This is a genomic window from Variovorax sp. P1_H2 (assembly GCF_056405295.1).
Genome location: NZ_JBFUCJ010000033.1, coordinates 1 through 55583 on the forward strand (window position 1 = coordinate 1; position 55583 = coordinate 55583).

General features: G+C 68.4%; 55 protein-coding genes and 2 pseudogenes (1 of these 57 running past the window's edge). 35 read left to right on the forward strand and 22 right to left on the reverse strand.

Features of this window, described 5'->3' with window-relative positions:
- The 3 genes and pseudogenes from tnpC to AC1D2E_RS13860 all read left to right on the forward strand — a co-directional run.
- A partial coding sequence (tnpC, locus tag AC1D2E_RS13850) for an IS66 family transposase (RefSeq protein ID WP_478197926.1) occupies positions 1 to 1204 on the forward strand: 1204 nt, incomplete at its 5' end.
- Positions 1201 to 1422 (forward strand): hypothetical protein, encoded by a 222-nt coding sequence (locus tag AC1D2E_RS13855; RefSeq protein ID WP_478197927.1) that lies wholly within the window; start codon positions 1201 to 1203, stop codon positions 1420 to 1422. The genes tnpC and AC1D2E_RS13855, both read left to right, overlap by 4 nt.
- Before the next feature lie 41 nt (positions 1423 to 1463).
- Positions 1464 to 1991 (forward strand): annotated as a pseudogene (locus AC1D2E_RS13860) (DDE-type integrase/transposase/recombinase); the annotation flags it as partial.
- On the opposite strand, the gene AC1D2E_RS13865 reads toward AC1D2E_RS13860, so the two are convergent.
- Positions 1887 to 2417 carry an IS3 family transposase gene (locus AC1D2E_RS13865; protein WP_478197928.1) on the reverse strand — a complete coding sequence of 177 codons (531 nt, stop codon included), beginning with the start codon at positions 2415 to 2417 and terminating at the stop codon, positions 1887 to 1889. The pseudogene AC1D2E_RS13860 and the gene AC1D2E_RS13865 overlap by 105 nt on opposite strands.
- A gap of 169 nt (positions 2418 to 2586) precedes the next feature.
- On the opposite strand from AC1D2E_RS13865, the gene AC1D2E_RS13870 reads away from it, so the two are divergent.
- The 8 genes from AC1D2E_RS13870 (at position 2587) to AC1D2E_RS13905 (ending at position 10927) form a co-directional block, all read left to right on the forward strand.
- Entirely contained in the window at positions 2587 to 3762 is a 1176-nt protein-coding gene (locus tag AC1D2E_RS13870) for a CaiB/BaiF CoA transferase family protein (RefSeq protein WP_478197929.1), read from the forward strand.
- A 41-nt stretch (positions 3763 to 3803) separates the two neighbouring features.
- Positions 3804 to 4772, forward strand: coding sequence for a Bug family tripartite tricarboxylate transporter substrate binding protein (locus AC1D2E_RS13875; protein WP_478197930.1), 969 nt, complete (start codon positions 3804 to 3806; stop codon positions 4770 to 4772).
- A gap of 9 nt (positions 4773 to 4781) precedes the next feature.
- Entirely contained in the window at positions 4782 to 5564 is a 783-nt protein-coding gene (locus AC1D2E_RS13880; RefSeq protein WP_478197931.1) for an enoyl-CoA hydratase, read from the forward strand.
- Positions 5565 to 5711: 147 nt separating this feature from the next.
- Complete coding sequence (aroE, locus tag AC1D2E_RS13885) at positions 5712 to 6569, forward strand: shikimate dehydrogenase (RefSeq protein WP_478197932.1); 858 nt, start codon at positions 5712 to 5714, stop codon at positions 6567 to 6569.
- A 230-nt stretch (positions 6570 to 6799) separates the two neighbouring features.
- Positions 6800 to 8002 (forward strand): MFS transporter, encoded by a 1203-nt coding sequence (locus AC1D2E_RS13890; RefSeq protein ID WP_478197933.1) that lies wholly within the window; start codon positions 6800 to 6802, stop codon positions 8000 to 8002.
- A gap of 46 nt (positions 8003 to 8048) precedes the next feature.
- A complete protein-coding gene (gene dkgB, locus AC1D2E_RS13895) occupies positions 8049 to 8858 on the forward strand; it encodes a 2,5-didehydrogluconate reductase DkgB (protein WP_478197934.1) in 810 nt (269 codons plus the stop codon).
- Positions 8859 to 9146: 288 nt separating this feature from the next.
- Positions 9147 to 10058, forward strand: a complete 912-nt coding sequence (locus tag AC1D2E_RS13900) for a LysR family transcriptional regulator (protein WP_478197935.1) — start codon at positions 9147 to 9149, stop codon at positions 10056 to 10058.
- Between the two features lie 89 nt (positions 10059 to 10147).
- On the forward strand, positions 10148 to 10927 hold the full coding sequence (locus tag AC1D2E_RS13905; protein ID WP_478197936.1) for a porin family protein: 780 nt from the start codon (positions 10148 to 10150) through the stop codon (positions 10925 to 10927).
- Between the two features lie 7 nt (positions 10928 to 10934).
- On the opposite strand, the gene hmpA is transcribed toward AC1D2E_RS13905, so the two are convergent.
- Positions 10935 to 12125 carry an NO-inducible flavohemoprotein gene (hmpA, locus tag AC1D2E_RS13910; protein WP_478197937.1) on the reverse strand — a complete coding sequence of 397 codons (1191 nt, stop codon included), beginning with the start codon at positions 12123 to 12125 and terminating at the stop codon, positions 10935 to 10937.
- A 127-nt stretch (positions 12126 to 12252) separates the two neighbouring features.
- Between hmpA and norR the strand changes: the two genes are divergently transcribed.
- Complete coding sequence (gene norR, locus AC1D2E_RS13915; RefSeq protein WP_478197938.1) at positions 12253 to 13878, forward strand: nitric oxide reductase transcriptional regulator NorR; 1626 nt, start codon at positions 12253 to 12255, stop codon at positions 13876 to 13878.
- 4 nt (positions 13879 to 13882) lie between these two features.
- Here the strand turns inward: norR and selD are convergent, their stop codons facing one another.
- Entirely contained in the window at positions 13883 to 14962 is a 1080-nt protein-coding gene (gene selD, locus AC1D2E_RS13920; RefSeq protein WP_478197939.1) for a selenide, water dikinase SelD, read from the reverse strand.
- Between the two features lie 106 nt (positions 14963 to 15068).
- On the opposite strand from selD, the gene AC1D2E_RS13925 reads away from it, so the two are divergent.
- Genes AC1D2E_RS13925 through mnmH form a run of 5 tightly spaced genes read left to right on the forward strand, consistent with a single transcriptional unit; the run spans position 15069 to position 19379 of the window.
- The gene (locus AC1D2E_RS13925) at positions 15069 to 15926 is read left to right on the forward strand and encodes a putative selenate ABC transporter substrate-binding protein (protein WP_478197940.1); all 858 of its coding nucleotides are present in this window, start codon (positions 15069 to 15071) and stop codon (positions 15924 to 15926) included.
- Positions 15927 to 15957: 31 nt separating this feature from the next.
- The gene (locus AC1D2E_RS13930) at positions 15958 to 16695 is read left to right on the forward strand and encodes a phosphonate ABC transporter ATP-binding protein (RefSeq protein WP_478197941.1); all 738 of its coding nucleotides are present in this window, start codon (positions 15958 to 15960) and stop codon (positions 16693 to 16695) included.
- Positions 16692 to 17519 (forward strand): PhnE/PtxC family ABC transporter permease, encoded by an 828-nt coding sequence (locus AC1D2E_RS13935; RefSeq protein ID WP_478197942.1) that lies wholly within the window; start codon positions 16692 to 16694, stop codon positions 17517 to 17519. Before AC1D2E_RS13930 ends, AC1D2E_RS13935 begins: the two co-directional genes overlap by 4 nt.
- On the forward strand, positions 17516 to 18313 hold the full coding sequence (phnE, locus tag AC1D2E_RS13940) for a phosphonate ABC transporter, permease protein PhnE (RefSeq protein ID WP_478197943.1): 798 nt from the start codon (positions 17516 to 17518) through the stop codon (positions 18311 to 18313). The genes AC1D2E_RS13935 and phnE overlap by 4 nt, the downstream gene beginning before the upstream one ends.
- Positions 18306 to 19379 carry a tRNA 2-selenouridine(34) synthase MnmH gene (mnmH, locus tag AC1D2E_RS13945; RefSeq protein WP_478197944.1) on the forward strand — a complete coding sequence of 358 codons (1074 nt, stop codon included), beginning with the start codon at positions 18306 to 18308 and terminating at the stop codon, positions 19377 to 19379. Before phnE ends, mnmH begins: the two co-directional genes overlap by 8 nt.
- A 36-nt stretch (positions 19380 to 19415) precedes the next feature.
- Here the strand turns inward: mnmH and AC1D2E_RS13950 are convergent, their stop codons facing one another.
- Together AC1D2E_RS13950 and AC1D2E_RS13955 are read right to left on the reverse strand one after the other, a co-directional pair.
- Complete coding sequence (locus AC1D2E_RS13950; protein WP_478197945.1) at positions 19416 to 20309, reverse strand: response regulator; 894 nt, start codon at positions 20307 to 20309, stop codon at positions 19416 to 19418.
- Positions 20293 to 23670 (reverse strand): hybrid sensor histidine kinase/response regulator, encoded by a 3378-nt coding sequence (locus tag AC1D2E_RS13955; RefSeq protein ID WP_478197946.1) that lies wholly within the window; start codon positions 23668 to 23670, stop codon positions 20293 to 20295. Before AC1D2E_RS13955 ends, AC1D2E_RS13950 begins: the two co-directional genes overlap by 17 nt.
- A 244-nt stretch (positions 23671 to 23914) precedes the next feature.
- Here AC1D2E_RS13955 and urtA point away from each other — a divergent pair, with 244 nt between their 5' ends.
- The 8 genes from urtA to AC1D2E_RS13995 all read left to right on the forward strand — a co-directional run bounded on the left by urtA (position 23915) and on the right by AC1D2E_RS13995 (position 31727).
- Positions 23915 to 25189 carry an urea ABC transporter substrate-binding protein gene (gene urtA / locus AC1D2E_RS13960; RefSeq protein ID WP_478197947.1) on the forward strand — a complete coding sequence of 425 codons (1275 nt, stop codon included), beginning with the start codon at positions 23915 to 23917 and terminating at the stop codon, positions 25187 to 25189.
- An 82-nt stretch (positions 25190 to 25271) separates the two neighbouring features.
- Positions 25272 to 26186 (forward strand): urea ABC transporter permease subunit UrtB, encoded by a 915-nt coding sequence (gene urtB, locus AC1D2E_RS13965; RefSeq protein ID WP_478197948.1) that lies wholly within the window; start codon positions 25272 to 25274, stop codon positions 26184 to 26186.
- A 21-nt stretch (positions 26187 to 26207) separates the two neighbouring features.
- Positions 26208 to 27413, forward strand: a complete 1206-nt coding sequence (gene urtC / locus AC1D2E_RS13970; protein ID WP_478197949.1) for an urea ABC transporter permease subunit UrtC — start codon at positions 26208 to 26210, stop codon at positions 27411 to 27413.
- Between the two features lie 15 nt (positions 27414 to 27428).
- Positions 27429 to 28172 (forward strand): urea ABC transporter ATP-binding protein UrtD, encoded by a 744-nt coding sequence (gene urtD, locus AC1D2E_RS13975; protein ID WP_478197950.1) that lies wholly within the window; start codon positions 27429 to 27431, stop codon positions 28170 to 28172.
- A 159-nt stretch (positions 28173 to 28331) separates the two neighbouring features.
- Positions 28332 to 29021 carry an urea ABC transporter ATP-binding subunit UrtE gene (gene urtE / locus AC1D2E_RS13980; RefSeq protein WP_478197951.1) on the forward strand — a complete coding sequence of 230 codons (690 nt, stop codon included), beginning with the start codon at positions 28332 to 28334 and terminating at the stop codon, positions 29019 to 29021.
- 46 nt (positions 29022 to 29067) lie between these two features.
- The gene (gene fmdA / locus AC1D2E_RS13985; RefSeq protein ID WP_478197952.1) at positions 29068 to 30300 is read left to right on the forward strand and encodes a formamidase; all 1233 of its coding nucleotides are present in this window, start codon (positions 29068 to 29070) and stop codon (positions 30298 to 30300) included.
- A 17-nt stretch (positions 30301 to 30317) separates the two neighbouring features.
- Positions 30318 to 30659 (forward strand): FmdB family zinc ribbon protein, encoded by a 342-nt coding sequence (locus AC1D2E_RS13990; protein WP_478197953.1) that lies wholly within the window; start codon positions 30318 to 30320, stop codon positions 30657 to 30659.
- 24 nt (positions 30660 to 30683) lie between these two features.
- On the forward strand, positions 30684 to 31727 hold the full coding sequence (locus tag AC1D2E_RS13995) for an aliphatic amidase (protein WP_478197954.1): 1044 nt from the start codon (positions 30684 to 30686) through the stop codon (positions 31725 to 31727).
- Between the two features lie 25 nt (positions 31728 to 31752).
- On the opposite strand, the gene AC1D2E_RS14000 is transcribed toward AC1D2E_RS13995, so the two are convergent.
- Positions 31753 to 33144 carry an aminotransferase-like domain-containing protein gene (locus AC1D2E_RS14000; RefSeq protein WP_478197955.1) on the reverse strand — a complete coding sequence of 464 codons (1392 nt, stop codon included), beginning with the start codon at positions 33142 to 33144 and terminating at the stop codon, positions 31753 to 31755.
- A 340-nt stretch (positions 33145 to 33484) separates the two neighbouring features.
- Between AC1D2E_RS14000 and AC1D2E_RS14005 the strand changes: the two genes are divergently transcribed.
- Genes AC1D2E_RS14005 through AC1D2E_RS14040 form a run of 8 tightly spaced genes read left to right on the forward strand, consistent with a single transcriptional unit; the run spans position 33485 to position 40478 of the window.
- A complete protein-coding gene (locus tag AC1D2E_RS14005) occupies positions 33485 to 33967 on the forward strand; it encodes an MSMEG_0572/Sll0783 family nitrogen starvation response protein (RefSeq protein WP_478173528.1) in 483 nt (160 codons plus the stop codon).
- 10 nt (positions 33968 to 33977) lie between these two features.
- On the forward strand, positions 33978 to 35048 hold the full coding sequence (locus AC1D2E_RS14010) for a Nit6803 family nitrilase (RefSeq protein ID WP_478197956.1): 1071 nt from the start codon (positions 33978 to 33980) through the stop codon (positions 35046 to 35048).
- Positions 35011 to 36081, forward strand: a complete 1071-nt coding sequence (locus AC1D2E_RS14015) for an MSMEG_0568 family radical SAM protein (RefSeq protein WP_478197977.1) — start codon at positions 35011 to 35013, stop codon at positions 36079 to 36081. The genes AC1D2E_RS14010 and AC1D2E_RS14015 overlap by 38 nt, the downstream gene beginning before the upstream one ends.
- 2 nt (positions 36082 to 36083) lie before the next feature.
- Positions 36084 to 36644 carry an MSMEG_0567/Sll0786 family nitrogen starvation N-acetyltransferase gene (locus AC1D2E_RS14020; protein ID WP_478173530.1) on the forward strand — a complete coding sequence of 187 codons (561 nt, stop codon included), beginning with the start codon at positions 36084 to 36086 and terminating at the stop codon, positions 36642 to 36644.
- Between the two features lie 11 nt (positions 36645 to 36655).
- Positions 36656 to 37639, forward strand: coding sequence for a sll0787 family AIR synthase-like protein (locus AC1D2E_RS14025; protein WP_478197978.1), 984 nt, complete (start codon positions 36656 to 36658; stop codon positions 37637 to 37639).
- On the forward strand, positions 37632 to 38840 hold the full coding sequence (locus AC1D2E_RS14030; protein WP_478197957.1) for an MSMEG_0565 family glycosyltransferase: 1209 nt from the start codon (positions 37632 to 37634) through the stop codon (positions 38838 to 38840). Before AC1D2E_RS14025 ends, AC1D2E_RS14030 begins: the two co-directional genes overlap by 8 nt.
- A gap of 28 nt (positions 38841 to 38868) precedes the next feature.
- Positions 38869 to 39153, forward strand: a complete 285-nt coding sequence (locus tag AC1D2E_RS14035) for an MSMEG_0570 family nitrogen starvation response protein (protein WP_478197958.1) — start codon at positions 38869 to 38871, stop codon at positions 39151 to 39153.
- A 32-nt stretch (positions 39154 to 39185) separates the two neighbouring features.
- Positions 39186 to 40478 carry an MSMEG_0569 family flavin-dependent oxidoreductase gene (locus AC1D2E_RS14040; RefSeq protein ID WP_478197959.1) on the forward strand — a complete coding sequence of 431 codons (1293 nt, stop codon included), beginning with the start codon at positions 39186 to 39188 and terminating at the stop codon, positions 40476 to 40478.
- Positions 40479 to 40597: 119 nt separating this feature from the next.
- Here AC1D2E_RS14040 and AC1D2E_RS14045 read toward each other — a convergent pair whose 3' ends face one another.
- The 4 genes from AC1D2E_RS14045 to crcB all read right to left on the reverse strand — a co-directional run bounded on the left by AC1D2E_RS14045 (position 40598) and on the right by crcB (position 42387).
- Entirely contained in the window at positions 40598 to 41065 is a 468-nt protein-coding gene (locus AC1D2E_RS14045; protein WP_478197960.1) for a methyltransferase family protein, read from the reverse strand.
- 84 nt (positions 41066 to 41149) lie between these two features.
- Positions 41150 to 41554, reverse strand: coding sequence for a universal stress protein (locus AC1D2E_RS14050; protein WP_478197961.1), 405 nt, complete (start codon positions 41552 to 41554; stop codon positions 41150 to 41152).
- A 53-nt stretch (positions 41555 to 41607) separates the two neighbouring features.
- On the reverse strand, positions 41608 to 41943 hold the full coding sequence (locus AC1D2E_RS14055; protein WP_478197962.1) for a DUF190 domain-containing protein: 336 nt from the start codon (positions 41941 to 41943) through the stop codon (positions 41608 to 41610).
- A gap of 54 nt (positions 41944 to 41997) precedes the next feature.
- Complete coding sequence (crcB, locus tag AC1D2E_RS14060; protein WP_478197963.1) at positions 41998 to 42387, reverse strand: fluoride efflux transporter CrcB; 390 nt, start codon at positions 42385 to 42387, stop codon at positions 41998 to 42000.
- 220 nt (positions 42388 to 42607) lie between these two features.
- On the opposite strand from crcB, the gene AC1D2E_RS14065 reads away from it, so the two are divergent.
- Both AC1D2E_RS14065 and AC1D2E_RS14070 read left to right on the forward strand, forming a co-directional pair.
- On the forward strand, positions 42608 to 43558 hold the full coding sequence (locus AC1D2E_RS14065; RefSeq protein WP_478197964.1) for a cupin-like domain-containing protein: 951 nt from the start codon (positions 42608 to 42610) through the stop codon (positions 43556 to 43558).
- 105 nt (positions 43559 to 43663) lie between these two features.
- Positions 43664 to 44149 carry a SixA phosphatase family protein gene (locus AC1D2E_RS14070; RefSeq protein WP_478197965.1) on the forward strand — a complete coding sequence of 162 codons (486 nt, stop codon included), beginning with the start codon at positions 43664 to 43666 and terminating at the stop codon, positions 44147 to 44149.
- A 32-nt stretch (positions 44150 to 44181) separates the two neighbouring features.
- On the opposite strand, the pseudogene AC1D2E_RS14075 reads toward AC1D2E_RS14070, so the two are convergent.
- The 12 genes and pseudogenes from AC1D2E_RS14075 to AC1D2E_RS14130 form a co-directional block, all read right to left on the reverse strand.
- Positions 44182 to 44265, reverse strand: a pseudogene (locus AC1D2E_RS14075) (glutathione S-transferase); the annotation flags it as partial.
- Positions 44266 to 45408, reverse strand: coding sequence for an autotransporter outer membrane beta-barrel domain-containing protein (locus tag AC1D2E_RS14080; protein WP_478197966.1), 1143 nt, complete (start codon positions 45406 to 45408; stop codon positions 44266 to 44268). It lies immediately after the preceding pseudogene.
- Positions 45409 to 45510: 102 nt separating this feature from the next.
- Positions 45511 to 46476, reverse strand: a complete 966-nt coding sequence (locus tag AC1D2E_RS14085) for a polysaccharide deacetylase family protein (RefSeq protein ID WP_478197967.1) — start codon at positions 46474 to 46476, stop codon at positions 45511 to 45513.
- A gap of 4 nt (positions 46477 to 46480) precedes the next feature.
- Positions 46481 to 47524 carry a bifunctional UDP-4-keto-pentose/UDP-xylose synthase gene (locus AC1D2E_RS14090; protein ID WP_478197968.1) on the reverse strand — a complete coding sequence of 348 codons (1044 nt, stop codon included), beginning with the start codon at positions 47522 to 47524 and terminating at the stop codon, positions 46481 to 46483.
- A 29-nt stretch (positions 47525 to 47553) separates the two neighbouring features.
- On the reverse strand, positions 47554 to 48483 hold the full coding sequence (locus AC1D2E_RS14095; RefSeq protein ID WP_478197969.1) for a formyltransferase: 930 nt from the start codon (positions 48481 to 48483) through the stop codon (positions 47554 to 47556).
- A complete protein-coding gene (locus AC1D2E_RS14100) occupies positions 48480 to 49472 on the reverse strand; it encodes a glycosyltransferase (RefSeq protein WP_478173545.1) in 993 nt (330 codons plus the stop codon). The genes AC1D2E_RS14095 and AC1D2E_RS14100 overlap by 4 nt, the downstream gene beginning before the upstream one ends.
- On the reverse strand, positions 49469 to 50611 hold the full coding sequence (locus AC1D2E_RS14105) for a DegT/DnrJ/EryC1/StrS family aminotransferase (protein ID WP_478197970.1): 1143 nt from the start codon (positions 50609 to 50611) through the stop codon (positions 49469 to 49471). The genes AC1D2E_RS14100 and AC1D2E_RS14105 overlap by 4 nt, the downstream gene beginning before the upstream one ends.
- The gene (locus AC1D2E_RS14110; protein ID WP_478113769.1) at positions 50608 to 50997 is read right to left on the reverse strand and encodes an SMR family transporter; all 390 of its coding nucleotides are present in this window, start codon (positions 50995 to 50997) and stop codon (positions 50608 to 50610) included. The genes AC1D2E_RS14105 and AC1D2E_RS14110 overlap by 4 nt, the downstream gene beginning before the upstream one ends.
- Positions 50994 to 52688, reverse strand: a complete 1695-nt coding sequence (locus AC1D2E_RS14115) for a phospholipid carrier-dependent glycosyltransferase (RefSeq protein WP_478197971.1) — start codon at positions 52686 to 52688, stop codon at positions 50994 to 50996. The genes AC1D2E_RS14110 and AC1D2E_RS14115 overlap by 4 nt, the downstream gene beginning before the upstream one ends.
- Positions 52689 to 52763: 75 nt before the next feature.
- Complete coding sequence (locus tag AC1D2E_RS14120; RefSeq protein ID WP_478197972.1) at positions 52764 to 53138, reverse strand: hypothetical protein; 375 nt, start codon at positions 53136 to 53138, stop codon at positions 52764 to 52766.
- A 149-nt stretch (positions 53139 to 53287) separates the two neighbouring features.
- Positions 53288 to 54547 (reverse strand): O-antigen ligase family protein, encoded by a 1260-nt coding sequence (locus tag AC1D2E_RS14125; RefSeq protein WP_478197973.1) that lies wholly within the window; start codon positions 54545 to 54547, stop codon positions 53288 to 53290.
- Positions 54548 to 54616: 69 nt separating this feature from the next.
- A protein-coding gene (locus AC1D2E_RS14130; protein WP_478197974.1) for a Bug family tripartite tricarboxylate transporter substrate binding protein crosses the window boundary here: on the reverse strand, positions 54617 to 55583 show its 3' portion. 50 nt of this gene lie beyond the right edge of the window; the window shows 967 of its 1017 coding nt (coding positions 51-1017); its start codon lies beyond the right edge, outside the window; it ends in the stop codon at positions 54617 to 54619.

Sequence of the window (55583 nt, forward strand, 5' to 3'; positions counted from 1 at the left end):
CCACGAGCCGGCCGACACGACGTGCGGCTGCGGCCAGCCGATGGTGCGCGTGGGTGAGGACGTGAGCGAGCGGCTCGACGTGGTCCCGGCCGAGTTCTTCGTGCATCGCCACGTCCGCGGCAAGTGGGCGTGCCGGTGCTGCCAGACGTTGGTGCAGGAGCCCGTGGACCCGCAGATCGTCGACAAGGGGTTGCCCACGGCGGGCCTGGTGGCCCATACCCTGGTCGGTCGCTTCATCGATCACCTGCCGTACTACCGGCTGGAGCAGATCAACGCCCGCTCGGGCGTGGCGACGCCGCGCTCGACGTTGGCGAACTGGGCGGGCGCCGCCGGCGCTGCACTTGCGCCGCTGTACGACGCGCACCGCGAGTTCATCCTCGGCGCGCGCGTGCTGCACGCCGATGAGACCCCGGTGAGCCTGCTCGATCCCGGCGCCGGCAAGACGCGCAAGGCTTATGTGTGGGCCTACGCGCGAGGCGCCTTCGACCCGGTGCCGGGCGTGGCTTATGACTTCTGCATCAGCCGGGCCGCACGCCATCCGGTCGCGTTCCTCGGTCGATGGCGGGGGACGCTCACCTGTGACGACTATGGCGCCTACGATGTCGTCTTCAAGCTYGAAGACCGCATCGAAGCCGGATGCCTCGCGCACGCGCGACGCAAGTTCGACGAGTTGCTGAAAACGGGCGCSAGCGCGATCGCCACGCCSGCGCTRCAGCGCATYGCCGCGCTCTACCGMATCGAGCAGGAGATCRCGCAGCTCACAGCCGACGAGCGGCTGGCCGCGCGCCGCCAACGCAGCCAGCSGCTGTGGGACGCGCTGCATGCGTGGRTGGTCATCGAACGCCAGCGCGTGCCTGAKGGCGGCGGSGCTGCCGGCGCGCTCGACTACAGCCTCARGCGCTGGGCCGCGCTCGGCCGCTTCCTGGTCGACGGCGAGGTGAGCATCGACAACAACCACTGCGAAAACTTGATCCGTCCCTGGGCGATGGGTCGAAAGGCATGGCTGTTTGCTGGCAGCGAGTTGGCGGGTCAACGCGCAGCCGTCGTCATGAGCCTCGCGCACTCGGCCAAGCTGCACGGTCACGATCCCTGGATCTACCTCAAGGAYGTGCTCGAGCGGTTGCCGCTGCATCCCAACCACCGCATCGAAGAGCTGTTGCCGCATCGGTGGTGTGCACCAGAGCCCGCGACGACAGCGCCATGAAGAACATCCAAGCATTGATCGACGACGGCGGCGAGATCACGCTCGGAGCGCTCCCGCCCCATGAATGCGCAGCCACCGCCGCCGACGGCAACAACGCCCTGGCAATGCTGGTACGCCGAGACGGTGAAACACTCAACGCGCTGCTCAAGCGGCTCGATCGAGCCATCGGTATGTATTACGACGACGGTGAAACCGTCGACGAGGTCAACGGCCCCTGATCTGCGATCGTCTGGCAAGGTGGGGCGGCCGGTCGCTTACGGCGTTTCCTGGTCAGGGCGTGATGAAGCCCGAGCAGGCTGAGCTGAAGCGTCTGAGGAAAAAGAATGCCAAGCTCAAGATGGAGCGTGACCCGCTCAAAAAAAGGGCGGCGGCCCACTTCGCCCGGGTGTCGACGTGAGATTCGGCTTCATGGCGAAGCACAGAGGGGCCTGGGTCTCCGCAGGACCGCGGTGCTCGAAGCGCCATCGCCGACAACGTGCTGGACCGTCAGTCCCGAGCCGATGCACCCAACCAGAAGTGGGTGGCCGACTTTACCTGCATCTGGACAGCTGAGGGCTGGCTGTACACGGCGGCGGTGCTCGACCTGTACTCGCGTCGCATCGTCGGTTGGTCGATGCAGGAGAGCATGACCTCGCAGCTCGTTGCCGACGCGCTGATGATGGCGGTGTGGCGCCGGGGCAAGTCAGTCGCTTTGCTGCATCACTCGGACCAAGTAAGCCTTGGCTTCCACGAGCCGTGGGTACAAGCAGCCCGGCGCCGGGCTTTCTCTGCCAGTATGCCGAGTGCTGCACAGACCAGCTTCGCATCGATCGTCTCGGACATCGCCTCCCCACGATCCAGCGGCTCGCCTGCTCGCCAGGTCCATCACCACGGCCAAGTGCAGCCAGCCCTCGTCGGTTGCAACATACGCGATGTCGGCCACCCAGGCCCGGATCGGTTGYGCGCCATCGAAGCGACGATCCAGGAGGTTGAGTGTCACAGGCAAGCGATGCCCCGAGTCGATGGTGACTGCCCAGGCCCGCCGATACACCGGACGTAGCCCTTGGCGCTTGAGGCTTCGGCGCACCCGCTCGGCGCTGACGCGCTCGCCTTGCTGGTGAAGCTGCTGCGTGATGCGCGGTCGACCATAGCTGCCTCGGCTGTTGCGGTGCGCGAGCTGGACCTTGCTATCCAGAGTCTTGTTTGTGAGGACCCGAGCGCTGGGCGCTCGCACGCGCCACTGGCGGTACGGTGGGTGACCGTCCGACTCAAGCCCGAGAAGTCCCCGTGATATGCCAGCGCGCTCCGTTCGATTCAGACCAACCCCCGCTTCGAAACATTCGACTGGATGCGCTTCGAGGCGCTGCCTAGACTGCGAAAGCTTTCAATTCAATGGAGACTAAATGCTCGATCAAGCCCTCGCCGGCATCAAGGTACTCGACCTGTCTCGGATCCTCGCGGGACCGTGGTGTACGCAGAACCTGGCCGACCTCGGGGCCGACGTTATCAAGGTGGAGCATCCCGGCCGCGGCGACGACACGCGCCAGTGGGGCCCGCCCTACATCGAGGAAGACGGCGGCGCGGCCCGGTTGTCGTCCTACTTCAGCTGCTGCAACCGGGGCAAGCGGTCCGTCGCGATCGACTTCTCCGAAGAAGCCGGCGCGCGCCAGATCATCGAATTGGCCAGGGACGCCGATGTGCTGGTCGAGAACTACAAGGCGGGCGCGCTGGCGCGCTACGGCCTCGATCACCAGACCCTTCGCGCCATCAATCCGCGATTGATCTACGTCTCGATCACGGGCTTCGGCCAGACCGGCCCGATGGCCGACAAGCCCGGCTACGACTATGTGTTCCAGGGCATGGGCGGCCTGATGAGCTACACCGGCCACCCCGATGGCGAACCGGGCGCGGGGCCGCTGCGCACCGGTGTCGCGGTGGTCGACCTGTCGACGGGCATGTATGCGACCTCGGCCGTCCTGGCTGCGTTGTTCCAGCGGCAGGCGACCGGGCAAGGCCAATACATCGACATCGCGCTGCTCGACGTCGCGGTGGCGCTCAACGCCAACCAGGGAGCCAACTACCTGGTGTCGGGCGTGAACCCGCAGCGCAGCGGCAACGCGCATCCGAACTGCGCACCGTACGAGGTGTTCCGCTGCGCCGACGGGCACCTGATCCTGGCGATTGGCAACGATGCCCAGTTCAAGCGCTTCTGCGAGGTTGCCGAGCGCGCCGATCTTGCGGTTGACGCGCGCTTCGAAACCAACCCGGATCGCATCCTGAATCTGCCTGCGCTGCGCACCGTGCTGACCGAGCTGTTTGCCGCTCGCACGCGCAGCAGCTGGACCCGGGCCTTCGACGAAGCGGGCGTGCCATGGGGCCCGATCAACAGCCTCGAAGAGGTCTTCGCCGACCCGCAGGTGCGGCATCGGCGCATGGTGCAGGTGCTCATGCATCCGGTGCTGGGCGAGATCCCGACCGTGCGCAATCCGATGCTCGGCACGCACCCGCTTCCAGCCCGCGACGCGTTGCCGCCTCCCGCGCTCCCCGACCCCACGCCGCATGCGGCGACCTGGGCCTGACTCGCCGATTCACACGCCATCCATCGAAAGACGAAAGAGACATGAAGAAAAGAGCAATGCTCGCCTTGAGCTTGGCATTCATCGCCGCCGCGATGCCCGCGCACTCTCAAAGCTACCCCGACAAGCCCGTGAAGCTGATCGTTCCGTACGCGCCCGGCGGCACGACTGACCTGCTGGCGCGCATCATCGGCACCCGGCTCGGCGCGATCCTGAAGCAGCCTTTCGTGGTCGAGAACCGGCCTGGTGCCGGCGGCTCGGTGGGCTCGGCGCATGCGGCCAAGCAGCCGGCCGACGGCTACACGCTGGTGATGGTGGTCGAGAGCTCGCATGCGGTGAATCCGAACGTCTACGCCAAGACCGCCTACGACCCGGTCAAGGACTTCGCGCCGATCAGCAACATCGCCGACGTGCCGAACGTGCTGGTGGTCAACCCCGGCTTCCCGGCCTCCGACCTGAAGGGCCTGGTGAAGGAGCTGAAGGCGAATCCCGAGAAGTACTCCTTCGGTTCTTCGGGCAACGGCGGGCTGAGCCATATCAACGGCGAGCTGTTCCAGCACGTCACGGACACCCGCATGCTGCACGTACCGTACAAGGGGCTGGGTCCTGCGCTGTCGGACCTGATGGCCGGTCAGGTGAGCATGGTCTTCGACAATATTCCTTCGTCCGCAGGGCTCATTCAGGGCGGGCAGGTCAGGCCGCTGGCGGTGGCGGCGAAGCAGCGGCTCAAGCTGCTGCCGCAGGTGCCGACCTATGCGGAGGCCGGCTTTGCGGACATGAACAATCCGTCCTGGTTCGGGATCGGCGCACCGGCCGGAACGCCCGGGAAGATCCTCGACACACTCAACGCCGCGGTGCGCCAGGCGCTCGCCGACCCTGAAGTCGCCGCCGCCATCGAGAAGCAGGGCGCGATCCCCAGCCCGATGTCGCGCGTCGACTTCGCCGGACTGGTGGCGAGCCAGAACGAACGCTGGAAGAAGGTCATCCACGACATCGGCTTCGAGAAGCTCTGAAAGACCACCATGGCAGATTTCCTCCTGCATCATGCAGCCGTCGCCATCGATGCCGAGGGCATCGCTACCGTCACGCTTCGCGAAGCGAAGTCGCTGAACATCCTGGGCACGCCGGTCATCGCCGACCTGACAGCGGCCATGCGTCGGCTGGTCGGCGATGCAAGCCTGCGCGCGGTGGTTCTTCGYGGCAGCGGCGACAAGGCCTTCGTCGCCGGCGCCGACATCAAGGAGATGGGCGCGCTGGAGGTCGCCTCGGCCCGGACTTTCATCGACAACCTGCGGCAGTTGTGCGAAGCCGTGCGGCAGTCCCCTGTGCCGGTCATCGCCCGCATTCCCGGCTGGACCCTGGGCGGCGGCCTCGAGCTCGCCCTGGCCTGCGACATCCGCATCGCCTCGGACCAGGCGCACTTCGGCATGCCCGAGGTCAAGGTCGGCATTCCGTCCATCATTCATGCGGCCCTTCTCCCCCGGCTGATCGGCCATGCCCGCGCCAACTGGCTGCTGCTGACCGGTGAAACCATCGATGCGCGGCGGGCCCTGTCCTGGGGGCTGGTCGATGCGGTCGTCGCGCCCGAGGCTCTCGACGCGGAGGTCGCCCGCACGGCCTGCCGGTTCGCCTCCTATGGTCCGGCGGTGCTGCGCCAGCAGAAACGGCTGCTGCGCGAGTGGCAGCAGGAGCCGCTGGAGGTCTCGATCCTGCGAGGCGTGGACGAGTTCGCAAGCGCCTTTGCGACGGGGGAGCCGCAGCGGTACATGAAGGACTTCGTCGACAGGAAGGGACAGCCCCGCTGACAGCCCCTCCCGGCGGCGTTTCGGAGGATTCCGATGGGTCGCGCCGGCGGCGATCGCTACGCTCGAAGTGTTGAACTCAACGCACGCCTTCTCTGCTTGCCCCAGCGCACCGACCATGGCGCGAAGCCCTTGCCGGAGAATGAACGCATGAACACCGAACACCATTTCCTGAGCTTGTTGACGGGATCCTTCGCGTCGCCGGCCGACGAGAATCCGACGGTGGCGATGATCGAGGCGGCGTACCGTGCGCTCGGGCTCGATGCACGCTATATCAACTGCGACGTGCCTGCCGCCATGTTGGGCGACGCCGTGCGAGGCGCGCGCGCCATGGGATGGGCCGGCTTCAATTGCTCGATTCCGCACAAGCTTGCGGTGATCGAGCATCTGGATGCCCTCGCACCCTCGGCGGCCCTGATCGGTGCCGTCAATTGCGTGGTGCTGCGAGAAGGCCGTCTGGTGGGCGAGAACACCGATGGCCAGGGCTTCCTGGACTCGCTGCGCACGGTGGCCGAACCGGGCGGCAGCCGGGTCACGCTGTTCGGTGCCGGCGGCGCAGCGCGTGCCATCGCGGTCGAACTCGCGCTGGCTGGCGCGGGCCACATCACCATCGTCAACAGGCGTGCCGAACCGGCGCGCGAACTGGCCGAGCTGATCAGCCAGCGCACCGGCGCGCAGGCGAGCGCCGTGCCCTGGACGCCGCATCATCGCGTGGACAGGCAGACCGGCATCGTTGTCAACGCGACCTCGATCGGGCTGTTCCCGAACGTCGGCGCAATGCCCGATCTCGACACCGACAGTTTGCACCCCGGCATGGTGGTGGCCGACGTCATTCCGAATCCGCCGCGTACAGCGCTCATCGAAGCGGCGACGCAACGCGGCTGCGTCACGCTCGATGGGTTGGGAATGCTGGTGAACCAGGGCTTGATCAGCATCGCGCACTGGACGGGACAGACGGCCGACGCCGCCGTGATGCGGGCGACGCTGGAGGGGCTGTTCAGCCCCTGAACCGGGGGCCGCCCATGGGCTTCGCCATCCGGCCCGTTCTGCTTTCTCGACGATCGCATCGGTGAGCTGCGCGCGGCTCTGCTCAGGCCGCTCGCTGCTTCCGCATGCGACAGATGACCTGCCGCTCCGTATCCATTGTTGATTCCAAGTCAATTGTGTTCTGAGCAGAACGGTGTTTTTCTGCAAGGATCATGCGGCCACACTCCGTCCCGTTCCACAGGAGTGTCTACATGCCCATTGCCTTGTTCGCGCTGACGCTCAGCGCATTCGCCGTCGGCACGACGGAGTTCGTGATCGTCGGCCTTCTCCCCACCGTCGCGGCCGACCTCGGCATCGGGCTGCCCTCGGCCGGCCTGCTGATCAGCCTCTATGCGCTGGGCGTCGCGATCGGCGCGCCGGTTCTGACCGCGCTCACCGGCAAGCTGCCGCGCAAGGCGCTGCTGCTCGGCCTGATGGCGCTGTTCACCGCCGGCAACCTGCTGGCCTGGCAGGCGCCGAGCTACGAGTCGTTGATCGTGGCGCGCGTGCTGACCGGCCTCGCGCACGGCGTGTTCTTCTCGATCGGCTCGACCATCGCCACCGGCCTGGTGTCGAAGGAGAAGGCGGCCAGCGCCATTGCGATCATGTTCACCGGCCTCACTGTCGCGCTGGTCACCGGTGTGCCGCTGGGCACCTTCATCGGCCAGCAATTCGGCTGGCGCGAGACTTTCCTGGCAGTCTCCGCGCTCGGCGTGGTCGCCTTCATCGGCAGCTGGATCTTCGTGCCGAACAACATCAAGCACACGCCGCCGGCCTCGCTCGTGCAGCAGGCCAAGGTGCTGGGCGAGCCGCGGCTGCTGCTCGTGTATGCCAAGACGGCCATCGGCTACGGCGGCTCCTTCATCCCCTTCACCTTCCTCGCGCCGATCCTGCAGGAGGTTTCGGGCTTCGACGCCGGCGCGGTGGGCTGGGTGATGCTGGTGTACGGCGTCTCGGTGGCCGCGGGCAACCTCTGGGGCGGCAAGCTGGCCGACCGCAAGGGCCCGATTCCGGCACTCAGGATCATCTTCGCGCTGCTGGCTGCCGTCCTGCTGCTGTTCAACTTCACGGCGCCGCACAAGTGGCTGGCCCTGGTCACCGTGCTCCTGTGGGGCGCGGTCGCCTTCGGCAACGTGCCCGGCCTGCAGGTGTATGTGGTCAAGCAGGCTGCGCGCTTCACGCCGCAGGCGGTGGACGTGGCTTCGGGCCTGAATATCGCAGCCTTCAACCTCGGGATCGCTCTCGCGGCCTGGGCCGGCGGCCTGATCGTGACGCACCTGGGCTTGATGCATACGCCCTGGATCGGTGCCCTGGTGGTTCTGGTGTCGCTGGCGCTCACGCAGTGGAGCGGCGTACTGGACCGGCGCGCCGGCATCCCGGTGCGGGCCCGCGGCCCCTTGCCCGTCGGCCACTGAACAAATCGCCAACCCCCGCTCTCGGCTTCACCCACAAGGACATCTCATGAACAACGCTATTCCCGCCTTCGGCCTCGGCACTTTCCGCCTGCAGGGCCGGACAGTCATCGACTCGGTCAGGAACGGCCTCGATCTCGGCTACCGCCTGGTCGACACGGCCCAGATCTACGGCAACGAAGCCGAGGTCGGCCAGGCCATCGCCGAAAGCGGCGTGGCCCGCGCGGACCTGTTCATCACCACCAAGATCTGGACCGAGAACCTGGCGAAGGACAAACTCGCCGCGAGCCTGAAGGACAGCCTCGGCAAGCTGCGCACCGACCACGTGGACCTGGCGCTGATCCATTGGCCTTCGCCCGGCGATGCCGTGCCGGTGGCGGAGTTCATGGGCGCGCTGGCCGAGGCGCAGGACCGGGGCCTGGCCAGGCGCATCGGCGTCTCGAACTTCAACATCGCGCTGCTGCGTGAAGCCATCGACGCCGTCGGCGCCGAGCGCATCGCGACGCACCAGATCGAACTGCACCCCGCGCTGCAGAACCGCAAGGTGGTTGCGTTCACCGCGGCGCGGGGCATCCACACCACCTCGTACATGACGCTGGGTTACGGCAAGGCGCTGCAGGAGCCGGTGATCCAGGACATCGCGCGGCAGCGCGGCGCGACGCCCGCACAGGTCACGCTGGCCTGGGCCATGCAGCACGGCTTCGCGGTCATTCCCTCGTCGACGAAGCGCGTCAATCTGGAAAGCAACCTCCAGGCGCGCGCACTGCGGCTGAGCGATGCGGAGATGGCGCGGATCGACGCGCTGGACAAAGGCGCCCGTCTGGTCGATCCCGACGGCCTGGCACCGCGCTGGGATTGATGACGCAACCCCGAGCCAACATCACCCGAGGACCTCATCCCCATGAACRCACCGACCAGACCGCCGTTCGCCGGCAACCCGGCGAGCGAACCAGCCGCGGTCCTCACATCACCTGCTCGAAGCGGATCGGCAGGTCGCGCACGCGCTTGCCGGTCGCGTGATGGATCGCATAGGCCACCCCTTGTCAAGGCTCCTTGGCCGCGATTGTCGAGATTTCCACCTATTGAGTTCAATGCATAGTGAAGATAACCTCAATGCAGAGGCTGCAATTGGCCGCCGAGGAGTCGCATGGACCTCAAGCGTTGGACGCACATCGTCGCCGTGGCCGACAGGCGCAGCTTCATCCGCGCGGCCGAGCAGGTGCACCTGAGCCAGCCGGCCCTCACGCGCAGCATCCAGGCGGCCGAGGCCGAGCTCGGGTTGCTGCTGTTCGACCGCGGCAGCCAGGAGGTGGTGCCCACGCCGGCCGGCGAATTCATCGTCGCCCGGGCGCGCCGTCTGGTGTTCGACAACCGCTGCCTGGAGCGCGACATCGCGCTCTACCGCAGCCTGGAGCTCGGTGACACCGCCTTCGGCGCCGGGCCGTTTCCGGCTGCGACCTTTCTGGCGCCGCTGCTGGCGTCGATGCGGCGCGAGTTCCCGGCCATCAACCTGCGGGTCGAGATCAGCAACTGGCAGTTGCTGCTGAAGCGATTACGGGAGGAGGACATCGAGTTCTTCGTCGCCGACACGCGCGACCTGCCGACCGACAGCAGCCTCGCGCTGCGTCCGCTGCGGCAGGAGTCCGGTGGCTTCTATGTGCGGGACGGCCACCCGCTCGCACGCCGCGGGCCGGTGACGCTGCCGAAATTGTGGGCGCACGGGGTGCTGTCTGTGCGGCTGCCCGCGGGCGTGCGGGCCGCGCTCGCGCGGCTGGCGGGCCTGCCGTCGGCGAGCGACTTCTCGCTGGCGCTCGAATGCGACGACGTCGGGCTGCTGAAGGCCATCGCGCTCGAATGCGACTCCGTGCTCGCTGCACCGCACGCGGCGGTGGCGAAGGAGGTCGAGGACGGCCAGCTGCGGGCGCTGGAGGTCAAGGGCCTGGTGCCCACCGCGTCCGAGATGGGCATCGTGACGCTGAACGGGCGCACGCCGTCGCCGATGGCCCGGCTGATCATCGACCGGCTGCCGGTCGGGGCCTCGGCGCCGGGCTCCGCTTGAGCATCGCGTTCGGCCGCGAATGTCGCCTCGCGGGTAGCCGCCGGGCCCTATCATGTCGTGCTCAAAATTCAACTGAGGCCACGAACACGATGCGTCCAACCCTGCACGGCCGGTTCCCGGCGAGGTCCTTCCTCTTCACCTTCTGCGGCCTCGGCGCCACGCTGGCCTGCCTGCCGGTGGCGGCCCAGAACATTCCATCGACCAACGACTGGCAGTTCGAATTCGTGCCCTATCTGTGGACGGCCGGTGTCCGCTCGGACTTCAAGTTCGGCCCGCTGCCCGGCAGCACCGTCTCGGTGAATTCCATGACCCTGCTGAAGGCGCTTGAATTCGGCGCCATGGGCACGCTGGAGGCCCGCAAGGGCGACTGGGGCGGCTTTCTCGACATGCAGTACATCAAGCTCGGCGTCTCCAATCAGGTCGCCGGCGGGCTCCTGGGCGGCTACGACGTCGACTACGTGCAGCAGGTCTACACCCTGGCCGGCACCTACCGCGTGCTCAACGGACCGGTGGCGGTCGACGTGCTCGGCGGCGGCCGCTACGTCAATGTCAAGGCCGACGTGAACATCTCGCCGAGCCTGCGGGGTCTGGGAGGCCAGATCGAGGACTCGGGCGGTGCCTGGAACGGCATCGTGGGCGTGCGCGCCCTCATGCCGCTCAATGACAAGTGGTCTCTGCTCGGCTACCTGGATGTGGGTGAAGGCAGTGCGACCTCGAGCTGGCAGGCCTTGGCCGGTGCCAGCTACCGGTATTCGCCCACCGTGTCGCTGAAGTTCGGCTATCGCTACCTGAGCTACAAGTTCGACGACCGCGTCCTCAGCAAGATCGCGTTGGGCGGTCCCTACTTCGGCGCCGGCTTCAAGTTCTGAAGAGGCCCTATTCGAGCGCCGAGGCCGGCCCGAAGAACTCGTAGCGGGCCTGCCGATCCGGCACGCCCAGGGTTCGAAGCGCGCTCTTCACCTGCTGCATGAAGGGCTTCGGGCCGAGGAAGTAGGCATCGATGTCGCGCGTCGCCGGCAGCCACTGTGCGAGCTTCTGGGCGTCGAGCCGGCCCACTGCGTGCGGTGCATCGGTTTGCGCTGCGTCCCTGGCCACCTCCTCGTAGCAATAGAAGCGCTCGAGCTGCGGGTGCTTGTGCGCCAGCGCATCGATGGCTTGGCGGAAGGCGTGCACGCCGCGGGTGCGTGCGCAATGGATGAAATGCACCGCGCGCGAGGTCTTCAGCGCGGCCTCGAGCATCGCCAGCGTCGGCGTGATGCCGACGCCGCCGCTGATCAGCACCAGCGGCCGCTCGCTGGCCTCCAGCGTGAAGGCGCCCGCAGGCGGGAACAGCTCGACCGTGCCGCCTTCGCCGAGCTGGTCGTGCAGGTAGTTGGACGCCAGGCCGCCGGCTTCGCGCTTGACGCTGATTCGGTAGGTCTTGCCGTTCGGCGCCGCCGACAGCGAGTAGTTGCGGCGGATCTCGTTGCCGTCGACGACCAGCCGCAGGCCGATGTACTGGCCGGGCTTGAAGTCGAGGATCGGGCCGCCATCGGTCGGCGCGAGATAGAAGGAATGGATCTCCTCGCTCTCGACCTGTTTCTTCACCACCGTGAACGACCGGGCGCCGCGCCATCCGCCGGGCGCGTCGGCGCGCTCGTCGTAGGCCTGCTTCTCGGCGCCGATCAGGATGTCGGCAAGCTGGCCATAGGCGGCGGCCCAGGCGGCGATGACCTCGTCGGTGGCGATCTCGGCGCCCAGCACCTCGCGGATCGCGCGCAGCAGGCAGGCACCGACGATCGGATAGTGCTCGGGCTGCACCTGCAGCGCGACGTGCTTGTTGACGATCTGGCCGGCGAGATCGCCGAGCGCCTCGAGCCGGTCGATGTTCTTCGCGTACATCAGCACGCCGTTGGCGAGCGCACGCGGCTGTTCGCCGCTGGCCTGGTGGGCCTGGTTGAAGAGCGGCCGCACTTCCGGATGCTCGCCGAGCATGATCCGGTAGAAGTGGGTCGTCAGCGCCTCGCCGCCGGTTTCGAGCAGCGGCACGGTGGCGGTGACGATGGACTTTTGTTGGGTGGTCAGCATGGAAGGGTTCCTGGAGTGCACATTGAATGTCTTGTGCACTGCAATACCCGTTCCAGGCGCACCCGCCAGGAAAATCAATGACTTGGCGCGATCAGTGTCTTTTTGACTCAGCTAACATCGTGTCTCAATGACTCATCAACGTGTCCATCTGACTGCCGACAAGCTGCTCGAGGCGGTTGCGCCGCTGTTGGCGGACATGGGCGCCGGCCTGCCCGGCGAGGAACTCTACCGCCGCCTGCTGCAGTCGCTGCGCCTGCTGCTGCCCTGCGATGCGGCGGCGCTGCTTCGGCTGGAGGACGGCAGTCTGCTGCCGCTGGCGGTCGATGGCTTGAGCCGCGACACGCTGGGCCGCCGTTTCCGGATCGCCGAGCACCCGCGCTTCGCTGCGCTGCTGGGAGCGGGCGGGCCCTTGCGCTTTCCGTCCGACAGTCCGCTGCCGGACCCGTACGACGGCCTGGTGGAGGGCGTGCACGGCGGCCTCGACGTGCACGATTGCGTCGGCTGCCCGATCCAGCTCAACCAGCGGATCTGGGGCCTGCTGACGCTCGACGCGCTGCAGGCCGACCGCTTCTCGCGTGCAGACCTGGCGGCGCTGCAGCTGTTCGCGAACCTGGCCGCAGCGATCGTGACCGTGGCCGGCCGCATCGAGCAGCTCGAGAACCGGGTCGCGCTCGAGAGCMTGCGCGCGGAGGGCTTCAGGCTCGCCGCGGCGCCGCGGGCGCGCGAGCTGATCGGGCGCAGCGCGGCCATGYRCCAGTTGCTGGCCGATATCCAGCTGGTCGCCGGCAGCGAGCTGTCGGTGCTGATCCAGGGCGAGACCGGCGTCGGCAAGGAACTGGTCGCGGAGGCGATCCATGCCGGCTCGGCGCGGGCGGCGCGACCGATGATCAGCCTCAACTGCGCGGCCTTGCCCGAGACGCTGGTCGAGAGCGAACTCTTCGGCCACGTGAAGGGCGCCTTCACGGGCGCCACCGGCGACCGGCCGGGCAAGTTCGAGCTGGCCGACGGCGGCACGCTGTTTCTCGACGAGGTCGGCGAGCTCTCGATGCCGGTGCAGGCCAAGCTGCTGCGTGTGCTGCAGAGCGGCCAGCTGCAGCGCCTGGGCTCCGACCGCGAGCACCGCGTGGATGTGCGCCTGATCGCGGCCAGCAACCGCGATCTCGCCGAGGAGGTGCGGGCCGGGCGGCTGCGGGCCGACTTCTATCACCGCCTGAGCGCCTATCCGCTGCGTGTGCCACCGTTGCGGGAGCGGGGCCGCGACGTGCTGCTGCTCAGCGGCTTCTTCCTCGAGGAGAACCGTTCCCGGCTCGGCGCCGGCGCCGCCCGGCTGGATCCGAGCGCGCAGGCGGCGCTGCTGGCCTATGGCTGGCCGGGCAACGTGCGCGAACTGGAGCACTTGCTCGGCCGCAGCGTGCTGAAGGCGCGCGCCCGGCACCCGCAGCGGCCGCGCATCCTGAGCCTGGGCGCGGAGGATCTCGAACTAGAGGCGCACCCCGCCGATGCACTGTCGGCCGCGGGCGGCGCCGCGGTGGCCGGGCCGGACAGTGCCGGCAGCGGGCGAGAGGGCGAATTGCTTCAGGACGCGGTCGATGCGCTGAAGCGGGAGCGGGTCCGCACGGCGCTCGCGACGCATGGCTTCAACCGGGCGGCGGCGGCGCAGTCGCTCGGTCTCGACCGCGCCAACCTGATCCGGCTGGCGAAACGGCTGGGTGTCGCGCTGGAGCCGCCCGGCCAGGGGCCGCGCGCACCGTGAGGCTTCAGGGCAGGATGCGCAAACCCGCGGCACCGGCTTCGACATGGCCGATCGCCGCCGCGGCGCCGAAGCCTTCGCTGCGGAAGATCTCCAGCACCGCATCGACCACCTCGGGCGCGCAGCTCACCAGCAGGCCGCCGGCGGTCTGCGGGTCGCTGGCCAGCGCCTGCGCGGTGGCGGGCAGGCCCGCGGCGAGTTCCACCTCGGCGCCGTAGCCGCTCCAGTTGCGGCTCGAGGCGCCGGTCACGAAGCCTTCGGCGGCCAGCGCCTCGACACCCGCGAGCAACGGCACTTTCGACCACTCGACCACGGCCCTCAGTCCGGCCCCGCGCGCGAGTTCGAGCGTGTGGCCGGCCAGGCCGAAGCCCGTGACGTCGGTCAATGCATGCACGCCGGGCAGCGCCGCCAGCGCGATGCCCGGCGTGTTGAGCCGGGTCGTGCTGTCGATCAGCTGGCGGTAGCCGGCCTCCGGCAGCTGTTCCTTCTTGAGCGCCGCCGAGAGCACGCCGACACCCAGCGGCTTGCCGAGCACCAGCACGTCGCCGGGACGGGCATCGGCGTTGCGCTTGACCTGGGCCGGGTCGATCAGTCCCATGACCACCAGCCCGTAGATCGGTTCGACCGAGTCGATGGTGTGGCCGCCGGCGATCGGGATGCCGGCCGAGCGGCAGACGTCCTGGCCGCCGCGCACGATCTCGCCGATGGCCTCGAGCGGCAGCTGGTTGACCGGCATTGCGACCAGCGCCAGCGCCATGATGGGCTTGCCGCCCATCGCGTAGACGTCGCTGATCGCATTGGTGGCGGCGATGCGGCCGAACTCGTACGGGTCGTCGACGATCGGCATGAAGAAATCGGTGGTCGCGATCAGGGCCTGGCGGTCGTTCAGCCGGTAGACCGCGGCATCGTCGGCGGTCTCGATGCCGACCATCAGCTCGGGCGGCATCAGGCCGCCGGCACCGCTCTTGAGGATCTGCGAGAGCACGCCGGGCGCGATCTTGCAGCCGCAGCCGCCGCCGTGCGAGAAGCTGGTGAGCCGCAGCGGCGCCAGGGGGTTGACGGGGCGGGAGGAGGGGGATTCGGTCATGGCGGGAAGCGGGTCGGACGGGTGCCCATTATCGAAGCCGGAACATCGGTTCGTCTTTCTACAATCGACGGTTGTCCGCTTTCTCGCGCTCCGGCGTCGCCCATCCATGAAAAAACTCTCCCGCCTCGCTGCCGCACTGGCCCTGTCCGCCTGTGCGGTGGCCGCCCTGGCCCAGGGCAAGGTGCTGCGCGTTTCCGCCATCCCCGACGAGGCGCCGACCGAACTGCAGCGCAAGTTCAAGCCGCTGGGCGACTACCTGCAGAAGGAAACCGGCCTGGAGGTGAAGTTCACCCCGGTGACCGACTACGCGGCGGTCGTCGAGGGCCTCGCGACCGACAAGCTCGACCTCGCCTGGCTCGGCGGCTTCACCTTCGTGCAGGCGCGCATCCGCACCCATGGCGGCGTGGTGCCGATCGTGCAGCGCGCCGAGGACAAGGTCTTCACCAGCAAGTTCATCGTGCCGATCGACAGCAGCGCCAAGACCCTGGCCGACCTGAAGGGCAAGACCTTCGCCTTCGGCGCGCCGTCCTCCACCTCGGGCAGCCTGATGCCGCGCTATTTCCTGCTGCAGGCCGGCATCGATCCCGAGCGCGACTTCAAGACCGTGGCCTTCTCCGGCGCGCACGATGCCACCGTGGCCTTCGTCGCCGCCGCGCGGGCCGAAGCCGGCGTGCTCAATGCCTCGGTCTGGGACAAGCTGGTCGAAGCGAAGAACCCGAACGCGGCCAAGGTGCGCGTGCTGGCCACCACGCCGACCTACTACGACTACAACTGGACGGTGCGCCCGGGGCTCGATCCGGCCGTGACGAAGAAGCTGACCGAGGCTTTCCTGAAGCTCGATCCCGCGGACCCGGCCCACAAGGAAATCATGGACCTGCAGCGCGCCAGCAAGTTCATCCCGACCCAGTCGTCGAACTACGACGGCATCGAGGCTGCGGCCAAGTCGGCCGGCCTGATCAAGTGATGCGGCCCCTGTCGCTCGCAGGGCCGGCTGCGTGAGCTTCTCGCTCGATGCGGTCGGCCTGGTGCATCCGAACGGCCACCGCGCGCTGCAAGGCGTGACGCTGGCGGCCGGCGCTGGCGAACGACTGGCCATCATCGGCCCCTCGGGCGCCGGCAAGACCACGCTGCTGCGCGTGCTCGGCGCGGCGCTGCGGCCCGGCGAAGGCGCGGTGCGACTGCTCGACGAATCCCCCTGGCAACTGCCGGCGCCGGCGCTGCGCCGGCTGCGTGCGCGCATCGGCACCGTGCACCAGAGCCCGCCGATCGCGCCGCGGCTGCGCGTCGTCACCGCCGTGCTCGCAGGGCGGCTCGGCCAGTGGTCCCTGCCGCGCGCGCTCGGGTCGCTGTTGCTGCGCCCCTGCGACCTGCCGGGCGCGCACGAGGCGCTGTCGCGGCTGGCGCTCGAGGACCGGCTGTTCGACCGTTGCGATCGCCTGTCGGGCGGCCAGCTTCAGCGGGTGGGTATCGCCCGCGTGCTGTACCAGCGGCCGGCCTTGCTCCTGGCCGACGAACCGGTGTCGGCGCTCGACCCCACGCTGGCCGACGCCACGCTGCAGCAACTGGTGCGGCAGGGCGAGGCGACCGGCGCGACGCTGGTGGCCTCGCTGCACGCGGTCGACCTGGCGCTGCGCTGGTTCCCGCGCATCGTCGGCATGCGCGACGGCCGCATTGCGTTCGACCGGTCGGTCGGCGAGGTCAGCGACGCGATGCTGAAGGCGCTCTACGAATGACGGCCCCGCCGGCGCTGCGCGATCCATTGGCCCGGCGGCGACGGGTCGGCTGGCTGGCCGCGCTGGCGATCGCCTGGCCGTTGCTGCAGCTGTCGGAGTTTCATCCCTCGGCGCTTTTCGGCGCCGGCAACCTGCAGGTCATCGGTGGCTTCCTGGCGGGCTTCCTGCCGCCGGCGACCGCGCCCGATTTCCTGGCGCTGCTCGCCAAGGCCACGCTCGAGACCGTGGCGATGGCCACGGCCGGCACCGCCCTGGCTTTTCTCATCGGCGCGCCGGTGGCCCTCGTCACCACCGGCGCGCTGTCGCAGTCGCGCATCGGCCCGGGGCCGGGCCGCGTGCGCGCCGCCGCGGTCCGCCAACTCGCTCGGAGGCTGCTGATGGTGCTGCGCGCCATCCCCGAAATCGTCTGGGCGCTGATCTTCGTGCGCGCGCTGGGACTGGGCCCGGCAGCGGGCGTGCTGGCGCTGGCGATCACCTACGGCGGCATGCTCGGCAAGGTCTACGCCGAGGTGCTCGAATCGACCGACACGGTGCCCGCCCGGGCCCTGCTCGAAAGCGGCAGCGGCCGGCTCGCGGCGCTGTGCTACGGGCTGCTGCCGAACTGCGCTCAGGAACTGACCTCCTACACGGTCTACCGCTGGGAGTGCGCAGTGCGGGCCTCGGTGGTGATGGGCTTCGTCGGCGCCGGCGGCCTGGGCCAGCTGATGGACCAGTCGATGAAGATGCTCAACGGCGGCGAGGCCAGCAGCATCCTGCTGGTGTTCCTGCTGCTGGTCCTGCTGGCGGATGCGCTGAGCAATGCGTTGCGGAGGCTCCTGGCATGAATGCCTCGATCGCTGCGCCGCCGCGCTGCCTTCGCTGCTGGGCGGCAAGCGCGGGCGTGCTGGTCTCGGTGGTGGCCAGCTTCCTCTATCTGGCGATCGACTACGGCGCGCTGTTCACTGCCGGGTCGCTGTCGCTGATGGGCAAGTTCATCGCCGAGTTCTTCCCGCCCGATGTCTCCGCCGCCTTCCTGCAGAAGACCGCATGGGGCGCGTTGCAGACCCTGGCCGTGTCGGCGCTCGGGACGCTGCTGGCCGCCGTCGGCGGCGCGCTGCTGGCACTGCCTGCCTCGGGCCGTTCGGGCGTGATCGTGCAGGCAATCACGCGCTTCGTGCTCAACTTCCTGCGCAGCGTGCCCGAGTTGGTCTGGGCCGCCCTGATGGTGCTGGCGGCCGGGATCGGCCCCTTCGCCGGCGCCCTGGCGCTGGCGCTGCACACCACCGGCGTGCTGGGCCGGCTGTTCGCCGAGAGCCTCGAGAATGCGCCGCGTGCGCCCGAGCAGGCACTGCGCCTGAGCGGCTCGGGCGCGGTCGCGGCCTTCGGCTACGGCAGCCTGCCGCTTGTCCTGCCGCAGTGGGTGGCCTACACGTTGTATCGTTGGGAGATGAACATTCGAATGGCCACCGTGCTGGGCTTCGTCGGCGGCGGCGGACTGGGCCAGCTGCTTTACTTCCACCTGTCGATCTTCCAGCAAGCGCAGGCGATGACCGTGCTGGTCGCGATGTTCGGCCTGGTGGCGCTGGTGGACATGGCGAGCGCCCGGCTGCGCCGTGGCCTGGGGCCGGCCTATGCGTGACGACGACAAGCGGCACCGCCCGCCGACGCGGGTGGCCGACATCCCCGCCTTCGACACCCTGATCGACGCCCGCTCGCCGGCCGAGTTCGCGCTCGATCACATTCCGGGCGCGATCAACTGTCCGGTGCTCGACGACGAGGAGCGCCGCATCGTCGGCACGCTCTACAAGCAGACCGGCGCCTTCGAGGCCCGCCGGGTCGGCGGCGCGATGGTCGCCGCCAACCTGGCGCGCCATCTGCGCGAGCAATTCGCCGACCGGCCCGCGAACTGGAAGCCGCTGGTCTATTGCTGGCGCGGCGGCTTGCGCAGCGGCTCGATGGTGACCTGGCTGCGGCTGGTCGGCTGGGACGCGCAGCAACTGGCCGGCGGCTACAAGAGCTTTCGCCATCATGTGCTGGCGCGGATCGAGGCGATCTGCCCGCAGCTCCAGCTGCGCGTGATCTGCGGCGCCACCGGCAGCGCCAAGACGCGCGTGCTGCAGGCGCTGGCCGCGCGCGGCGAGCAGGTGCTCGACCTCGAGCACGACGCCCGCCACAAGGGCTCGCTGCTGGGCGCCTTGCCCGGCGTGCCGCAGCCTTCGCAGAAGCAGTTCGAGACCCGCATCGCGACCTGCTTCGATGGGCTGGACCTGTCGCGGCCGCTGTATGTGGAAGGCGAGAGCGCGCGCATCGGCCGGCTGTCGCTGCCGATCCCGCTGGTAGCGCGCATGCGCGAGTCCGACTGCATCGAGGTGCAGGCCGATCCGGAGGCCCGACTGGCCTATCTGCTGCGCGACTACGCCTACCTCGGCGACGACCGCGAGGCCTTGGCCGGCCAGCTCGGCAAGCTCAAGGAACTGCAGGGCAAGGCGGTGGTGGAGCGCTGGCAGCAGTGGGCGCTCGAGGGCGAGCTGGCGCCGCTGTTCGCGCAGCTGATGGCGCTGCACTACGACCCGCACTACGAGCGCTCGCAGGCGAAGCACTTCAGCCGCTGGCCGCAGCGGGTGAAGGTCGCGGCCGGCGACCTGACGGACGCGGGGATCGAGGCGGTGGCCGAGGCGGTGCGGGCTTGTGCAGCGCCGCCTTGATTCGCCAGCGGGCAGGCCGGAAACGACCCGGCCCCTTCACCCCAACTGCCCGCTCGCCAGCGCCGCCGCCGCCGAACGCGTCTCCACGCCGAGCTTCTCGAAGATGTGCTCGAGGTGCTTGTTGACGGTGCGCGGGCTCATGCCGAGGATCTCGGCGATGTCGCGGTTGGTCTTGCCCTTGGCGAGCCATGAAAGCACTTCGGTCTCGCGTGGCGTCAGCGCCGCATCGGCCAGCCGCGAGGTGCCGGCCGGGCCATCCTTCTGCGGCGCCAGCAGCAGCATGGTCTCGCCCAGCGTGGCGGTGCCCAGGTTGCGCACCGACAGCCGCGCGCCCGCCGGCGTCGACAGCACCACCGCCTCGCCGCCCGCCAGCACCGGGCCCAACGCGGCGGGCAGCTGCCCCGGCGTGGCGGGCTCGCCGAGCGCATGCAGCCACTGCGCGGCCTGCGGCGAGCGCCAGGCCACGCGCCCATGGGCGTCGATCAGCACCACGCCCATGCCGGCGACATCGACCGCGTCGCGCGCCATGCGCGCGATGTGCGCATTGCGCGCATGCGTGTGCAGCCGGGCCAGCACTTCCTGCGCGCGGATCGGCTTGATCACGTAGTCGACACCGCCGCTCTCGAAGCCCTCGACCACGTGCGGCGTCTCCGACAACCCGGTCATGAACAGCACCGGGATGTGGGCCAGCGCGGCATTGGCCTTGATGCGGCGGCAGGTGTCGAAGCCTGAGAGCCCCGGCATCAGGCCGTCGAGCAGGATGGCGTCGGGCACCACGAGTTCGAGCAGCCGCAGCGCGGATTCGCCGTCGCCGGCCACCAGCACGGTGTAGCCGCTGGCCTCGAGCGTGTCGCACAGCACGCCGAGGCTGCTCGGCGCGTCGTCGACCACCAGCACCACGGGGCGTTCGCTCTCAGGGATGGGTGACATGCAGGTCCTCGGTCAGTGCATTCTTGAAGTCGTCGAGCTCGAAGCGCAGCACCTTGTGCCGCAGGTAGCTGCAGGTGGCGGCCAGGCTGGCGTCCTCGGCGGCCAGGCGGTCGAGCGCACGCTGCAGGCCGCGCACGTGGCCCAGCTGCACCAGGCTCATGAGCTCGGCCCGCGCGTCCTCCGACAGGCCCAGCCGCTGCGGCACCGGCTGCGCCGGCGGCGGCGGCACCTGGCCCGGCGCCATCCATTCGAGACCGAGGTGCCGCTCCAGCGTCGCGATCAGCTCGGACTCGATCACCGGCTTGCCGACGAAGGCCTGGCAACCGGTCTGGCGCAATCGCTCCGTCTGGTTCTCGAACACGTTGGCCGAGACGATCACGATCGGCACCGACTCGAAGCCGGCGGCGCGGACGCGCTCGGCGGTCTGCCAGCCGTCCATGTCGTCCATGCTGATGTCGAGCAGGATCGCCGAGGGCACGTGGTCGCGCAGGCTGTCGAGGCACTCGGTGCCGCTGGCCGCCTCGCGGACGTCGAAGCCCAGCGGCGCCAGCATGCCGGCCAGCATCTGGCGCTGCACCGGCTGGTCGTCGACCACCAGCAGCGTGCGGCGGGGTCCGAAGTAGCCCGTGATCTGGCGCTGCGGCTCGGCCTGCGGGCCGGGGTCGGCGACCTCGCGCAGGTAGACCCGCACGCTGAAGGTGCTGCCGGCGCGCGAGCTCGCCGCCAGCGTCAGCTCGCCGCCCATCAGCGAGGTCAGCAGGCCGGTGATGGTCAGCCCGAGCCCGGTGCCCGGCTCGCCGCGCTGGCGGCCGGCGGCGCCGCGCTCGAAGGGCAGGAAGATGCGCTGGTGGTCCTGCGGCGCGACCCCGATGCCGGTGTCGACCACATCGAAACGCAACACGTGGCGACGCGCATCGACGTGCAGCGTGACCGTGCCGGCATCGGTGAAGCGCACCGCGTTGGCCAGCAGGTTGATCAGGATCTGGCGCAGCCGCTTGGCGTCCGCCTGCACCCATCCCGGCAGTCGGCCGGCGTGGGTGAAGACGAAGGCCAGGCCCTTGGCCTCGGCCTGCGGCCGCACCATGCGCACCACCTCGTCGAGGAAGGCGGGCAGGGGCAGCGGCATGCGCTCCAGCTGCAGGCGGCCGGCCTCGATGCGCGCGAGGTCGAGCAGCCCGTCGATCAGGCTCAGCATGTGCTCGCCGCTGTGGTGGATGGTCAGCAGCGCGTCGCGCGGCGGGATCTGCTTGCCGTCGTCCTTCAGCAGGATCTGCGAGTAGCCGAGGATGCTGTTGAGCGGCGTGCGCAGCTCGTGCGTCATGCCGGCGACGTAGCGGGTCTTGGCCTGGTTCGCCGCGTCGGCCGCGTCCTTGGCCGCCTGCAGCGCGGCGTCGGTGCGCTGGTGGGCCTCGATCTCGAGGGTCAGCAGGTGGTTGTGGCGGTTCGACTCCTCCTGCGCCATCTCGCGGCTTTCGCTGCCCAGCACCACCCACCAGGCGCCGAGCGCGGCCGCCAGCGACAGCAGCGCGAAGGCCTTGAGGAAGGAGGCGCGCAGCGCCGCGCGCTGCACCGTGTCGAGCGCCGCCTGCTGCTCGTAGACCACGCCCATGATCACGGCCAGCAGCAGCACGAAGGAACTGGCCACCACGAGGTAGTGGGCGACCCTGAAGTTGAGCCGCGCTGCCAGCGCCCGGGGCAGCAGCGCCGTGAGCCAGTGGTTGACCTGCTCGGCGGCGCGCGAACCGGTCTTGCAGCGGTCGTGGCAGCGTGATTCGAGCGTGCAGCACAACGAGCAGATCGGCGCGTTGTAGGCCGGGCAGTAGGCCATGTCCTCCGATTCGAAATCGTTCTCGCAGACCGAGCACCTGACGGCCTGGCCCGGCGCCCATGGCGGCTGGTCGGTGCGCGCGAGGTAGTAGCGCCCCTTCGTCCACCAGGCCAGGAAGGGGGAGGCCAGCAGTGCCGTCAGCAGCGCGATGAAGGGCGAGAAGGCCTGCGCGGTCGGGCCCATCGCGCCGGCATAGGCCACGATGCCCAGCAGCGCGGCGACCAGCATCGCGCCGAGGCCGACCGGGTTGATGTCGTAGAGGTGCGCGCGCTTGAACTCGATGTGCGCCGGGCTCAGGCCCAGCGGCTTGTTGATGACCAGGTCGGCCACCAGCGCGCCGACCCAGGCGATCGCCAGGTTGCTGTAGAGGCCGAGCACGTTCTCGAGCGCGGCGAAGACGCCCAGCGTCATCAGCAGCACCGCGATCATCACGTTGAAGACCAGCCACACCACGCGGCCCGGATGGCTGTGGGTCAGGCGGGCGAAGAAGTTCGACCAGGCCAGCGAGCCGGCGTAGGCGTTGGTCAGGTTGATCTTGATCTGCGAGACCACCACGAACAGCGTGGTCGCGGCCAGCACCCAGGCCGGGCTGTCGAAGACGTAGCCGAATCCGGCCAGGTACATCTGGGTCGGCTCGACTGCCTGTTCGCTCGGGATCTGGTGCTGCAGCGCGAGGAAGGCCAGGAAGGCGCCGCCGAGCATCTTGAGCATGCCCGGAACGATCCAGCCGGCCCCGGCGACCAGCACCGCGCCCCACCAGCGGCCCCGGTTGGCGCGCGTCTTCTCGGGCAGGAAGCGCAGGTAGTCGACCTGCTCCCCGATCTGCACCACCAGCGAGAAGGCCACGGTGGCGCCGGCGCCGAACATCAGGGCGTCGAAGCCGCTGCTGCCCGAGATGCGGCCCGACAGGCTGGTGAAGTCGCTGAAGGCCTGCGGGTTCCTCCACAGCACCGCGATGTAGGGCAGCACGAACAGCAGGATCCAGATCGGCTGCGTCCAGAGCTGCAGCCGCGAGATCAGCGTGATGCCGTACATCACCATCGGGATCACGACCAGCGAAGACACCAGGTAGCACAGCGGCAGCGGCCAGCCGAAGTAGAGCTGCAGCGCCAGCGCCAGGATCGCCGCCTCGAGCGCGAAGAAGATGAAGGTGAAGCTGGCGTAGATCAGCGAGGTCAGCGTCGAGCCGAGGTAGCCGAAGCCGGCGCCTCGGGTCAGCAGGTCCATGTCGAGGCCGTAGCGGGCGGCGTAGTAGCCGATCGGCAGTCCGGTCAGGAAGGTGATAAGCCCGACCACCAGGATCGCCCACACGGCATTCGAGAAGCCGTAGCTCAGCGCGATCGCGCCGCCGATCGCCTCCAGCGCCAGGAAGGAGGTGGCGCCGAAGGCCGTGTTGGCGACCCGGAACTCCGACCACTTGCGGAAGCTGCGCGGCGTGTAGCGCAGCGCGTAGTCCTCCAGCGTCTCGTCGGCGACCCAGGCGTTGTAGTCGCGCCGGATGCGGAAGATCTTCTGGCCGGTGACAGGTTGCATGGTGGGGCGGTGGGGTCGGTGGTGGAAGCCGGGTGCTGCAAGAAGCGATCCCGCCGTGCCGGGCCGACGCGCGAAGTGTCGCCAGAAGCGGCGCGCGGCCGATACGTTGATTGACGTATTCGGGATGCGCGTCGCGTTTCCTAGAGTGGCGGCCATGGTGCTCGACGCATCACCGGCCGCACAGCGGTGGTGCGCGGCTCGCCGCCCCTTCCGCAACTTTCACAACCTGTCCTGGAGTTTCGCCATGTCACGCAACGAAGACGCATCCCCCGAATCGATCCTGCAGCGCCAGATGCTGCAGCGGCGCCGCCTGATCCAGGGCGCCGCGGCGCTGCCGGTGCTCGGGCTGAGCGGCTTGAGCTTCGGCCAGCAGTTCCCGACCGCCAAGGTCAACACCACCAAGCTGGCGGTCAGCGACACCGAGGTCACGGTGGGCCAGCTGCATTCGTCGAGCGGCACGATGGCGATCTCGGAAACCGGCTCGATCCAGGCCGAGCAGCTGGCGATCGACGAGATCAACGCCATGGGCGGCATCCTGGGCCGCAAGATCAAGGTGATCAAGGAGGACGGCGCCTCGGACTGGCCGACCTTCGCGGAGAAATCGAAGAAGCTGCTGGTCAACGACAAGGTGGCCTGCGTCTTCGGCTGCTGGACCTCGGCCTCGCGCAAGGCGGTGCTGCCGGTGTTCGAGAAGGAGAACGGGCTGCTGTACTACCCGACCTTCTACGAGGGCCTGGAGCAGAGCAAGAACGTCTTCTACACCGGCCAGGAGGCCACGCAGCAAATCATCTGGGGCCTCGACTGGGGCGCCAAGGAGAAGAAGGCCAAGACCTTCTTCCTGGTCGGCTCCGACTACATCTGGCCGCGCACCTCGATGAAGATCGCGCGCAAGCACATCGAGAACTTCCAGAAGGGGTCGGTCAAGGGCGAGGAGTACTACCCGCTGGGCCACACCAACTTCAATTCGCTGATCAACAAGATCAAGGTCGCCAAGCCCGACTGCATCTTCGCCGCGGTGGTGGGTGGCTCGAACGTGGCTTTCTACAAGCAGCTGAAGGCGGCCGGCATCACCGGCGACAAGCAGTTCCTGCTGACCCTGGCGGTCACCGAGGACGAGATGACCGGCGTCGGCGGCGAAAACTTCACCGGCTTCTACTCGTCGATGAAGTACTTCCAGTCGCTGCAGAACGAGAACAACAAGAAGTTCGTCGCCGCCTTCAAGTCCAAGTACGGCAAGGACGCGGTGATCGGCGACGTCACGCAGGCCGGCTATCTCGGGCCGTGGCTGTGGAAGGCGGCGGTCGAGAAGGCGGGCAGCTTCGACGTCGACAAGGTGGTCGCGGCATCGCCCGGCATCGAGCTCAAGAACGCGCCCGAAGGCTACGTCAAGCTCGACCCGAACCATCACCTGTGGAGCAAGGCGCGCATCGGCCAGGGCCTGCCCGACGGCAGCTTCAAGGTGGTGGCGGAGTCGCCCGACCTGATCAAGCCCGATCCGTTCCCCAAGGGGTATCAATAACCACCCCCGGTTCCGGCTCACTTCGTGTAGCCGGATTCCCCCTCCAGGGACCCGGGCCCCACCGCCTTTCGGAGTCGTTGTTGTGAATTTTTCCGACATGCTGAACATCGGCCTGATGCAGGGCTTCGCGGGGCTGAGCCTGTTCGCGGTGCTGCTGCTGATGGGCCTCGGGCTGGCGATCATCTTCGGCCAGATGGGCGTCATCAACATGGCGCACGGCGAGTTCATGACGATCGGGGCCTACACGATCTATCTGGGCTCGACGCTGGTCGAGCACCACGCGCCGTCCTTCCTGCCCTATTACTTCCCGCTGGCGATCGTGATGGCCTTCCTGTTCGCCTTCGTGGTCGGCTGGGTCGTCGAGTGGGGGCTGATCCGGCACCTGTACCGGCGCCCGCTCGACACCTTGCTGGCGACCTGGGGCATCAGCCTCGGGATGCAGCAGGTGTTCCGCACCGCGATCGGGCCCAAGGAGGTCAGCCCGACGCTGCCCGAGTGGCTGATGGGCTCGTGGGCGCCGGCCGAGGGCCTGGACATCCCGATCAACGGCCTCTTCGTGCTGGCGCTGACCGCTTTCGTCACGGCCGGCGTGCTGATCGCGCTGCACCGGAGCCGCTGGGGCCTGCGGGTGCGCGCCACCGTGAGCAATCGCGTGATGGCCAACGCGACCGGCATCGACACCATGAAGACCGACCGGCTGACCTTCGCGATCGGCTGCGGGATTGCCGGCGTGGCCGGTGCGGCCTTCACGACCATCGGCTCGACCGGGCCGACCTCGGGCCAGCTCTACATCGTCGACGCCTTCCTGGTGGTCACCTTCGGTGGCGCGGCCAGCCTGCTCGGCACCGTGGTCTCGGCCTTCGGCATCGCGCAGACGCAATCGATCTCGGAGTTCTTCATGACCGGCTCGATGGCCAAGGTGCTGACGCTGTCGCTGATCGTGCTGATCCTCATGATGCGCCCGCAGGGCCTGTTCGCAGTCAAGGTGCGCCGCTGAAGCGCACAGGGAGTCACTGACATGAATTCGATCCAGGACTGGTTCAAGCGCTCGGGCCTCGCCAGCGTCGTCGTGCTGGCCGTGCTGCTGGCGGTGGCGCTGCCGCTCACGCTCGACATCTTCCGCCTCAATCTGGTGGGCAAGTACCTGAGCTATGCCTTCGTCGCCATCGGGCTGGTGATGGTGTGGGGCTACGGCGGCGTGCYGAGCCTGGGGCAGGGCGTCTTCTTCGGGCTCGGCGGCTATGCGATGGCGATGTTCCTGAAGCTCGAGGCTTCGGACCCCGAGACCACCAAGATCCAGTCGACGCCAGGCATTCCCGACTTCATGGACTGGAACCAGATCACCGAGCTGCCGATGCTCTGGCTGCCCTTCAAGAGCCTGCCGCTGACGCTGTTCCTGGTGATCGCGGTGCCGACCGCGCTGGCCTGGCTGATCAGCTTCGCGATGTTCAAGCGCCGCGTCGGCGGGGTCTACTTCGCGATCATCACGCAGGCGGTGGCGCTGATCCTCTCGGTGTTGATCATCGGCCAGCAAGGCTACACCGGCGGCGTCAACGGCATGACCGACCTGAAGACCGTGCTGGGCTGGGACACCCGTACCGACAGCGCCAAGTACATCCTCTACTACCTCTGCGTGCTGCTGCTGATGGCCGGCATCGTGCTGTGCCTGTGGATCCAGAAGAGCAAGCTCGGCACCTTGCTGCTGGCGATGCGCGACAAGGAAGACCGGGTGCGATTCTCGGGCTACGACGTCTCGAACTTCCGGGTCTTCACCTTCTGCCTGGCGGCGGCCCTGTCGGGCATCGGCGGCGCCATGTTCGCGCTGCAGGTGGGCTTCATGTCGCCGTCCTTCGTCGGCATCGTGCCCTCGATCGAGATGGTGATCTTCGCGGCGGTCGGCGGCCGCATGAGCCTGGTCGGCGCGGTCTACGGCGCGCTGCTGGTCAACGCCGGCAAGACCTTCTTCTCGGAGAGCTTCCCGGACCTGTGGCTGTTCCTGATGGCGGGGCTCTTCATCGGCGTGACGCTGGCTTTCCCGATGGGCCTGGCCGGRCTCTGGGAGAGCCACATTCGTCCGTGGTGGGCACGGCGCGTGAACGAGCGCAAGCGCCATGCCGAGCAGTTGGCCGCGGCCCAGGCGAACGACCCCGAGCCGGCGGCCAAGCCCGCGCGCAGCGCCGAAGAACCCGGCCTGCCCGACGGCATCGGCAGCCAGCACGCCTGAACCGGAACCCCGCACATGAGCAACACCGATTTCGCCCTCGCGGTGGAGGACCTCAGCGTCTCCTTCGACGGCTTCAAGGCCATCGACGACCTGACCCTCTACATCGACCGCAACGAGCTGCGCGTGATCATCGGCCCGAACGGCGCCGGCAAGACCACGCTGCTCGACCTGATCTGCGGCAAGACCAAGGCCAGCGGCGGCAGCATCAAGTTCAAGAACACCGAGCTCACGAAGATGGCCGAGCACAAGCGGGTGCGGCTGGGCATCGGGCGCAAGTTCCAGACGCCGTCGATCTACGAGAACCTCAGCGTGTTCCAGAACCTCGAGGTTTCGTTCCCGCGCGGCCGCTCGGTGTTCGGCGCGCTGGCCTTCCGCTGCGACGAGGAGGTGCGCTCGCGGGTGCAGGCGGTGGCCGAGGACATCGGGCTGGCCGACAGGCTGCGCACCGAGGCCGGCCTCTTGTCGCACGGCCAGAAGCAGTGGCTCGAGATCGGCATGCTGCTGATGCAGGAACCCGAGTTGCTGATGCTCGACGAGCCGATCGCCGGCATGAGCGCGCGCGAGCGCGAGTTGACGGCCGAGCTTCTGAAGCGCATCTGCGCCAACCGCGCCGTGATCGTGATCGAGCACGACATGGAGTTCGTCAAGCAGATCGCGCACAAGGTCACCGTGATGCACCAGGGAAAGATCCTCGCCGAAGGGCCGATGGAGAAGGTGCAGGCCGACCCGAAGGTGATCGACGTCTACCTCGGACATTGACATGAACCACCCCCGAAGCGCCTGCGGCGCTGCCCCCTCAAGGGGGCGATACCAGCGGCCCGGCAAAGCCGGTTCCGCGGTATCCCAGGCCTTGGACTGCGCCGGATGCATGCGTGGCGGGCCACGCGACAGCGTGGTGGAAACCTGAAAGGAAACCATATGCTGAGCGTCCAGGATCTCCACGTCGCCTACGGCCAGAGCGAGGCCCTGCACGGCATCTCGTTCGAGGCGAGGGCCAACGAAACCATCGCCATCATGGGGCGCAACGGCATGGGCAAGACCACGCTGTTCAAGAGCCTGATGGGCGTGCTTCCCACGCGCAGCGGCAGGATCGAGGTCGCCGGGCACGACGTGACGCGCGACGAGAGCTTCCGCCGCGTCGCCAAGGGAATCGCCTACGTGCCGCAGGGCCGGATGATCTTCCCGACCCTGACGGTCGAGGAGAACATCCAGACCGGGCTCGAGAACGCCAAGGTCAAGCGCATCCCCGAGGAGATCTACGCGCTGTTCCCGGTGCTGTTCGACATGAAGCGGCGCAAGGGCGGCAACCTGTCGGGCGGCCAGCAGCAGCAGCTGGCGATCGCGCGTGCGCTGGTGACCGACCCCAAGGTGCTGCTGCTCGACGAGCCGACCGAGGGCATCCAGCCGTCGATCATCAAGGACATCGCCAAGGCGCTCAACGAGATCCGCAAGCTGCGGCAGATCACGATCGTGGTGTCGGAGCAGGTGCTGAGCTTCGCGCTCGACGTCGCCGACCGGCTGTTCGTCATCGAAGGCGGCCGGCTGGTGCACGAGACCGCGCGCGACAAGACCGACGTCAACCACATCAAGGCCTACCTGTCGGTCTGATCCCCCATTTCTCTCTTCGCAACCCGCCAACCCAGGAGCCACTGCAATGACCGACACCCTGATCAAGGTCGACCTGACGAAATCGCCCACCGAGAACGAGATGATCCACAACCGCTGGCACCCGGACATCCCGATGGCCTGCTGGGTGAATCCGGGCGACGACTTCATCCTCGAGACCTTCGACTGGACCGGCGGCTTCATCAAGAACAACGACAGCGCCGACGACGTGCGCGACATCGACCTGACGACGGTGCACTACCTGTCGGGCCCGGTCGGCGTCAAGGGCGCCGAACCCGGCGACCTGCTGGTGGTCGACCTGCTCGACATCGGCGCCAAGCCCGACAGCCTGTGGGGCTTCAACGGCTTCTTCTCGAAGAAGAACGGCGGCGGCTTCCTGACCGATCACTTTCCCGAGGCGCAGAAATCGATCTGGGATTTCAAGGGCATGTTCACGCGTTCGCGCCACATCCCGGGCGTCAACTTCGCGGGGCTGATCCATCCGGGCCTGATCGGCTGCCTGCCCGACCGCGCGATGCTCGACATGTGGAACAAGCGCGAGATCGACTTCATCGCGACGGATCCGCAGCGCGTGCCGGGCCTGGCCAACCCGCCCTCGGCCGGCACCGCGCACATGGGCAAGATGACCGGCGAAGCCAGGGCCAGGGCGGCGGCCGAAGGTGCGCGCACGGTGCCGCCGCGCGAGCATGGCGGCAACTGCGACATCAAGGACCTGTCGCGCGGCTCGAAGGTGTTCTTTCCGGTCTACGTCGACGGCGCCGGACTCTCGGTCGGCGATCTGCACTTCAGCCAGGGCGACGGCGAGATCACCTTCTGCGGCGCCATCGAGATGGCCGGCTGGGTCCACATGAAGGTCTCGCTGATCAAGGGCGGCATGGCCAAGTACGGCATCAAGAATCCGATCTTCAAGCCGAGCCCGATCACGCCGAGCTACAACGACTACCTGATCTTCGAGGGCATCTCGGTCGACGAGGCCGGCAAGCAGTACTACCTGGACGTGCACATCGCCTACCGCCAGGCCTGCCTCAACGCCATCGAGTACCTGAAGAAGTTCGGCTACTCGGGCGCGCAGGCCTACTCGATCCTCGGCACCGCGCCGGTGCAGGGCCACATCAGCGGCGTGGTCGACGTGCCCAACGCCTGCGCCACGCTGTGGCTGCCGACGCAGATCTTCGACTTCGACATCAATCCGAATGCCGGCGGTCCGACGAGGATGATCGACGGCTCGATCGACATGCCGCTGTCGCCCGACCTGGCCTGACACGGGACGCGAGCGCCATGCYGACCTACGACTACCGATGCAGCGACTGCGGCGGCTTCGATGCCCTGCGCAGCGTGAGCCAGCGCGACCTTCCGGCCGACTGCCCCGATTGCGGCTGCGCCTCGCCGCGCGTGATGTCGAGTGCACCGCGGCTCTCGCTGATGGCCGCCGGCACCCGCCGCGCCATCGCGGTCAACGAGCGCGCCGCGCACGAGCCGATGCGCTCGGGCGACTACGCGCGGCTCAAGCACCCCGCGGGCTGCGGCTGCTGTTCGGGCGCGCGCCCGGGCGCCACTGTCAGGGCGCCGAACGGGGCCAAGAGCTTTCCGTCGAAGCGGCCCTGGATGATCAGCCATTGACCCTCGTTCACAAGGAGCATCACCATGATTCACGGCGACATTTCAAGCAGCAGGGACACCGTCGGCGTGGCGGTCGTCAACTACAGGATGCCGCGCCTGCACTCGCGCGCCGAGGTGCTCGAGAACGCGAAGGCGATCGCGAAGATGGTCGAAGGAATGAAGGTCGGCCTGCCGGGACTCGACCTCGTGATCTTCCCCGAGTACAGCACCCACGGCATCATGTACGACAGCGCCGAGATGTACGAGAACGCGGCGACGGTGCCGGGCGCCGAGACCGAGATCTTCGCCGCCGCCTGCCGCAAGGCCAAGGTGTGGGGCGTGTTCTCGCTCACCGGCGAGCGCCACGAGGAGCATCCGAGGAAGGCGCCGTACAACACGCTGATCCTCATGAACGACCAGGGCGAGATCGTCCAGAAGTACCGCAAGATCATGCCCTGGGTGCCGATCGAAGGCTGGTATCCCGGCAACAGCACCTACGTAAGCGACGGGCCCAAGGGCCTCAAGATCAGCCTGATCATCTGCGACGACGGCAACTACCCCGAGATCTGGCGCGACTGCGCGATGAAGGGCGCCGAGCTGATCGTGCGCTGCCAGGGCTACATGTACCCGGCCAAGGAGCAGCAGATCCTGATCTCGAAGGCCATGGCCTTCGCCAACAACACCTACGTGGCGGTGGCCAACGCGGCCGGCTTCGACGGCGTCTACTCGTACTTCGGCCACTCGGCGCTGATCGGCTTCGACGGCCGCACGCTGGGCGAGTGCGGCGAGGAGGAAATGGGCATCCAGTACGCGGCGCTGTCGAAGAGCCTGATCCGCGACTTCCGCAAGAACGGGCAGTCGGAGAACCATCTGTTCAAGCTGCTKCACAGGGGCTATACCGGCATCATCAACTCGCACGAAGGCGACAAGGGGCTGGCCGACTGCCCGTACGACTTCTACACCCAATGGATTGCCGACCCGCAGGCCACGCGGGAGCGGGTGGAGGCGATCACGCGCAGTACCATCGGCACGGCCGAGGCGCCGATCGAGGGCATCCCGAACGAGGACGACACCTGCCGTACCCGCTGAGCGACCGGGAGACTGAGCCCCTCGGCTACATGACCGTGGCGTGCGGATGCCGCGGGTGGGCCAGCGTGTCGGCGATCAGGCGCAGCGCACGGTCGCATTCGTCGCGCGGCATCGGTCCGCCCAGGCAGATCCGTACCGCCTCGGGCGGTGAGCCGTCGGTCGAGAAGGCCGCGCTGGCGACCACGCCGACGTTCTGCGAGCGCAGGTAGGAGGCGAACTCCACCGTGCTCCAGGCCGAGCTCAGCGGCAGCCACAGGTGGAAGCCTTCGCTCTGCGCGGCGATGCCGTGCGCCCCCAGGTGGCGGGCCGCCAGCGCCTGGCGCACGCCCGACTCGTTGCGGATCGCCTGCAGCATCGCGTCGGCGGTGCCGTCCTCCACCCACAGCGTGGCCAGTGCGTTGGTGATCGGCGAGGCCATCACGGTGGTGGCGCGCAGTGCGCCGGCCAGCCGCTGCGACTGCCGCGCGCCCGGCGACCGCACGTAGGCGCTGCGCAGCCCCGCGCCCAGCGTTTTCGAGAAGCCGGTGATGTAGTAGGTCAGCTCCGGCGCCAGGGTGGCGATCGCGGGCGGGACCTGGCGCGGCAGCAGGGCGTAGGCGTCGTCCTCGATGATCGGGATCGCGTAGCGCAGCGCGATGTCGGCCAGGGCCTCGCGCCGGGCGCGCGAAATGGTGGCGGTGGTCGGGTTGTTGAGCGTCGGGTTGCAATAGAGCGCCTTGGGCTTTAGCGTCTTGCAGGCGTGCTCGAAGGATTCGCCCATCGGGCCTTCCTCGTCGAGCGGCAGCGCGTGCAGCTGGATGCCCAGCTGCGTGGCGATCGCCTTCACGCCCGGATAGGTCAGCGCCTCGACGCAGATCAGCTCGCCCGGCCGCGCCAGCTGCGAGAACAGCGCGGTCAGCACGCTGTGGATGCCCGGGCAGACCAGCATCTGGTCGAGCCGGCAGTCGGGCACCCTGGGGCGGATCCATTGCATGCCGGCCTCGCGGTCGCGCGCAGAGCCGCCGAAGTCCTGGTAGCGCAGCAGCTCGTACAGGCCGGCCTCGGCCATCACGCGGCTGGCCGACTGGCGCATGCGTTCGATGAGCGCCGCATCCTGCGGCTCGGGCGGCAGGTTCATCGTCATTTCGGCGCCGCCGCCACCGCGCAGCGGCAGGCTCGGACTGACGCCGCGGATGAAGCTGCCGCTGCCCGAGCGCGAATCGATCAATCCGCGCTTGCGCGCTTCGGCATAGCCGCGCGCCACGGTCGTGTAGTTGAGCCGCAGTTCCGCCGCCAGGTCGCGCAGCGTCGGCAACTGGTCGCGCGCGCTCAGGCGCCCGGTCCGGATGTCGTCGGCAATCAGGTCGGCGAGCAGCAGATAGGCCGGCTTGGGGCTGGCCTCGAGGCGCTTCTGCCAGTGCTGGGTGAGTTTGTTCATGGCGGAATTGATCGTATGGGTTGATTGCATCGATGGCCGGGGATGAATGCACGAAACGTGCCGGTCCCGCTGCTTCCGGTCGCACGGATCCCGTGCATCGGGCACCGTTGATCGGGTGCATTGATTGCATGAAAAGTGCATCAATCGAGTGCGAAAAGCGGTGCTTCCGGCGCTCCCGGCAGGCCCGGAACAGGGCCTCGAAGTTTTTTTCAGCCCCGCATCGCGCACAGCGCCTGATTGATCGTGCATTGATCGCATGAAGGGCCACCGGCGATGGCACAGCGCATGCGAAAGAAGAGGGCGCGCAACACCTTTCATTCATCCTCATTTCGGAGCAAGCATGCCCAAAGTCACCCACGCACCCCACGCCACCGGCGATTTCCTCGTCGATTACGAAGAGAAGGTCTTCGAGGACGTGAAAGCCGATCCGGGCGAGAAGGCCCTGGTCACCTTCCACACGGTCGCGTTCGAAGGCTCGATCGGCTTCGTGAACCTGCTGCAGGCCACGCGCCTGAAGCGCAAGGGTTTCGAGACCACCATCCTGCTGTACGGCCCGGGCGTGACGCTGGGTGTCCAGCGCGGCTTCCCGACGCTCGGCGACGAAGCCTTCCCGGGCCACCAGAACTTCAACAAGCAGCTCGTCAAGTTCATGGAGGAAGGCGGCAAGGTCTACGCCTGCCGCTTCGCGCTGCAGGCGCTCTACGGCCATGGCGAGGGCTCGCTGATCCCCGGCATCGTGCCGATCAACCCGCTCGACGTGCTGGACATCGTGCTGCTGCACCGCAAGGCCAACGCCTTCATCCTCGACACCTGGACGCTGTAAGGCGAGCGCCATGACGACGAGCTCCTTCTCGCCGCGCAGCGTGCGGGCCGCCGCGGTCCAGATCGCGCCGGACTTCGACGACCCGGACGGCACCCTGGCCCGGGTCTGCGAAGCGATCGACGAGGCCGCGGGCAAGGGCGCGCGGATCGTGGTCTTTCCCGAGACCTTCGTGCCGTACTACCCCTACTTCTCCTTCGTGCAGCCGCCGGTGCTCCAGGGCCCTGCGCACCTGCGGCTGATGGAGCGCGCGGTGGTGGTGCCGGGGCCGGTCACGGCCGCCGTGGCCGAGCGGGCCCGGGCCTGCGGGGTCGTGGTGGTGCTCGGCGTCAACGAGCGCGACCATGGCAGCCTCTACAACACCCAGCTGGTGTTCGATGCCGACGGCACGCTGGCGCTCAAGCGCCGGAAGATCACGCCGACGTACCACGAACGCATGGTCTGGGGCCAGGGCGACGGCGCCGGGCTCCGGGTGGTCGACACGGCCGTCGGCCGGGTCGGCGCGCTGGCCTGCTGGGAGCACTACAACCCGCTGGCGCGCTACAGCCTGATGGCCCAGCACGAAGAGATCCACTGCGCCCAGTTCCCGGGCTCGCTGGTCGGCCCGATCTTCGCGGAGCAGATGGAAGTGGCGATCCGGCACCACGCGCTGGAGTCGGGCTGCTTCGTGATCAATGCCACCGGCTGGCTGACCGACGCCCAGATCGCCGCCGTCACGCCCGATGCGGGCCTGCAGAAGGCGCTGCGCGGCGGCTGCCACACCGCGATCGTCTCGCCCGAGGGCAAGCACCTCGCGCCGCCGCTGACCGAAGGCGAGGGCATGGTGATCGCCGACCTCGACATGGCGCTGATCAGCAAGCGCAAACGGATGATGGATTCGGTCGGCCACTACGCGCGGCCCGAATTGCTGAGTCTGGCCATCAACGACCGTCCCGCGGCGACCACCTTCGCGATGCCCGCGGCCGCCGCCGAATCTTCAACCCTCGCCCACGGGAGCCTCCATGACCACGATCGCCCATCCAGCCGCGCCAGCGAGCCGCCAACTGATGACCGAGCTGCAGTCCTTCGGGTTGCGGCTGGATGATCCGAGTGCCGGGGCGGCCAGCCGCCGCGGCGGCGCCGGCCCCTCGGACCACAAGGCCGTGACGGTCGACGGGCACACGATCATGGTGCCGGTCCATACCTCGACGGCCTGGAACTCGCCCTTCACGGCGCAGGCGCCCGACGCCGAGGGCCGCAGCACGCTGACGCGCGGCAGCATCCCGATCGCCAGCATCAGCTTTCCGAAGCAGCCACGCTTCTATGCCATGCAGACCTTCGACGGCGTGCCGTACGCGCACATCGCGACCCTGCACGGCAGCGACGTGCTGGCGACCACCGTGCTGCAGACCTGCATCCGCTACGAGAGCCGGCGCAAGAGCTGTAAGTTCTGCGCGATCGGCCAGTCGCTGGCGGCCGGCCGGACCATCGCGCGCAAGACGCCCGAGCAGCTCGCCGAGGTCGCCCGCGCCGCCGTGCTGCTCGACGGCGTGAAGCACATGGTGCTGACCACCGGCACGCCGAACGCCACCGACCGCGGCGCGCAGATCTTGTGCGAGAGCGCCTTCGCGATCAAGGCGGCGGTCGACCTGCCGATCCAGGGCCAGTGCGAGCCGCCCGACGACGACCGCTGGTTCCGCCGCATGCAGGTGGCCGGCATCGACACGCTCGGCATGCACCTGGAAGCGGTGACGCCCGAGGTTCGCGAACGCATCATGCCCGGCAAGGCGAGCGTGCCGGTGTCGCGCTACACGAGCGCCTTCGAGGCCGCGGTCGGCGTCTTCGGCCGCGGCCAGGTCAGCACCTACATCCTGGCCGGCCTGGGCGACACGCGCGAGGCGATCCTGGAGACCTGCGCGCGCCTGCTGTCGCTCGGCGTCTATCCCTTCGTGGTGCCCTTCGTGCCGATCAGCGGCACGCCGCTGGAGGACCATCCGGCCCCGTCCCCGGCGTTCATGAAGGAGATCCTGGCGCCGCTCGGCCGCATGGTGGCCGCGGCCAACCTGCGCTCGAGCGACATCAAGGCGGGCTGCGGCAAGTGCGGCGCCTGCTCGTCGCTGTCGGTCTACGAGAGCTGACCATGGGCTGCATCGTCGATGACCGGCTGGAGCCGGCCGTGCAGTACCAGCCGGTCGAGTTCCTGGTGCGAGAGGCCGCGCAGCACTGGGAGCGCGAGCAGGCGCATGCGCTGCGCCGCGCGGTGTTCTGCATCGAGCAGGGCATCTTCGTCGGCGACGACCGCGATGCGCTCGACGATCGCGCCCAGTTGCTGGTGGCGATGTCGTGTATCGGCGGCATGCCCGACCAGGTGGTGGGCACGGTGCGCATCCACCAGAGCGCGCCGCAGGTCTGGTGGGGCTCGCGGCTGGCGGTGCATCCGGCCTTCAGGAGCCAGGGCCATCTCGGCGCGACGCTGATCCGCCTCGCGGTGTGCCGGGCGCATGCGCAGGGCTGCGTTGCCTTCCACGCGCATGTGCAGTCGCAGAACGTGCCGCTGTTCCAGAAGCTGCACTGGACGCTGGAAGGCGAACTCGTCGTGCATGGGCGGCCGCATGCCGAGATGCGGGCGGCGCTCGACTTCTATCCGCCTTGCCACGATCCGGTGAGCGGCTTCGTCTCGCGCGCGCGGAGCGCCTCGTGACACTCGCCGAGATGGCCGCCGCATTGCGGTCCAGTCGCGGCTTTGCCCACAAGCGCGACATCAGCGACGTCGTCTCGGCCTTGGGCCGGGCGCTGCCGAACGGCGGCGCGGACCTCTCCCAGGCGGTGCCGATCGGCGACGACTGCGCGGCGCTGCCCGACGGCCAGGGCGGCTACCTGCTGTTCGCGATCGAAGGCCTGGTCGAGGACTTCATCGTCCGCATGCCGTGGTTCGCCGGCTATTGCGGGGTGATGGTCAACGTCAGCGACATCTACGCCATGGGCGGCCGGCCCACTGCCGTGGTCAACGCGCTGTGGAGCGCGGGCATGGACCCGGCGGAGCAGTTGCTCATGGGCATGGCCGCGGCAGCCGGCCGCTACGGCGTGCCGATCGTCGGCGGCCACAGCAACAACCGGAGCGAGCGGCCGCAACTGGCGGTCGCCATTCTCGGCCGGGCGAAGCGTTTGCTGACCAGTTTCGATGCGCGGCCCGGCGACAGCCTGCTGATGGCGGTCGACCTGCGCGGCGCCTACGAGGAGCCCTTTCCGTACTGGAATGCCTCCACCACGGCACCGGCGCAGCGCCTGCGCGGCGACCTCGAACTGCTGCCGCAGCTGGCCGAGGACGGCCTCTGCGACGCGGCCAAGGACATCAGCATGGCCGGCGCAGTCGGCACCGCCTTGATGCTGCTCGAATGCTCGGGCGTCGGCGCGGCCATCGATGTCGATGCCATCCCTCGGCCGTCCGGGGCGCCCTTGCCGCGATGGCTCGGTGCCTTCCCGAGTTTCGGCTTCGTCATGAGCGTGCGGACTTCGAACGTCGGCGAGGTGAGGCGCCGCTTTGCCGCGCGCGACATCGCCTGCGCCGTGGTGGGGCAGGTCGACGACTCGCGCCAGCTCGTGCTGCGCCGAGGCAACGCGCGTGAACTGCTGTGGGACCTGAACGACGATGTCTTCATCCGCGAGGCTGCCGTTGCGCAGGGTGTGCATGAATGACGTTTCGGATCGAGGTCCGCTCAAGATCGGGCTGCTGACCCACTCGGTCAATCCGCGCGGTGGCGTGGTTCACACGATCGAGCTGGCCCATGCGCTGCACGACGCCGGGCACGACGTGACCGTGATGGCGCCGGCGGCGCCGGGCCAGCGCTTCTTCCGGCCGGTGCGTTGCGCCACGCAGCTGGTGCCGGTGCGCGGCGTGCCGAAGGACATGGTCGAGATGGTCGGCACGCGCATCGAGGCCTTCAGGCGCCACCTCGAGAAGCAGCTCGAGGGCACGCGCTTCGACGTGCTGCACGCCCACGACCCGATCGGCGGCAATGCGCTCGCCGACCTCGTGGATGCGGGCCTCGTCCATGGCTTCGTTCGCACGGTGCATCACCTGGAAGTCTTCGCTTCGCCGCAGCTGATGGCCTGGCAGTCGCGGGGATTCCGGCGCGCGAGCCAGGTGTTCTGCGCCAGCCGGATGTGGCGCGACATCCTGGCGCAGCAGCATGGCGTCAGCGCATCGGAGATCTGCAATGGCGTGGACCGCACGCGCTTCAGCGCCGTGGGCCGGCTCGACGACGCGGCGCTGGGTCGTCGGCTCGGCATCCGCAGCGCAGCACCGGTGGTGCTGGCGGTCGGCGGCGTCGAGGAGCGCAAGAACACGCTGCGGCTGCTGCGGGCCTTCGTGCGGCTGCGCGCCGAGCGTCCTCATGCCCAGCTGGTCGTCGCCGGCGGCGCGAGCCTGCTGGACCATGCCCGCTACACGCTCGACTTCAAGGCGCTGGCACAGGCGAGCGGCCTGGACATCGGCCCGGGCCAGCCCATCGTGCTCACCGGACCGCTGGCCGACGACGACATGCCTGGCCTCTACCGGCTGGCCGATGTCGTGGCGATGCCGTCGCTGGTCGAGGGTTTCGGCCTGGTGGTGCTCGAGGCGCTGGCCAGTGGCGTGCCGGTGATGGTCTCGCGCATCGCGCCGTTCACCGAACACCTGGGCGACGCCGATTGCCAGTGGGCGGACCCGCATGACCCGGCGTCGATCGCAGGTGCGCTGGGGCGGGCGATCGACACCCGCGACAGCGACCAGATCGCCCGTTCGGCCGAACGCCTGGGGCATCAGTTCGACTGGTCGGCGTCCGCACAGCGGCATGCGCTCCTCTATCGCCAGGGCTTGCGCGCATCGCGTTCGCAGGCCCAGCCCATCACCTTCTGAATCGACACCGAAAGGCGCAAGAAAACCCATGCCCGTCATGCACTTCAGCGTTCGCTGGCCCGACCAGCGCGAGACGCGCTGCTATTCGCCATCCCTCGTGGTCCAGGACTATCTGCGTCCGGGCCAGACCTATGCCCTGGACGATTTTCTGCAGCGCACCCGCGAGGCGCTAGCCATCGCGTCGGAGCGAGTCCGCGCCAAGTTCGGCTTCGCCTGCTCGCAGGCCATGGACCAGCTGGCCGAGATCGAGCACATCGCCGGCGGCTTCGCTGACCGGCCCGACGCCGAGGTCACGGTCGTGGCCTTCGACTGACCACCTCCCCAGTTCCCTTCCGAAAGTTCACCATGCTCCCCAAGACCACCCACTACAGCGTCATCATCGTCGGCGGCGGCCAGGCCGGCCTGTCGATGAGCCATTGCCTGCAACGGCGCGGCATCGACCACCTGGTGATCGAGAAGCGCACGCTGGTTCACAGCTGGCGCACCCAGCGCTGGGATTCCTTCTGCCTGGTCACGCCCAACTGGCAATGCAATCTGCCCGGCTGGTCCTACCAGGGCGACGATCCGCACGGCTTCATGGTCAAGGACCAGATCAACCACTGGCTCGCCGGCTTCGTCGAGCAGGTGCAGGCGCCGGCGATCGAAGGCGTGACCGTCGAGAAGGTGTCGCGCGCCGGCGATGCCGAGCGCTACACGGTGCAGACCAGCGCCGGCAGCTTCACCGCCGACCAGGTGGTCGTGGCCTCGGGCGGCTACCACAAGCCGGTGGTGCCGCGAATGGCCGAGAAGCTGCCGGGCTCGATCGTGCAGTACCACTCCGCCCAGTATCGAAATCCCGACCAGCTGCCCGAAGGGGCCGTGCTGGTGGTCGGCTGTGGCCAGTCGGGCGCGCAGATCGCCGAAGACCTGCACCTGGCCGGGCGCAAGGTCTATCTCGCCACCGGCAATGCGCCGCGCTGCGCGCGCTTCTACCGCGGCAAGGATGTGGTCGACTGGCTGGCGGACATGGACTACTACGACATGCCCGTGACCCAGCATCCGCTGCGCGAAGGCGTGCGAGACAACACCAACCACTACGTGACGGGCCGCGATGGCGGCCGCGACATCGACCTGCGGCGCTTCGCCGTGGAAGGCATGGCGTTGTACGGCCTGATGACCGGCCTCGACGGCGACGAGCTCGAGTTCCAGCCGAACCTGCGCGAGAACCTCGACCATGCGGACCGCATCTTCAACGGCATCAACGCCTCGATCGACAAGTTCATCGCGAGCCGGGGCATCGACGCGCCGCCGGGAGAGCCTTATGTGCCGGTCTGGCAGCCCGAGCAGGAGCGCACCCGGCTGAGCCTTCGTGCATCGGGCATCGCCAGCGTGGTCTGGTGCATCGGCTTTCTGCCCGACTTCGGCTGGGTCGATGCACCGGTGTTCAACGGGCGCGGCGAGCCGGTGCACCTGCGCGGCGTGACCGGGCAGCCGGGTCTCTACTTCCTCGGGTTGCCGTGGCTGCATACCTGGGGCTCGGGGCGCTTCTCGGGCGTTGCGCGGGATGCGCAGTTCCTGGCCGAGGCGATCGCTTCGGCTGCGGCCGGCGCTGGCGGCGAGCGATCGATCGAACGGGGGCGCCGGGCGAGTACGGCGTAGTCCTCAGGTCCGGCCATGCGGCAGGCCCGCGATGCCACGCTCGAGGTCCCGACCTTGATCCTGCCGGCGATCCAGGTCAACGTGCGTGCCGGGAAGCTGCCGCCGGAGCAGGGTGAGGGTCAGAAAATGCCCGGCAGGAATCTGCGTGTCCGAGTGCGGTAGGCCGCGTAGCCTGGATGCGCCACCAGCAGCCAGCGCTCCTCCACCTCGGCCTTGACGCCGAGCACGATCGCCAGCGCTGCAACGCTGATCCAGCCCCAGACGGAGCTGGCGGCCCAGGCACAGGCCAGCCCGCAGGCCATGACCGCGGTGTACATCGGATGGCGGATCCAGCGGTAGGGACCGCTTTGCACCAGCTGTCCGCCCGCGCGCGGCGTCGGCCGGATATTGAAGTTTCCTGGCCGATTGCAGGCGAGCGACCAGAGTCCCAGCAGCACGCCCAGCACCGCCAGTCCCCAGGCCCCTGCAGGTGCGTGAACGCCGAGGAATTCAGGTGCTGCGAGCAGCGCCAGGACGGTGATCAGCGCGAACTGGATCGCGACCAGCACGGTTCCTGGATCATGTCGGAATGGGCTGTCGGTGTTCATTCGGCGCCAACCGTACCAGGCTTGCGATCCTGCTCGAGTCACGCGCTCAGGCGTGGCGTTCCCTTGGCTTGTTCCGGACGGCGCTCAACCGGCGACCAGCACGCAGCAATGCGCGAGATCGATGACGCGCTTGGCCAGGGACGTCTCGGCCAGACGACGCAGCAGCGCGCGCTTGCGGTGGCCGATGACGATCAGGTCGGCGCCGAATCGATCCGCGGCCGCGACGATCTGTTCGGAACAGTTTCCCTCCACGACTTCCAGTTCGACGTCGACCCGTGCATCCGCGCCCCTGTCGCGCAGCGGCGCCAGATAGGCCCAGCACTGCGCACGGGCCTGGTCGAGGGAGGCATGCGTCTCGACCTCGGCGGACCACGCCACGGCCACCACGTGAAGGGGCGCATGGGCCTCCCGAGCGGCTTCCATCGCGCGCCCGAACGCGATTTCCGAGCTTTGGGTTCCGTCGTACGCCAGCAGGATCTTTCTGAACATGGTGCGTCTCCTTCAGTGTGCGCAGGCGAACACCTGCCGTGCCACGGAGCCGATCAGCCATCGCTCGATGCGGCCGACCCGACAAACCCCATCTCCAGTGGCAGCTTGACGTAGAAAAGCTCGAGCTTCTCGCCGTCCAGGTGGGCGAGAAAGCGCTGGGCCTCATCCTCGCTCAGCGCAAACCCGACCTCCACCGGGACATCGCCGGCCAGCTCGAAGAAGTGCTCCTCGTGCAGCTTGCCATGGCGGCCGTAGCCGGCGATGGCCCGAAAGGCCGAGCCGCCGTGGATGCCCAGCTTCCGGGCTTCCCGGAGCAGCCATTCATAGGCGAGGATGCCGTGGTGACGGCGGTTTTCCTGGACGTAGAACTTGAGGTAGATGCCTTTCACGGTGTCCTCCTTCGGCTCGAATCACGGGTTGGGACAGCATCGCCTGCCGGGTCTCTAGACCCTGACGAAGAGCGCATTCGCGATCAGGATGCCGATCCCGGTGAGGATCAGCGAGCCGGCGAGGTGCACGCTCGCGGCCCCCAGGGCCCACCAGTGCTGGTGCCGGCCGATCAACGTCACGACCTCGATCGAGAATGTGGAGAAGGTCGTCAGGCCGCCCATGAAGCCGGTGATGATCAGGAGCCGCCATTCAGGCGCGAGGCCGCTGTTGTGAGAGAAGAAGGCGCTCGCGACACCGACCAGCAAGCCGCCGATGAGATTGGCGGCCAGGGTGCCCAGCGGAATCGTCGGGAACAACGGGTTCAGCCAGCCACCCAGCCACCAGCGCAGCAAGGCACCGCAGCCGGCACCGCCGAAGACCGCAAGCAATGAAAAGCCGCTCATGTCGCTCCTTGGTCAAGGGGCCGGAGCGACCGGTGCGGCAAGGGCGCCGGTCCACGCGGGTCCCGGGTCGATATCATCGGCCGCACGCAGCGCGCTGGGCCGTCTCGGCGCTTGACTTGGTCACGACAATGTGTCAACTTGTGACCCCTGCGAAGCATGACAGACGCATGACAGATGCGCGGCGTGCGCGGAGGCACCGCATCGATACGGAGAGTTGACCATGCTGGGTGAATTCGTCTCGAGGGAAGTCGCTGCCACCCTGGCTGCTCGGGGGCGGCAAAAAACGCAGCATCTGATCGAGTTCGATCCCGACACCGTCCGGTCGTCATACAACCGGCGACCGTTCCTGGTGAGCCATCGCCTGGCCGACCATCCCAGATTCTCGCTGCCGGAACTGTTTGCGCTCTGCCGGCGTCTGCCGCGCGACGAGGTGAAGTATCGCGTCGGCGTGATACCCGGCGACGCCGACTTCGACGCGTCCTATACGCGTTACGGCCAGGGCCTTGTCCTGGACGACGTGCTGGAAAGCTTCGAGCAATCGAGGGCCTTCATCTGCATCTACAACCCGGAACGCGATGCTGTCTACCGCCCCTTGCTGGAAGGGCTGTTGGCCGAGATCGCCGCGGCGATCGACGAGTTCGATCCGGTGATCACCTGGTACTCGACGTACTTCTTCATCTCCACGCAGGACTCGATCACGCCCTACCACATGGACCGCGAGATGAATTTTCTGCTTCAGGTGCGAGGGGAAAAACAGGTGGCGCTTTGGGACCCCAGCGACGACGAGATCATGAGTTCGGCAGAAAAGGACCGTCTGCTCTCGCCCTTCAACACCAGGCGGCCGCCCTATCTGCCCTCGTTCGAATCGAAAGCGAAGACCTTCGATCTGAAGCCTGGGCTCGGTGTCCATCACCCCTTCATCGCCCCCCATAGGGTCCACACAGACTCCGAACTCTCCATCTCCCTGGCGTTCACTTTTCGCACGCAGAAGTCCGACATGTTGACGAGCGCGCATGCGTTCAACTACATGTTGCGTCGTTGCGGCTGGTCGCCGGCAGAGGTCGGGCAGAGCCCGTTTGCCGATCAGATCAAGATTGCAGCAGCGAATGCCGCACGAGTGCCCATCAACCTGCTGAAAAGGGCTCGGCGCGCACGCGGGCCCTCGCCCTGATCCTGTTTCTGGAGGCCGCGCTCTACAGCCCGGGGCGGCAAGCTGGCGGCGGAAGCCACTTCGACTGGCATACTGGCGGATCTTTAGTGCCTTTTTCACACGATCGTGAAAACCTTGATCCTCGTGCGGCATGCGAAATCGAGTCGCGACGATCCGTCTTTGCCCGATCGGCTGCGACCCTTGGACGATCGGGGCCGCCACGACGCGCCCACCATGGGCAAGCGCCTCGGCAAGCGCGGGCCGAAGCCCGATCTGCTCGTGTCGAGCCCGGCACTGCGAGCGCTGGCGACGGCGCAACTCATCGCCGACGAGATCCACTGTCGGCGCAAGGACATCGTCGTCGATGAACGCCTCTACGCCAGCAGCCCCGACACCTTGCTCGCCGTCATTCGCACATTGGATGACAAGCTGAATTGCGTGATGCTGTTCGGCCACAACCCCGAGTTCACCGAGCTCGCGCACCAGCTGTCGAACGAGATCGTCGACATGCCCACGTGTGCCGTCGCCGAGTTCCGCTTCGACGCCAAGGCATGGGCGGAAGTCGGGGAGATCGGCCCGACGAAGGTGAAGCTGGACGTGCCCAGGGCGTAGGTCCACGGCGGACATGCAGGCCGCCCGCTGGAGAACTCGACGCGCCAGTTCCAGCTCGCGATCTCGGCTCTTTCCTGTGGCGTGCTTCCCAGCAGAGGCGGCTCCGGGAAGCGAGCTCAGTCCCAGACGATTCGCGTCCCTGCCTGGACCGCCCAGGCCTGATAGGACTGCTTGCCCGTCTGCCAACCCAGGGTACCCCAGGCCGTCCAGCCCCTCTGGAACCTGGCGTCGATGCCCGCCTTGAGCTCGAAGCGGTCCGCGGGGTAGAGGTACTTGGTCGAGACGTTGTTGGTGATCACCTCGTCGCCGAGGGCGTCGTGCCACCAGTTCACGGCCGCGAACGGCCGCACCACGGCGCCCCCCCAGCCGAAGGATTCGCGTTCGGCGCGCACGCCCAGCCTGGACAGCCACCCGCCGCGGTGGGCGCCGTCGACCTCCAGGCCATCCAGCTGGGTCACGTTGTAGGTGTGGTTGTGGTCGTAGACGAACTGGCCTTGCGGGATCAGCGACCAAGCGCTGTCCTGCCACCGCATGACATAGCCTCCTTCCGCCGACAGGATGCTCGCGTGCGAGTTGTAGTCGACCCGTTCCCCCAGCAGGGTGTCGACGCGGTTGGAGAACCAGGCGTACTGGCCCCAGAGGTCGCTGTACCAGCCACTGCGGGTTTGATCGTTCTGGTACCAGGTACCGAAGGCGCCCAGGCTGAATCCGCTGGTTCTTCCTTGCGACTGGAGGCCGTACGCGACGCTCTGCGAATCGCTGCGCGTGGCGCCGTAGCCGAACATGGCGCCGATGTGCATGTTGTCGGCGCCGCCGAACGGTGACCAGTGGGCCAGTGTTGCCGTGCCTTGCACGAAGGCCGCCTTGCTGTCGATGTCGAAGCTGCCGGTGTCGCCATGGGTCTGATCGCCGGTGCCGCCGACGCGCAGGTCGATGGGGCCTTTCGCTGGCTGCAGGCCGGTGCCCTGGGGCTGCCAGCCCCAGCCGCCCTGGCGGTCGTCCAGGCTGTTCACGAAGAGAACGCCCGACTGGTGCTGATTGCCGAAGTAGGCGCCGGTCTCGGGCCTCGCGCCCGGGGGGATGAGCGGCACCGGTGTGCAGGCAGACAGGGGCGACGGCGGCACGCACTGGGCCCAGGCCTCGCAAGCCGCGAAGCCGACGGCGACCGTGACCGCCCAGCGGCAGGCATCGGCGAAGGCGCGGCCCGACCGGACGTGTCGGGCGCCGGCCGGTTGTCGAGTTTCTGAAGACAGACGCATGGTCGCACTCCTTCGCTCCGGACCGCAGCCGCAACGAGCCCCTCGGGGAACTCTAGGGTTCCATCATGAAGGCAATCCGAGCGCATTGGAAGACGCGCGGCGTCATCGAGTGCGTGCTGGGCTCCCCGGCTCGCCGCCTGCGTGTTCCGCTGCACGCTGCGAAGACCAGGCCGGCCCCTGCACGGCCAGCAATCCCGAGCGTCCCGCCACTTCGCCCTGGACCAAGCGGTGGCGCGGCAGGGTCGCGGGGTCGGTCGACGCGGCGAGGTCGCCCAGCGTGACAAGCTGGTGTCCCTGGGCCTGCCAGCCCTTCAGCAGGCGCTCGAAGACGGGCATGAGCTTCATGCCCTCGAGTTCTGCGTGCAGCGTGTAGACCTGATCGCGCTCGCACCCGGCCGTGAGCTCCAGCACATGGGCATGGACATTCTGCGCATCGAGATCGTCGATGCCGATCAGTTCGTCGAGCGTGGGCAGCGTGGTCGGCCACTGCGGCGGCCCGATGGCACGTCCGTCGTCGGCCACCGGGACGAAAGGCCCCGTGCCTCGCGTATCCGACGCCACGTCGATGCCGAGTTCGGTCTCGGCTTGCGCCGCCGCCGCATTGAACTGCCATCCGGCCGCGCCATGCAGCCGCGGGGCGGCACCGAAGATCTGCGTGTGCCGTTCCACCGCGCGCTGCATCTCGCGCGTGGTCCAGGCGGGGTCGCGCCGCATCAGGTGGTCCTGCCAGTCGATGTGGTCCCAGCAATGCACGCCGACCTCGAAGCCGGCATCGCGTACCGCGCGCAAGGTCGAGGCCTCGCGCCGGCCGATGTCGGGCCCCGGCAGCAGGCTGCCGTACAGCAGGGTGCGCAGCCCGTAGTGCTCGAGCACCGAGGTGCGCGCCACCTTTTGCAGGAAGCCGGGGCGGAACACGCGCAGGATGGCCCTGCCGGTGTGGTCCGGGCCGAGGCTGAACAGGAAGCTGGCCCGCGCGCCGCTGCGCTGCAGCAGCGCCAGAAGCCGGGGTACGCCTTCGCGGGTGCCGCGCAGGGTGTCGACGTCGACCTTCAGTGCGATGCGCGCCATCGCCTCAAAGCGCCAGGTCCGCGGCCGCCTCGACCTCGTCCCGGTAGTAGGCGAACAGACTGGCCAGGGCTTCCTGCATGCCGACTTGCGGGCTCCAGTCCAGGTCCTTCATGGTCGCGCGGATGTCGGGCACCCGGTGGGACACGTCCTGGTAGCCGCGGCCGTAGTAGTCGGCCGACGAGACATCGACCAGGCGCACCTTCTCGGCGGCCTCGCGGTACTCGGGCAGCGTGCGCGCCAGCGCGAGCATCATCTCGGCCAGCGCGCGGATCGAGTGGTTGTTGACCGGGTTGCCGATGTTGTAGATCTTCGAGTCGGCCACGCCGCCCTCGTTGGCGATGATCTTGACCAGCGCGGCGATGCCGTCGTCCACGTAGGTGAAGGCCCGTTGCTGGCTGCCGCCGTCGACCAGCCGGATCGGCTCGCCGCGCACGATGTGGCCAAGGAACTGGGTGATCACGCGGCTCGAGCCCTCCTTCGGCGTGTGCAGGCTGTCCAGGCCCGGCCCGATCCAGTTGAACGGACGGAACAGCGTGTAGCGCAGGCCTTCCTGCAGGCCGTAGGCGTGGATCACGCGGTCCATGAGTTGCTTCGCGGCGGCGTAGATCCAGCGCGGCTTGTTGATCGGCCCGTAGACCAGGTTCGACTCCTCGGGATCGAAGGCCTCGTCGGTGCACATGCCGTAGACCTCGCTGGTCGAGGGGAACACCACCCGCTTGCCGTACTTGAGGCACTGCCGCACGATCGGCAGGTTGGCCTCGAAGTCGAGCTCGAAGACGCGCAGCGGCTGCTTCACGTAGGTCGCCGGGGTCGCGATCGCCACCAGCGGAAGGACGACATCGCACTTCTTCACGTGGTATTCGATCCATTCCTTGTTGATCGTGATGTCGCCTTCGAAGAAATGGAAGCGCGGGTCGCCGAGCCACGGCGTGACGCGATCCGTCTGCATGTCCATGCCGTAGACGTGCCAGTCGGTGGTTTCGAGGATATGGCGCGTGAGGTGGTGGCCGATGAAGCCGTTGACGCCGAGGATGAGGACTTTGAGCATGATGGGGCAATCCGTGGTTTGGGAATGAATCAGGTGTCGGCCGGCACGCAGCGCGCGCCGAAGAGGCGTTCGAAACCGGCCGCGTCGATCGCGCCGGCATCGCCCTGTGCGGCCAGCACTTCGAGCGCGCTGCCGTCCGCTGCCAGCAGCCAGAGCGCGCCGGCCTCGCTCGCCAGGCGCAGGCCCGGGGCGGTCTCTCGCCGCGGCCGTTCGGCGAACCGGGTCCGGTCGATCCGGATGCGCTGTCCGCCGACGCGGCAGAAGGCGCCGGGATAGTAGGGCGGCGCGAGGGCGCGCACCAGGTTGTGGATCTGCATGGCGTTCGCCGTCGGCGGGATCGATCCGTCCTCCGGCTTGCGGCCGCCGAAATACCGGCCTTGGGAGAGGTCCTGCGGCCGCTCGACGGCGGTCCCCGCCAGCAGCCCCGGCAGGCTTCGCGCCAGCGTGATCTCGGCCGCGACGACGACCTTGCCGAACACATCGTGCGCGGTGTCGTCGATCAGGATCGGCACCGCGCATTGATCGACGATGGCGCCGTTGTCGGGCTTCTCGTTCATGCGATGCAGGGTGGCGCCGGTCTGTTTCGCGCCCTCGATGACGGCCCAGTTCACCGGCGCCCGCCCGCGGTACTGCGGCAGCAGCGAGCCGTGCATGTTGTAGGCGCCGCGGCGCGGCAGCTGCAGCCACGGCGCCTTGAGCATCTGGCGGTAGTAGAACGAGAACAGGAAGTCGGGGGCCGACGCCTTCGCTTCGGCCAGCAGCTCCGGCAGATGCGGGTCGGCCGGCGTCACGCAGCGCAGGCCGTGCGATGCCGCCACCTCGGCCACGCTGGCGAACCAGATGGCCTCGCCGGCCGCGTCGGCGTGGGTGACCACCAGCGGCACGTCGACACCGGCGTCCAGCAGCACCCGGAGGCAGCGCACGCCGACGTCGTGGTAGGCGAAGACGATGGCTTTCATGGGCGCTTGCGCTCCAGCACGGCGTTGATGACATAGCGCGGCCGCGCCCGCACCTCCTGGTAGATGCGCCCGATGTACTCGCCCAGCAGGCCGATGCCGAACAGGGCCAGCCCCATCAGCAGGAACAGCAGCGCGAACAGCGTGAAGACGCCGCCTTCCTCGGGCCCCAGCACGATCCGGCGTGCCGCCAGGATCACGAACAGCAGCGCGGACAGCATCGACACCGCGATGCCGAGCAGCGAGAAGGCCTGCAGCGGCAGCAGCGAGAAGCCGGTCACCAGGTCGAAGTTGAGGCGCACCAGGCTGTAGAAGGAGTACTTCGACTCGCCCGCATGCCGCTCCTCGTGGCCGACCACGACCTCGGCCGGATTGCGCGAGAACTGCAGCGCCAGCGCGGGAATGAAGGTGTTCATCTCGTTGCACTGGTTGATCAGCTGCACCACGTTGCGGCTGTAGGCGCGCAGCATCGAGCCATGGTCGGTCATCACGATGCCCGTGAGCCGATGGCGCAGGCGGTTCATGGCACGCGACGCCCAGCGCCGCCAGGCCGAATCCTGGCGATCGCGCCGGATCGATCCGACGCAGTCGTGCCCGCGGTCCATCGCGTCCAGCAGCAGTTGGATGTCTTCCGGCGGATTCTGCAGGTCGGCATCGAGGGTGACGATGCGCTCGCCCTGGCAGTGCTCGAAGCCCGCCAGGATCGCCCGGTGCTGGCCGAAGTTGCCGTTGAAGAGAATCACCCGCGTGACGTCGGGGCGGCGCTCGAACTGCGCCGCCAGCAGCGCGGCGGAGCGGTCCCGGCTGCCGTCGTTGATGAAGATCACCTCGTAGCTGAGCCCGAGCGCATCGAGCGCCGGATAGAGGCGATCGAACAGCGCCGCCAGCCCCTGCTCCTCGTTGTAGACCGGAATCACGACGCTCAGCTCGGGTGCGTCGCTGCGGGCTTCGGTCTCGTCGTCGAGGATGGAAACCGCCTTCAGTACCGTCATGGCCGCACTCCCCTCAGTTGGGCCGTCACTTCGGCGACGCTGTCGCAGACGCGGTCGACATCGGCGTCCGTCATGGCAGGAAAGAGCGGCAGCGTGACCGTGCGTTCGCCGATGTCCTCGGCCACCGGGAAATCGCCGCGGGCGAAACCCATGGCCCGGAACAGCGAGAACAGGTGCATCGCGGGATAGTGCACGCCGACGCCGATGCCGCGCTCTTTCATGGCGGCCAGGAAATCGGCGCGCGCGGGTGCCAGCTCGCGCGGCAGCAGGGGTTGGAACATGTGCCAGTTGCCGTTCAGCTCCGGGTCTTCGGGGGGCAACTCGAAGCCGAGCGACCGGTCCCAGCGCTTGAAATAGCGCTGCGCCAGCCGACGCCGGCTGGCGTTGAAGGCATCGATGCTGCGCAACTGTCCGAGGCCGATCGCCGCCGCGATGTCGGTCATGTTGGCCTTGGCGCCCCAGGCTTCCACCTCCATGCCGCCGCCGGGCAGCCGCACGACGCCCTGCAGGCGCAGCCGCTCGAAGCGCTGCGCCTCGTCATCGTCGTTCAGCACCAGGCAGCCGCCCTCGCCCGAGGTCATGTTCTTGTTGGCATGGAAGCTGAAGGACACCAGGTCGCCGAAGCTGCCGATCGCCCGCCCGTCCCACTGCGCGCCGAAGGACTGCGCGGCATCCTCGACGACGCGCAGTCCATGGGTTGCGGCCAGGCGATTGAGCCGTGCCCGGTCGACGGGCAGGCCGGCCAGGTCGACCGGCAGCAGCGCGCGCGTGCGCGGCGTGATGGCGGCCTCGACGCGGTCGAGGTCGATGTTGCGGGTGCGTGCGTCGACATCGACGAACACCGGCGTGGCGCCGACCGCCAGCACCACGTTGGCCGTCGCGACCCAGCTCAGCGGCGTAGTGATGACCTGGTCGCCCGGGCCGATGCCGCACAGGCGCAGCGCCAGCTCGAGGGAGGCGGTGCCGGAGTTCACCAGGCGCACGGGCCGGCCGTCGAAGCGGCTGGACAGGGCGGCCTCGAGCGCCTGGCACTTCGGGCCGGTGGTGAGCCAGCCGGAGCGGAGCACCTCGGACACCTCGGCGACGGTGCGCTCGTCGATCGACGGACGGGTGAAGGGAAGGAAGGGCGCTGCGCTCATTGCGTGCTCCCGCTGCGCGCCACCAGGACCACGCCGACCACGATGACCGCGATGCCGAGCCAGCGCTGGGCGTTGACCTGTTCGCCGAACAGCCACCACGCGAGCGCTGCATTGACGACATAGCCGATCGAGAGCATCGGGTAGGCGATGCTCACTTCGACCCGAGACAGGGCGACGATCCAGACCACCACGCTGATCGCGTAGCAGGCCAGGCCGCCGAGGATGCCGGGGTGCTGCGCCAGTCCGGTCGCACTGCGCCAGAGCGCGGCACTGCCGTCGGACATGGATATCTCGCCGACGCTGCGCGCCCCGGCCTTCAGCAGCAACTGGGCTGCGGCGTTGAGCAGGACACCGCTCAGCACCCATGCAAAATCGATGATCTTCATTGTCTCGCCACCACCACTCGTCGTTGATCCTGATAAATGACACGCATCGGAATGTCGCGCTGGCGCAGGGCCAGGAAGCTTGGAAAGTCCATGTAGGCGGCCGCCTGCGGCAGCGCCTGCCAGCGGCTCGCGAATTCGTCGAGCGACTCGATCGAGCGGCCGGGCTCCAACACCTGTCCCATGGCGAACTCGTCCTGGTAGTTCACCAGCGTGACGTCGCGTCGCAGGTAGAAGGGCAGCGTCTGATCATAGATGCCGACCGCGAACACGGGCGCCCCGGACCGCAGCACCGGTTCCATGGCCGACACGAATGGCGCCGAACTCTTGAGCTGCCCGAACGGGTTGTGGGACGCCATCACGATCGCCATCCCGATGATATGGCCGAGCGCCAGGCTCGCAACGGCCAGCGTGACGCCGCGCCGCCGCAGGGCCCACCATGCGAAGGCCGCGAACGCCAGGAAGACCGCGGCGCCCCAGCGGATCCCGGCGCCGAGCTGGGTGAAGATCTCGGCCGGCGTCGAATAGGATGCCACCCGGGCGCTCTGTGTCGAGGCGATCAGAGCCACGGTCCAGGCCAGGATCGGCACCAGCAGGTGGCGGCGCAGCACGCGCGGGCTGGCCTGCTGGAGCCGCAGTCCGATGAGCAGCGCCAGTGCCGGGAACATCGGCAGGATGTAGGAAGGCAGTTTCGAACCGCTGGCGCTGAAGAACAGCAGCACGAAGAGCGAGTGGACGAAGAGGATGTCGGCCGGCGCGATGCGTCGTGGCGGCCCGTCCTCGGTTCGCCGGGGCCACAGCCAGGGCAGGGCGCTGGTCCAGGGCAGCATCCCGCCGACCAGCAGCGGGAGGTAATACCACCAGGCGCCTTCGCGCTGGTGCACCTTCGTCAGGTAGCGCGCGAAATGCTCATGGATGAAGAAGAACTGGGCAAAGCTCGGATTGCGCATCGAGACCAGCACGAACCACGGCGCGGCCAGCAGCAGGAAGATCAGCAGGCCCGAGACCCAGTGCATCCTGCGCCAGGGACCGAAGTCGCGGCGCCAGAGACAGGTCAGCAGCAGCGTCGCGCCAGGAATCAGCAGCCCGACCAGCCCCTTGCTCAACACTGCGCCGGCCATCGCGGCCCACGCGAGCCAGATCCAGTTCCTGCGCTGCGTCGGCGTGGCGGCGACGTTCTCCGCGATCAGCACGGCGCACAAGGCGGTCGTGAGGAACAGCGTCAGGCTGGCATCGAGGGTCAGGAAATGGGCGTTGCCGAAGACCCAGGTCATCGACGCGGCGACGGCCAGGCTGCGGATGCCGGTCTCCTTGCCCCAGAGCCGCCAGGCGGTCGCGCCGACCACCAGCACCGTGAGGAAACCGGCGAGCGCGGGCCACAGGCGGGCGGCGAAGTCGTTCAGGCCGAACAGCTGCAGGAACAGGGCGCTGACCCAGTACTGCAGAGGAGGCTTCTCGAAATAGAGCAGGCCGTTCAGGCGCGGCGTGACGAAGTCGCCGCTGCGAAGCATCTCCCAGGCGAGGCTGGCATAGCGGCCCTCGTCGGGACTGATCAACGAACGGTTGGACAGGGAGCCGAACCAGACCACTGCCAGCACGGCGAGCAGCAGCGCCAGCACCGCGGGAGAGACCGGTCGCTCGGCCGCAAGCGGCGTTGCGCCGCTGTATCTAACTTGATCCATCTGATGATTCATGAACACGTTGGGATGTGCCTCGGGAGCAGCGCTCCGTTGCACGGCTGGCGCCTCGGCGCCCCGTCTCGATGAAGATCAGCGTGGGGGAGCCGTCTCTGGCGGACGACTTCGCCAGAGCGCGGTGCGCGGCGGTGCGCCGCTTGCCGTCGGTACCTTGAAGGCCGGCGTGCGCGATAAGGGCGAGACTCGGCGGCCGGGCCATACGGCCAGCGGCGCCATCAGCAGCACCAGGCCGAGGAAAGCGGCGAGGCCGCTCAGGAAGGCCAGCGGCGAGTCGATGCTGGCGCCGGCGGGGACGAAGAGCGTGACCTCGAGCGCCATCGGTGCCTTGGCGTCGTCGTCCGGCTGGAACCGGGCGGTCTCGCCGACGGAGCGGACGCTGAGCTGCTGCTGCGGGACGAGGCCGTCGTCGTCGAAGCGCACCGAGAGGAAAGGCTGGGCGGCGCTCAACGCCACAAGCAACGTGCACCACCAAGGGCAAAGCCTGGCGAGACGTCGAAGAAGGCGGTGGGTCAACATTGGTGCATGCTACGCGCTCCACCTGTCAGAAACCTGAACGAGCGGGCGCGCCGCCGGATGGCGGGGGTATTGGGGGGTGTTCAGGGAGCCGGCATCCTAACGCCCTGCCTCAGTTTCATGCAAGCCTTCGGGACGACCGCGCGCCAGGCGCCTTCCGGCCCGCGCACCAGCCGCAGGAACAGGAAAACGATCCACGGCAGACTGAGCCCGATGGCCGCATCGCGGGTGGCCGAGTTGACGCTGATCGCCACCAGCAGCGTCAGCAGCGCGACGAAGGCCAGCCGGCCGGTCAGGTCGGATCGCCGCCAGGCCATGCGAAGGCCGGTGGCGAAGACGAGCGCCAGCGCCAGAAGCCCCGGCACGCCGGTTTGCGAGCCCATCCAAAGGAAGTCGTTGTGCGGCATGTTGTAGTCGTGCAGCAGGCTCGGCGCGCGCCGCTGCCATTCGCTGGTCCAGCTGCCGACGCCCCAGCCGGTCCAGGGCCGTTCGAGCATCATGCGCGTCGTTTCCCGGTACATGTAGAAGCGCACCACCCAGCTGCCTTCCGACACCGCGCCCGCCTGCGCCGCTTCGATCTCCTGCACGCCGAGCTTGAACTTCTCCTGGGCCGACGGTGCTTGCGAGATCAGGCCGCCGGCGGCGATCACCACGACGCTGAGCGAGAACGCGAGCGCTCGCAGCCGAAGGCGCCATTGGTGCACGCAGGCACCGAGCACGGCGAGGAACAAGGCGATCAACGAGGTGCGCGAAGGCAGTGCCAGCGTGACGATCAGGGCGCAGCCCAGGGTCGCGGCGAAGGCGGCGGCCAGTCCGACGGCCCGCTGCGGCGCGGCGGCCGGGAGCGCCAGGCCCCAGGTGGCCGCCAAGGCGCCGATCAGGGCGAACAGCAAGGCATCGTTGATCGACTTGTTGCCCTTCATGGTCGTGACGTTGTGCCAGATCGCCAGACCGGGCAGTCCGAAGGCGCGGGTCAGCAGCATCGCCAGCAGCGCCAGCAAGGCGCCGATGAAGAAGCCGCGCAGGCCCCAGGCGGCTTCCTCGGTCGACAGCAGGATCGGCAGGGCGATCGTGGCCGCGATCCGGAAGCCGTGCCCCAGCTCCACCGGCGTTCCGGCATAGCGCGGGCCCAGCGCGAGGACGGCCAGCGTCCACAGCACGAAGGCCAGGATGGCCCACCGCAGGGGATGGGTGCGCCATCGGTCGAGGCGCTCGCGCAGTTCGCCGCCGGCCAGGAGCGCGAGGATGAGCAGGGTCGCGCCGAGGTAGTTGAGGCCTACCGGCATGAACACGACAGAGCCCCACAGGAAGGCGCAGTTTCGAACCCAGGTGGGTCGGGACATGGGATGCACAGGGGCGGGCGAAAAAAGCTGCAATTCTTTGCGACGAGCGTGAACGAAGCATGAATGCCGCTAGCGCGTCCAGCGGCGCAGGCCCAGATCGGCCGCCACGGCCTGGTAGTGCGCGATGCGGTCCCGCACGTGGTCCTCCAGCGCGGCGCCGGTCAGCGAGAAAGGGTACAGGCGATGGCGTTCGCGCAGGGCCGGGTAGCTCGGCGCCGCCATGGCGTCGCGGAAGGCCTCGGTCCATGCGCGAACCGCCGCTTCGGCCACCTCGGCGCTCATGTACACGCCGCGCAGGGTCGGCCACACCAGGTCCACCTTCTGCGCCCGGGCGGTCGGTATTCCGGCCAGCTCGCCGCCCAGCGGCGCATCGCTGAGGACCGCCAGGATCCGGATGGCCGCGCCGCCCGCGATCGCCTGCAGCGCTTCGGCCGCATCGCCGGGAAAGACGTCGACATGCTTGCCCTGCAGCGCGCTCAAGGCGTCGCCGCCGCCCTCGAACGAGACGAAGCGCATCGACTTGTGATCGCGACCGGCCGCCCGGAGCAGCAACGCGGCCTTCACCCAGTCCTGGCTCCCCACCGTGCCGCCGGCGCCGAACACGAGGCGCGAGGGTTCTTGCTGCAAGGCGGCAATCACTTCCTGGAGCGACCTGTAGGGTGAGTCGCGATGAACCGCGATCACGCCGTAGTCGGTGCCGAGGGCGGCGATCCATCGCGCCGCGGAGGCCGAGTGGGGGCCGAAGCGGCCTTGGGCGATGTTGAGCAGGGAGCCGCTCGAGAAGGCCACCAGGATCGACGGGCCGCCCATCCGGCCCGTGGCGATGCGGTCGAAGGCCAGCGCCCCGATGCCGCCGGGAAGGAAGCGCTGGCCCAGCGGCGGGCGGCTTGGCCGAACCACCTGCAAGCCGTCCCGCGCCAGGGCGCAGGTCAGGTCGAAGCCGCCGCCGGCCTTCGCGGGAATCACGCACTCCGCCGGCGCGAGGCTCGGATCGTCTGCCGCGCCGGCCGCGATGCAGGCAGCCGGCAAAAGCGCG

Bases quoted from the DNA above. Each gene is read 5' to 3' on its own strand.
- AC1D2E_RS14010 (WP_478197956.1), top strand. From the start codon at position 33,978: ATGACGACGAGCTCCTTCTCGCCGCGCAGCGTGCGGGCCGCCGCGGTC.
- urtA (WP_478197947.1), top strand. From the start codon at position 23,915: ATGTCACGCAACGAAGACGCATCCCCCGAATCGATCCTGCAGCGCCAG.
- urtE (WP_478197951.1), top strand. From the start codon at position 28,332: ATGCTGAGCGTCCAGGATCTCCACGTCGCCTACGGCCAGAGCGAGGCC.
- mnmH (WP_478197944.1), top strand. From the start codon at position 18,306: ATGCGTGACGACGACAAGCGGCACCGCCCGCCGACGCGGGTGGCCGAC.
- AC1D2E_RS14085 (WP_478197967.1), bottom strand. From the start codon at position 46,476: ATGGCGCGCATCGCACTGAAGGTCGACGTCGACACCCTGCGCGGCACC.
- phnE (WP_478197943.1), top strand. From the start codon at position 17,516: ATGAATGCCTCGATCGCTGCGCCGCCGCGCTGCCTTCGCTGCTGGGCG.
- AC1D2E_RS14105 (WP_478197970.1), bottom strand. From the start codon at position 50,611: ATGAGCGCAGCGCCCTTCCTTCCCTTCACCCGTCCGTCGATCGACGAG.
- AC1D2E_RS14030 (WP_478197957.1), top strand. From the start codon at position 37,632: ATGAATGACGTTTCGGATCGAGGTCCGCTCAAGATCGGGCTGCTGACC.
- AC1D2E_RS13855 (WP_478197927.1), top strand. From the start codon at position 1,201: ATGAAGAACATCCAAGCATTGATCGACGACGGCGGCGAGATCACGCTC.
- AC1D2E_RS14110 (WP_478113769.1), bottom strand. From the start codon at position 50,997: ATGAAGATCATCGATTTTGCATGGGTGCTGAGCGGTGTCCTGCTCAAC.
- AC1D2E_RS14090 (WP_478197968.1), bottom strand. From the start codon at position 47,524: ATGCTCAAAGTCCTCATCCTCGGCGTCAACGGCTTCATCGGCCACCAC.
- AC1D2E_RS14095 (WP_478197969.1), bottom strand. From the start codon at position 48,483: ATGAAAGCCATCGTCTTCGCCTACCACGACGTCGGCGTGCGCTGCCTC.
- AC1D2E_RS13890 (WP_478197933.1), top strand. From the start codon at position 6,800: ATGCCCATTGCCTTGTTCGCGCTGACGCTCAGCGCATTCGCCGTCGGC.
- aroE (WP_478197932.1), top strand. From the start codon at position 5,712: ATGAACACCGAACACCATTTCCTGAGCTTGTTGACGGGATCCTTCGCG.
- AC1D2E_RS13900 (WP_478197935.1), top strand. From the start codon at position 9,147: ATGGACCTCAAGCGTTGGACGCACATCGTCGCCGTGGCCGACAGGCGC.
- hmpA (WP_478197937.1), bottom strand. From the start codon at position 12,125: ATGCTGACCACCCAACAAAAGTCCATCGTCACCGCCACCGTGCCGCTG.
- AC1D2E_RS14000 (WP_478197955.1), bottom strand. From the start codon at position 33,144: ATGAACAAACTCACCCAGCACTGGCAGAAGCGCCTCGAGGCCAGCCCC.
- AC1D2E_RS13905 (WP_478197936.1), top strand. From the start codon at position 10,148: ATGCGTCCAACCCTGCACGGCCGGTTCCCGGCGAGGTCCTTCCTCTTC.
- AC1D2E_RS13955 (WP_478197946.1), bottom strand. From the start codon at position 23,670: ATGCAACCTGTCACCGGCCAGAAGATCTTCCGCATCCGGCGCGACTAC.
- dkgB (WP_478197934.1), top strand. From the start codon at position 8,049: ATGAACAACGCTATTCCCGCCTTCGGCCTCGGCACTTTCCGCCTGCAG.
- AC1D2E_RS13870 (WP_478197929.1), top strand. From the start codon at position 2,587: ATGCTCGATCAAGCCCTCGCCGGCATCAAGGTACTCGACCTGTCTCGG.
- AC1D2E_RS14020 (WP_478173530.1), top strand. From the start codon at position 36,084: ATGGGCTGCATCGTCGATGACCGGCTGGAGCCGGCCGTGCAGTACCAG.
- AC1D2E_RS14115 (WP_478197971.1), bottom strand. From the start codon at position 52,688: ATGAATCATCAGATGGATCAAGTTAGATACAGCGGCGCAACGCCGCTT.
- AC1D2E_RS14100 (WP_478173545.1), bottom strand. From the start codon at position 49,472: ATGACGGTACTGAAGGCGGTTTCCATCCTCGACGACGAGACCGAAGCC.
- AC1D2E_RS14035 (WP_478197958.1), top strand. From the start codon at position 38,869: ATGCCCGTCATGCACTTCAGCGTTCGCTGGCCCGACCAGCGCGAGACG.
- fmdA (WP_478197952.1), top strand. From the start codon at position 29,068: ATGACCGACACCCTGATCAAGGTCGACCTGACGAAATCGCCCACCGAG.
- urtD (WP_478197950.1), top strand. From the start codon at position 27,429: ATGAGCAACACCGATTTCGCCCTCGCGGTGGAGGACCTCAGCGTCTCC.
- AC1D2E_RS14065 (WP_478197964.1), top strand. From the start codon at position 42,608: ATGCTGGGTGAATTCGTCTCGAGGGAAGTCGCTGCCACCCTGGCTGCT.
- AC1D2E_RS14080 (WP_478197966.1), bottom strand. From the start codon at position 45,408: ATGCGTCTGTCTTCAGAAACTCGACAACCGGCCGGCGCCCGACACGTC.
- AC1D2E_RS14005 (WP_478173528.1), top strand. From the start codon at position 33,485: ATGCCCAAAGTCACCCACGCACCCCACGCCACCGGCGATTTCCTCGTC.
- AC1D2E_RS14015 (WP_478197977.1), top strand. From the start codon at position 35,011: ATGACCGAGCTGCAGTCCTTCGGGTTGCGGCTGGATGATCCGAGTGCC.
- AC1D2E_RS14040 (WP_478197959.1), top strand. From the start codon at position 39,186: ATGCTCCCCAAGACCACCCACTACAGCGTCATCATCGTCGGCGGCGGC.
- AC1D2E_RS14050 (WP_478197961.1), bottom strand. From the start codon at position 41,554: ATGTTCAGAAAGATCCTGCTGGCGTACGACGGAACCCAAAGCTCGGAA.
- selD (WP_478197939.1), bottom strand. From the start codon at position 14,962: ATGACCGAATCCCCCTCCTCCCGCCCCGTCAACCCCCTGGCGCCGCTG.
- AC1D2E_RS13950 (WP_478197945.1), bottom strand. From the start codon at position 20,309: ATGTCACCCATCCCTGAGAGCGAACGCCCCGTGGTGCTGGTGGTCGAC.
- AC1D2E_RS14045 (WP_478197960.1), bottom strand. From the start codon at position 41,065: ATGAACACCGACAGCCCATTCCGACATGATCCAGGAACCGTGCTGGTC.
- AC1D2E_RS14025 (WP_478197978.1), top strand. From the start codon at position 36,656: ATGGCCGCCGCATTGCGGTCCAGTCGCGGCTTTGCCCACAAGCGCGAC.
- AC1D2E_RS13875 (WP_478197930.1), top strand. From the start codon at position 3,804: ATGAAGAAAAGAGCAATGCTCGCCTTGAGCTTGGCATTCATCGCCGCC.
- AC1D2E_RS14125 (WP_478197973.1), bottom strand. From the start codon at position 54,547: ATGTCCCGACCCACCTGGGTTCGAAACTGCGCCTTCCTGTGGGGCTCT.
- AC1D2E_RS13925 (WP_478197940.1), top strand. From the start codon at position 15,069: ATGAAAAAACTCTCCCGCCTCGCTGCCGCACTGGCCCTGTCCGCCTGT.
- crcB (WP_478197963.1), bottom strand. From the start codon at position 42,387: ATGAGCGGCTTTTCATTGCTTGCGGTCTTCGGCGGTGCCGGCTGCGGT.
- AC1D2E_RS13935 (WP_478197942.1), top strand. From the start codon at position 16,692: ATGACGGCCCCGCCGGCGCTGCGCGATCCATTGGCCCGGCGGCGACGG.